The following is a 56,061-nucleotide window of genomic DNA, read 5'->3' on the forward strand; positions in this document are numbered from 1 at the left end:
GCCAAGGCAGAGATCGTGGCTTTCCTCGACGACGACGCCGAGGCCGCGCCGGATTGGATCGAGCGGCTCGTCGCCCTCTACGACGACCCCGACGTCCTGGCCGTGGGCGGCCGGGTGGAACCGCTCTGGGAAGCAGGGCGGCCGGGCCACTTCGCCAACGAGCTCGACTGGATTGTCGGGTGCACGTACCGGGGAATGCCTAAAGTCGCCGCCGAGGTCCGCAACGTCATTGGCGCGAACATGTCCTTCCGAGCCGATGTCCTGGGCCGAGTCGGAGGATTCAACACAGCTTTGGGACGCCAGGACGCCACCCCGCTGGGCTGCGAAGAAACCGAGCTATGCATCCGCGCCGTAATCGGCGCTCCCGGCTCCCGGGTGGTCTATGAACCCGCGGCCCTGGTGCACCACCACGTCCCTGCCCCGCGCGGCACCCTGCGCTACATGCTGGCACGCTCCTGGTCCGAAGGGATCTCCAAAGCGCAGGTCAGCAGGGTGGTCGGCCACAAGCGGGCACTAGGCCCCGAACGGCGCTACGTGCGGCAGGTCCTGCCCCGGGCGGTGTTTGCCGGAATCCGCGGCTGGCTGCGCGGCGAAGACCCGGCCGGACTCGGCAGAGCGGCCGTCATCATCGCCGTCCTCGCGGCCACCGCGAGCGGCTATGTACGCGGGCGCCGCCTGCCTGCCGCACCCGTCCCGCTGAAACCGGCCCCGGTGTCGGCGGAAGATGCCTGGAGGGAAGTCCAGTGACACGAGCAGATGACGCATCCGTCCCCTTACACCGCCCGGTGCATCATCTGCACCCTGAACCACCTGACCGCAGGACCCCGACCCCAGAAAGCTTGGATCATGAGCCAGTCTGAACGCGACGTGAAACAGCCGATTAGTGCGTCTGCAGGAGCCTCCTTCGACGTCCACGGGATCGTAGGCATAGATGTGGAGGCCGGGACTCCGGGTGAACCGCAACTGCGGGATATGTTCGCCCCGTTCCTGGGGGATTCCAGTGCGCCACGGCGGATAACCGTCGGCGGACAGATATCGCCGATTTCCAGCCAGTCGCACGCGGAGGATGCCTACCGTTTCACCGGAGACTCCCTCTACATCCCGGCAGACCACGTCCAGATCATCGAGACGAAAGACGGTTACCGGGTCGAAGGCGCCGGTGAACTCCTGACCTCTGTTATCCCCTTGCTGGACCGCCTGTGCGTTCAGGAGGAGACGGCGATGATCCATGCCGCGGTGGTGGACTTCCGCGGTTCCGGAGTTCTCCTGCCGGCCTGGGGCGGCGTCGGAAAGACCAGCACGGTGGCGAAGCTGGTCGCCATGCCCGATGTGCGGTTCATGGCCGACGACTGGGCCTTCATGGGCGCCGGCGGAATGCTCATGGGCTACGCCAAACCGATGTTCATCAAACCCCACCACCGTGCCATCTACCCGGACATGTTCCGGGGGACCCGCAAGCCCCTGGCCCCCGGATGGATGACAAAACCAGTGGCCCACCTGGCCACGGCAGTCCACCCGGTCATTGTCCGCTATCCGAAAACGGCCGCCTTCACGCGGCGATGGTCCCCCGAACACCGCATGGTGCAGCCGGAGCATGTCTTCGGAGCGCAACGGATCTCCTCCGCGGCGCCGACCCAGCTCGCCATCTTCCTTGAACGCTTTGACGGCGCGGACGCACGGCTGGAAGCACGAAGCGCCGAGTGGATGACGTCCCGGATCGTCGGCAACTTCCATTCGGAACTGCCCATGGTGTCGCGGCGGCTCGTCGAGGCCCTCGGTGCCACCAGCCTCGTCCCGTTGGAGGATCATTTCGGCCAAAAAGCGGCCGTGGTGCGACGGGCCCTGGAGGACGTTCCCTGCTGGCTGCTCCGGCTGCCCGCCGCCTGGTCCGCGGACCAGGCCTCTGACTACATCGCGAACCTGGTCCGCTCAAAACTGGATGAGTGAGGCGAGTCCAGGTGAGCGATCTGAAGGTGTCGGTCGTGGTTCCGGCGCGCAATGCCGCAGCCTGGCTGCGCGAGTGCCTCGAGTCAATCCGCAGCCAACATCCGCACGAGATGATCGTCGTCGACGGCTGTTCGACGGATGACACCGCCGCAATCGCCCGCGAGTGCGGGGCAACCGTCATCTCCGACGAAGGTCGCGGCCTGCCGGCCGCGCGCATGCTCGGAGCCCGAACCGCCACTGGTGAGGTAGTCGCCCTGATCGACGCCGACGTCGTCCTGCCGCCGGACAGCCTGCGCCGGCTGCTCGACGAATTCGAGTCCGGCGGCTACGACGGCCTGCAGTTCGGTCTGGCCAGCGAAGCCGACGGCCCCGGGTATTGGGGGGCGGCGCTGGCCTGGCACCACAACCACAGCCGGGTGCGCAGCTGGTTCGGCGTGAGCGCCACACTGATGCGCCGGGACGTGCTGCTTTCGGTCGGGTTCGACGACGAATTCCGTTCCGGGGAAGATGTGGAGCTCAGGATCCGCCTGGAGCAGGCAGGGTACCGGCTTGGCGTTTCCGATTCCGTCGTGGTCAGGCACCGGTTCGATGACACGTTTGACTACGCCCGCGACCAGTGGCTCCAGGACGGGGCCGGGATGGCCCGAACCGTCCGAAAGCATCCGGGCCGTGCCGGCTGGATGGCGATGCTGCCCCTGCTGGCCACAGTGCGCGGCGTGGGCCTGTCCCTCTTCAAGGCTCCCCGCTTCCTGCCGTACTGGATGGGGTTCCTCCTCTACAACTACCGAGCCATGTTTGGGGAGATCCTGCGCCCGGCCCATAAGCCCATCTCGGTTGGAGGGAACGCGGCCTGGCTTGCCGCCGCGCGGATTGCGCCGATGGTCACGGGTTTTTTGTTCTGGGCGCTGGCGGCCCTCGTCCTTCCCCCGGAGCAAATAGGTCTGGGATCCGCGGTGGTGTCCGCCGCCCTCCTCACCGTTCAGCTGGGGATGCTCGGCGTCGGCCCCGCCACGCTGACCCTGCTGCCGACGGAAGCTGACGGCGGCCGGCGCCTCGTCGCCACAAGCCTGCTCACCGTCGCTACGTCTTCCCTGTTTGGCGCGGGCCTGCTGGTCGTGGTCACGCGGTGGCTCGGCTCGGGCGTGGGCGAGGCCTGGAACGATCCCGTGGTCACGGTCCTGTTCCTGGCCACGGCGCTCCTGGCCGCCAGCGCGTACCAGCTGGATCATGTGGGCGTGGCCCAGCAACGCGCCGACCGAACCCTGGTCCGAAGCCTGGTGCAGAGCCTTGTGCAGCTGGCCTTCCTGGCGGCCGGGTTCGCCGTCGGAATCCGGGACCTGTCCGTCGTTGTCGGCGCCGTTGCGGCCGGTGCGCTGGCCAGCGTCCTCGTGGGGTTTCGCCAGCTTGCCCGTGCCAAGGTATCCCCGGACTGGAGGCATGGTCTCCGGGCCGGACCGGCCCTGAAACTCCTGAAACCGGGGCTTCCCAACCACGCCCTCATGCTCGCCGACCGGGCGCCCGGCTACGTGCTTCCGCTCATCGTCGCATCCACCCTTGGCCCCTCCTCCACTGCGGCCTGGTACATAGTGTGGATGATGGCCTCCGCCGTGTTCTTCGTCCCGCAGTCAGCCGGCTTCACCCTGCAGACGGCCCTCGCGGGAACGCGGGCGCGGCCGGGCCTCGTCGCCTCAGCGCTCCGGGCCAGCCTGGTCTTGACTCTCGTAGCCGGCTTGATCCTGGTTGTTGCCGGGCCCCTGCTCCTGAGCTTCCTCGGACCGCAGTATGCGTCCGCGTGGGTCCTTCTTCCCGTACTCGTTCCGGCACTTCTCCTGAGCTGCGTTACGCAGGTCTACTACGGGCTCTGCCGGGCCCAAGGGCGACTCTTCGAAGCCACAGTGGTCGCCACTCTGGCCGCCGTCCTGGTCGTGGCTCCCGCCGCGGCCGTGGCCGTCAACTACGGCCTCACCGGCGTCTCCGTGCTCTGGGCCGTCGCCCAGGCGACAGCGTCAGTGATCGCTGCTCGGCGTCTGGTCACCCTGACCCGAGTGAAGCCCGCCGCCACCGCAGGCGAGATTCCTTCAGCGGCGCGCCACCAGCCGACCTGAATCGAGAAATCATGACACACGAAATGGCAGCAAGCCCCCCTGTGCGCACCCCCCACCGGCATGATGCGCGACTCCGGGACGGCGGTGCCAAACCGCCCACCCACCGTAACCTCGGCCTGACTCCGACGTGGCATGTCGGCGCTCTGGCTGCGGTGGCCGCGGTCGCCCTCGTCCTCGGCGTCTGGAGCATGACGCAGGTCGACCCCCTGAGGATCGGCGGGGCCGGACTCATCGACGTCCTCCCGCCAGCCTATTTTGTCGCACTCGCACTCAGCCTGGTCGGATTCGTCGCCTCGCTGAGCCTCCGCCGCCTCGTTCCGGCGCTCTTGACCTGGCAACTTCTGGTCACGGCGGTAGTCCTGAATGGTGCCGATCCCGTCATCCACGGCTTGCCCCGGCTTGAGGCGAGCTTCCGCCATCTAGGCATTGCCGACAACATTGCCCAAACGGGTCAGCTGGATCCCAGCCTGGACGCGTACTTCAACTGGCCCGGATTCTTCAACCTTCTGGGAATGCTCTCCGGAGCGTCGGGAGCCAAGGACCTTATGGGTATCGCAACGTGGGCGCCGGTGGGGATCAACATCCTCATGCTGGCACCGTTGCTGGCCCTGGCCCGGCGGTTGACGGCAAATCCGCGCCAGGCGTGGGCGGCCGTCTGGATCTTCTACCTGGCCAGCTGGATTGGACAAGACTATCTGTCGCCACAGGCCTATTCGTTCTTCCTCCTGCTCACCCTGATTGCCTGCCTGCTGAGCGTCTTTGGCGGGTGGGCGTGGCCCACGGAACGCACCCGGCTCTCGCGATGGCTTTCCCGCAATGTCAGCAAGCTGGACGGCGCGGTCCCCCGGCAGGGCATCATGGAACCGCCCCGGACGGACACGGCAGTGCTCGTTGTGGTCTGCGGGCTGATCCTGCTCGCCATGACGGCTTCACATCAGCTCACCCCCTTTGCCGTGATCCCCATCCTGGCCGCAATGCTCCTGACCGGCCGTCTCCGGTTGCGCTTCCTGCCGGTTCTTGCCGTGGTCCTACCGGTCGGCTGGCTGCTCTTTGCGGCGTCAGCCTTCCTGCAGGGGCACTTCGGCCAACTGTTCGGCTCGCTCGGTGACATCGGTGCGAACAGCTTCGGTGCGCTGAGTACCAGGGTCTCAGGCAGTGATGCCCACGTGTTCGTCGTGTATACGCGCATGGCCGAGGTTGCGCTGGTCTGGATTCTCGCCGCTGTCGGGGCCTTTGTGGGCTACCGGCGGAAGGCGCCGTGGCTGACGGCAGCGGCCGGGGCCCTTGCGCCGCTGGTGTTGATTCCTCTCCAGCCGTATGGCGGCGAATTGCTCCTGCGCCTGTATCTGTTCAGCCTGCCGTTTGCCGTGTGCCTGGTGGTGCTGCCGCTGATGTCGGACAAGTCCGCCGGGCTGGGCATGCGGCGAGCCATCGGTCTGCTGCTCATGGGCGCAGTGCTGGCAACATCCACAGTCGTTTCCCGCTACGGAAATGACAGCATGGAGAGCTTCAATAACGATGAAATCGCTGTAGTGAACCGCCTCTATTCGATGGCGCCCACCGGCTCCATCCTCATCGAGGCAGTTCGCAACACCCCGTGGAGATTCCAGCACTACGCGGATTATGACTACCGGGCGCTCGTTGCTGCCGAGCCCGTCCCCAACGCGGCGCCGCTTACCTGCGACGCGGCAAGCCAAATCGCCCGCAAAGCGGGCGCGTACCTCATCGTGACCGAAAGCCAGCAGGAGGCCGCCGATCTTCGCGGCTCCACTCCCGCGGGCGATCTTCAACGTTTTGTCGCCACCTGCGCCACCACTCCGGGCTGGACGAAGGTTTACGAGAACGCCGGCGGCGTGATTTTTCACATCGAAGGAGTTAGCAATGCCAAGTGAACGCAGCTACGTGAGCTACGCGACGGCAGCCGTCGCCGTGGCCGCCATACCGCTCTCGTTCGTCGGCCCCGAGGGGCTGCGCCTGGCGGTGATTGGCCTGTTGATGCTGGCCGGTCCCGGGACAGCGCTGGTGCTGCTGCTCCGCTTCGACCCCCCGCGCTCAGCCCAGGCTACTGGCGCGCTTCCCCTCAGCATCGCCATCGCAATTGCCTTCAGCCTCACGATGTCCACCCTCGTGGCGACGGCGATGATCTATGCACGGCTCTGGTCACCTCCGGCAGGAGTCTGCATCCTGTCGATCCTGACCCTCGCCTTCCTGGGCATCGAGCTCAAGAGGCCAAAGCGCGTCCTGGTGCGTGCAAAATGATCATCGTCGCGATCGGACTGGCCACAGTGGCGGCACTCGTGAGCTGCGATGTACTGCGCGTATTGAAGCCGGACCAGGCGCTGCCGAGGGCCGTAAAGATCATCACTGCAGCCTTGCTGGCCGTAGTCGGCATCTCGGCCGTAGTGGAGCTGGTCCAGTTGGCACAGCTCGCGTGAACGAAGCCGGACCGCTCGGTGCAGAGGCACAAGCCCACCCAAACAAGTCGAACCAAGCACGGAAAGTATCGTCAATGAGAAAACTCAAAGCACTCAGCACGGTGGGGACGCTCGGATTGCTCGTAGCCGGTTCCCTTGTTTTCGGTTCCGCCCAGGCGGCTACCGCCGCAACCTGTAGTCCTGCCCCGACAAACTCGTACCCTGGCACCCTTGTACTCGCCACAAGTTTTGAGGCGGGCGGCTGGTGTGGCCTTGTCCCCCAAGTAGCCGGAACGGGCACGGCAACTATTTCCAGCACGACGAAACATACCGGGGCGAAATCAGCCAAGCTGCACGTGACCACGGACTCCGGTTCGCTGGCAAATCTCTCTGCCCCGGCCTTTCCCTCGGGAACGAAGACCTCCTACGCGGACGGCTGGTTCAACATCACCGTTATCGGCGTTTCCGGCAATGACGTTCCGTACTTCCGGTTCTTCTCCGGCTCCACGCGGGTTGCGGACATCTACCGGTACAACAGCAACGGGCAGCTGTGGCTGCGCGTGACCGCACCGGACGGCACCTTTGTCTACACGAAGCTGATTTCCTCGAGCATCACTTTGAGCGCCTGGCACCACGTCAGCATGCGGGTGACCGCCAATGGCAGCACGTCAACCATCCAGGTGTGGTTCGACGGCGTGCAGAGGTACAGCAGCACGAGCGTCAAGATGCTGGGCAGCAGCTTGAGCAAGGTTCAGCTGGGCGCCGAGCACTACCGGCAGAAGGGCGACGAGTACATCGACGACGTCATCATCAAACGCTCATAGGAACTGACCCTACGCGGACAGGTGAGGCGGCGGGAGCATCGCTTGATGCCAGCCCGCCAGGAGAGTGGCAGACAGGGAACCCTCCCCGGCTGCCACTCTCCCGCATGTGCGCTGTGGTGCGTGCCCCGTGTTGTGCATGCCTGTGTTGTGTGCCCGATGCTGCGTGTGCGGGGCGGGCCGGCCTTATTCCGCGGACTTGGCGGCCCGCACGAAGTCCTTGATCTTGGCCAGATCCTTGACGCCGCGGGCGGACTCGACGCCGGAGGAGACGTCGACGCCCCAGGCACCGGCCTCCGCCGCCGCCCGGGCCACGTTGGCGGGATCGAGGCCGCCAGCGAGGAGCCATGTCCGCCCGCCAAGAGCCTTCGCCCGGACGGAGCCGTAGTCCCAGGCTTCGCCGGAGCCGGGGACGGTGGCGTCGATCAGGAGCAGCTCCTCGCCCCAGTTGTCGAAGGCTTCCGGGGCGGCACCCATGGTGACGGCCCGGATCAGCTTCATCCCGGCGTCGTGCACCGTCCGGACGTCCGCCGGTGAGCGGTCGCCGTGGAGCTGGACCCAGGCCAGGCCCGCCTCACGGGCCGCGGCGACAGCGTCGGCCGCCGGTTCGTGCCGGAACACCCCCACCGCCGGCAGCCCGGGCGGGACGTGGGTGAGCAGGCCCCTGACCTGATCCGGGGTGACCTCCCGGGGGCTGCGGGTCAGGACGAAGCCGACCGCGTCCGCGCCCGCCTCGGCAGCGGTGCGGACCGACTCGGGGGTGCTGAGACCGCACACTTTGACAAACATTCGGGCTCCTTCTGCACGCTTCCTGCCTCTGACGGTAGCAAGACCGGACAGCGAGCGCCGACTTTGCGTCAGCGCCCGCAGCCGGGGTGGGTCGGGGCGGGCCGATAGGCTGAAGCCATGGAGATCATCCGCTATGCCGAGCTCAAAGCCCACCCCTGGCGCAACGGCGGCGGGGTGACCCGCGAACTGGCACGCCAGCCCCGGACCGCGTCCGCGCGAACCGCCCTGCAAAACACAGCGGATGACAGCGGGTGGGACTGGCGCCTCAGCATTGCCGAGGTCTCCAAAGCCGGGGCATTCTCGGCCTTCGCCGGGATGGACCGCGTGCTGACGGTCATTGACGGCGAATTGTTGCTCCTGACCGTGGACGGTGCCGAGCATCCGCTTGAGAAGTACCGTCCGTTCCGGTTCTCCGGCGACGCGGATTCTGCCGGGGCACTGCCCACCGGCGACATCCGGGACTTGAACGTCATCACCCGCAACGGCGCTTTCAAGGGCTACACGTCCATCATCGAGCTGTCCAAGAAGCGCGCCCATCCGGTGTTCGCCGGCCAGTTCGGCATCCTCCTGCAGGGCCAGGCCACCGTCAGCCCCGGGACCGCGGGCGGCCTCGTGCCCGATGCGAGCGCTCCCGGGACGGAGACGGTGCCCGTCGAGCTGAACCGTTATGACGCCGTCGTCGGCTCCGATACCGCGACGCCGGAAATCCTGGGCCGCGGCTTCCTGGCGGTCGTCTCCATCGACGCGACGGTCTAACGACGAAGGGACAAGCCTTAGTCCGCTTTCACGCGGGCCCCGCTGACGCCTACCGAGTCCCCCGAGAGCCGCTGAGCGAGCCAGATGGGAACGATCGAGACCACGATCAGCACGACGGCCACGACGTTGACCACGGGCGCCTGATTCGGACGGAAGAGGTTCTGCAGGATCCAGATCGGCAACGTGGTCTCGCCGGCCCCGATCGTGAACGTGGTGACGATGATCTCGTCGAAGCTCAGCGCGAAGGCCAGCAGACCGCCGGCCAGCAGGGCCGAACGCAATTGGGGGAATGTCACCAGGCCGAACGTGGTGAAGACGCCGGCGCCAAGGTCGGCGGAGGCTTCCTCCAGGCCGGCGCTCGTTCGCCGGAGCCGCGCAATGACGTTGTTGAACACGGTCACCATGCAGAACGTCGCGTGGGCGATCACCACCGTCCACAGGCTCAGCGGCACGCCCAGGATGGTGGTGAACATGTTGTTCAAGGCAATGCCCGTGACCACACCGGGCAGCGCAATCGGCAGGATCACCAGGAGGCTGATGATGTCGCGGCCGAAGAATTTGTAACGCTGCAATGACATCGCCAGCAGGGTCCCCAGCACCAGCGAGATGATGGTTGCCACCACCGCCACCCATACGGAGGACACGACGGCATCCCTGACGCCGGGCGAGTCAAAAGCCTTGCCCCACCACTCCAGGGTAAAGCCCTTCGGCGGCCAGCCGAACGTCCGGTCCGCGTTGAACGAGTTCACCACCACCAGCATCAGCGGGGTGTAGATGAACAACAGCACCAGCCCGGAAACGATGCCCAGGACCACCTTGGCGCTACGGGAAAGTCTCATGATGCTCCTCGCGCTACAGGTTGTTCAGGGCGCCGGTGCGGCGGACGATGAAGAGGTAGAACATGATGATGGCGATCGGAACCAGCGACACCGCGGCGGCAAACGGGAGGTTGTTCGCGGCGCCGACGTTCGCGTACACCACGGTGCCGAGCATCTGGGTGGTTCCTCCGACGATCTGCGCGGTGATGTAATCCCCCAGCGACAGGGAAAACGTGAAGATCGTGCCCGCGATGATGGAGGGCACCAGCAGCGGAAGCATCACAAGGCGCATGGTGGTCAGCGGCTTCGCGCCCAGGTCTCCGGAGGCTTCCAGCAGGGAGTCGGGCACCCGGTCAAAGCCCGCGTAGATCGGCAGGATCATGTACGGCAGCCAGATGTAGGACAAAGTCACGATGACGGCGGTCTCGCCGTAGCCCGGAGACGACAGGCCGATCGGAGCCCCCAGCCACTCCAGCAGCCCGCCCTCGGCCAGGACATTCCGCCAGGCGTAGGCCTTGACGAGGTAGCTGGCCCACAAGGGCATCAGCACGGCCACCACGAGCAGTTTCTCCCAGCGGGCGCTGGCCACCTTGGCGATGAAGAACGCGATGGGCAACGCAAGGATCATGTCGATCACGGTGACCGCCACGGCGATCCACAAGGTCCGCAGGGTGATCCGCTGATACACCGGATCGGTCAGGACCGTGACGATGTTCTCGGTGGTCCAGACGGTAGACACCTCTCCGGTAAAGGTGTCCACCGTCCAGAACGCGGTGATCAGCAGCGCCGCCAGGGCGGCGATGTAGACCAGCACCAGCCACCCTGCCGGGGCTGTGAGCAGCGCGGCCAGCCTCAGCCGGGGTGAGCGGTGAAGCAGCGCCGAGAACGCGTGGGCCTTCGCCCGCGGTACAGCCCCGGCGTCACGGGGTGCGCCGGGCGGACGCTGTTGCATCTGTTGTGCCATCTCGCCTTAGTTTCTGCCGGCCGTCGGGGCCGGCTGTTCTTTTCCGGATGCGGTGCGGTCCGTTGCCGGAGTCAGCCCTTGATTTCCGTCCAGGACTTGGTCCATTCCGAATAGTCGGTGCACTTGACGTCCTTGCGGCCATCGAGGCATTCGGCGACCGGAGTGGTCCAGTACCAGATCTTTTCGGCATAGGCTGCATCACCGGAGTGGTAGGTCTCGCAATGCTTGGGATCCTTGGTCTGTTCGCAGGCCTTCGCGTTGGCAGGGGATTCACCAAAGTACTCCGCCACCTGGGCGTTCACTTTGGGACTGGCGATGTAGTCCAGCCACTTGTAGGCGCAGTTGGGATTCTTGGTCTTGGACCCGATCATCCAGGTGTCCGACCAACCGGTGGCACCCTCAGACGGAAGGAGGGTCGCAACCTTGGCGCCGCCTGCGACCGCGATGTTCTCCCCCACCTGCCAGGTGGTGCCGACCACGGTGCTCCCTGATGTGAAGGCCTGGACCTCCTTGACCACATCGCTCCAGTACTCGCCGATGTGCGTGCGCTGCTGCTTGAGCAGATCGACGGCGGCGGCCAGCTGGTCCTTGTCGAGGGCGTAGGGGTTCTTGATGCCCAGCTCCGGCTTATGCGCCATGAGGTAGACGGCGGCATCGGCGATGTAGATGGGCGAATCGTAGGCCGTGACCTTGCCGGTGTTCTTGGCGGCGTCGTCAAACACCGCGCTCCAGGAGGTGGGCGCCGGGGTGACCTTGTCCGTGGAGTACATCAGCAGGTTGGCGCCCCAGCCGTGGGGCATTCCGTAGTTCACGCCGTTGACGGTGTTCCAGGCTTTGTCCTTCAGGAACGGATAGATGTCCGGGTAGTTTTTCAGCAGGCTCATGTTGACCGGCTGCACATCCTGGCCGGCGATCAGGCGCAGCGAGGCGTCGCCGGAGGCGGAGATGACGTCGTACTGCCCGGTGCGCATGAGCGTCACGGCCTCGTCCGAGGTTCCGAAGGGCTTGAAGCTGACCTTGCACTGGGTCTCTTGTTCGAACGGATGCACCCAGTCCACCGCCGGGTCGTTGCTGCCGTCCTCGACGTACCCGGGCCATCCGAGGATGGACAGCTGGCCTTCACCGGTGCCGATCTCGGTCTTGGTCGGCTGCGCCGACGGCGAGGAACCCGATCCGCCGCTGGTTCCGCAGCCGGCCAGCGCGAGCGCCGCCGCCGCTACCACCCCGACCACGAGGGAGGCCTTCGTTCTTGGTGCCATGATCCTTACCTTTCGATGGGGGTGAATCGATGTAGGGGTAAATCGCTGGGACTGAAAATCCGCGGGGTGGAAACGCCGCGCGGACGGCCGGGTGTCTGCCCTCCACGCCCCGGCGTCAGGAGCCGTGCGCCGGAAGCCAGACGACGGCGTCGTCGTCCCAGCTGACGGTAACGGGCCGGTTCACCAGCTCCGCGTCGCTGCCGGGAAGCTTTTCCGGGACGAGCGCGACGACGGCGGGGCCGCCGTCGAGCTGCACGCGCACCTGGGTGGCGTGCCCGACGTATACGAACGACGTCACCGATCCGGACCGGGACGTGACGCCGGCCCGGCGCTCCGGTTCCCCGGCCCAGGCGACGCGCAGCCGCTCGGGCCGGATGCACAGCGGCTCGGCCCGGCCGTAGACGGACTGGGCCTGGCCGGCGTCGAAAATATTGGAGGTGCCGACGAAATTAGCCACGAAAATGTCGCCGGGGCGCTCATAGATTTCGTGTGCCGTACCGATCTGCTCGATGCTGCCGTTGTTGAACACCCCGATCCTGTCGCTCATCGTCAGGGCCTCCTCCTGGTCGTGGGTGACGAAGATGAAGGTGATGCCCAGCGAGCGCTGCAATTCCTTGAGTTCGACCTGCATCTGCTGTCGCAGCTTCAGGTCCAGGGCACCGAGCGGCTCGTCCAGCAGGAGGACCTTCGGCTCGACGACAAGCGCCCGGGCCAGGGCAACGCGCTGTCGCTGGCCGCCGGAGAGCTGGGCGGGTTTGCGGCCGACGAACTTCCCCAGCTGGACGCGATCCAGGGCCTCCCGGGCCCGCTCCCGGCGCTGGTTCCCGGGCATGCCGCGCACCCGCAGCCCGTAGGCGACGTTGTCCACGAGGGACATGTGCGGGAACAGGGCATAGTCCTGAAAGACGGTGTTGACGTCCCGCTGGAAGGGCGCCTTCGCCGTGACATCCTTGCCCTCGAGTTCAATGGTGCCGGAGGTCGGCAGTTCGAAGCCGGCGATCAGCCGCAGCACCGTGGTCTTGCCGGAGCCGGACGGGCCGAGCATGGAGAAGAATTCCCCGTGGCGGATGTCCAGGTCCACGGCGTTGACCGCGACGGTATCCCCGAAAACCTTGGTGAGCTTGCGCAGCCGTATCGCCGGAACCTCGTCGGTTCCGGTGGATGTGCCAGCGGCCAGTGTTTCGGTCATGCGGTGCGCCTTACTTCGTTGCCGGATCGTCCACGGGAGAGCCACGCAGCGGCCTGTGATCCAGTCCACACTGGGCTGCTGGCCAAAATGCTATTACTTCATAGGTTTTATGTATAGACCCTTCGGCAAAGCCCGGATTAGGATGACATCAGCCCGGACGGCGCCCGGCGGCACCGCTCCCGGAAGACGGTCTCGGACGCTGCACTTAGACGCTGCATTCGGTTCCTGCACGGATGCTTCAGCCGGGGCGGCCGCGGGCCGCCGGAGGGAAGGGAGGCCCTGATGTTGTTGTCGCCGAAGGGCGCCTCCCGGAGCTTGGCGGCCGTGTTCACGCCGATCAAATCCCGCGGGCTCGTGGACGAAGTGTGCGCCCGGATCGAACAGGCGGTGGAGACAGGGCTGCTGACCAGCGGCCAACGGCTCCCGAACGAAACCGAACTTGCCGCGGCCCTGGGGGTGTCCGCCGTGACGGCACGGGAAGCGCTGTCCCAGCTGCGGGCCTCGGGAATCATCCGGACCGCGCGCGGCCGCAGCGGCGGGAGCTTCATCGCCGACAACGTGCTGCCCTCCCGGGAACGGGCCCTGGCCCAACTGCACGAGGTGAGCCGGCTGCAGATCAGAGACCTGGCACTGCACTACCAGGCGATCGCGGCGGCCTGCGCAGGTGTCGCGGCCCGGCGTTCCGACGCCGCCGACGTCGCCACGCTGCGCTCGTTCATCCCGGCGGCAGACGACGACTCCCTGAGCTGGCGCCTGGCGCTGTCCGAGTTCCTGTTGGAAGTCGCGGCGATTGCCCGCTCCGCGCGGCTGGCCCGCGAGCTGATCCGGCTGCAGGCCGATCTCGGCACCCTCACGCTGCTGCCCTGCGCGGACTCCGGCTACCGCGGGCGTACCACTTTGATCCTCGAGGACGTGGCGGCAGCCATCGAAGCCCACCAGCCGGCGGCCGCCGAAACCGGGGTCAAGGCCCTCATTGCCGCCACCACCGACTGGCTGCTGACCGAGCAGGCCAAACGCTATTGACTGCACCCCACTGAGCGCTTTCCCTAACCGCACCGGCACCCTCGAGCTAAGGCAGTAACCATGTCCGACACCACCTCCACCGCAGGTCCCTCCGCAGCAGGTCCCTCCGCCGCGCCAGCCGGGGCCGGCCCGGCCCAGGCGTCCGCCGACCGGGCCGTCGCCGAGCTCGATTCCACCATCGCCGGCATCGAGCACCGGCTTGCGGCGTGGGCCGCCGATGCCGGGGCAGCCCTGGCCGCCATGTCCGGCAAGGTTACGGGCACCGCCGTGGACAAACTCATCCGGCCGGTGGTCGAGGACCTGGTGCAACTGCCCGACGGCTACGCGGCGGGCGCGGGGTTCATTGCCAACGCCGGGCTGCTCGGCCCGGAGCGCAGTTACATCGCGTGGTGGCAGGGTCCGGACCTGGAACCCGTGGACGCCCTGGCCAACTTCAGCCCCAACTCCATCAGCCGCTACGTCAAGGCTGAATGGTTCCGGATCCCGGTGGAAACAGGCCAGGCGCATGTCACCGGGCCCTACGTGGATTTCCTGTGCAGCGACGAGTACGTCCTGACCTTCACGCACCCAGTGTTCACCCATCCGGACGGGCCGGTCGCAGGAATCGTGGGCATTGACGTCACGGTTCAGCGCCTTGAACGCGGGGCCATGCCGGCCCTGCGTCGCATCGGAGACCGGGCAACCCTGGTCCACGCCGACGGCCGGGCCGTGGCCTCAGCGGCGTCCGACATCGACGCCGGAGACCTCACCGCGCCGGACGAGCCGTGCAGGCACTACCCTGTGGGGCGCACGTTCACGGTCTGGAGCGACGCCACCGGACTGTGACAACGGACTGTGACGCCGGGCTCATCCGCCGGCTCCGCCGCCGGGCCGTGACGCCGAAGTTGCTAAACTTGGATTCCAAGGCCCCCTTTTCCGGGCCTCCGGACGACGGTTCAGTACCCGGCACGCGACAAGACTGGCCACAGGAGCTGTCATGTCGTGGCTAATACTCATCCTTTCCGGGGCCCTGGAGGCCGTCTGGGCCGCCGCCCTGCACCGCACCTCGCAGGCCAAGGGCCGCCGCCGACTGATCCCGGCCCTTATCTTCCTCGTCTCCGTCCTCGCCAGCACCGGCGGCCTCGCCGTCGCCCTGCAGTCCATCCCGACCGGCACCGGCTACGCCGTCTGGGTGGGGGTAGGCGTCGTTCTGACCTCCGCGTACGCCATCATCACCAGGGTTGAACGCCCGACGGCGGCCCGCCTCCTGCTGCTCGGCGGGATTGCCGCGAGCGTCGTCGGCCTGAAGCTGGTGGCGTGAGGATGGGCACGAATAGGGCACCGGGATCACCAGCCGCATGGCTGATCCTGCTCGCTTCCGCCGTGCTGGAGGCGGTCTGGGCCACGGCCCTGGGACTGTCCGACGGGCTCAGCCGGCCGTTGCCCACCCTCGTGTTCGCGCTGACGGCCACGCTCAGCATGGTGGGGCTCGGCACGGCCGTGAAGCGCATCCCGCTCGGCACCGCCTACGCGGTCTGGGTGGGGATCGGCGCGGCGCTGACGGTCGGCTGGGCGATGGCCACCGGCGTCGAACCGGCCAGTCCGCTCAAGCTGGTATTCATCGCCGGGATTGTCGGCTGCGCAGCGGGACTGAAACTGCTGCCGGCTGGGGACGCGGCAGCTCCGGAGGCTGAGCTGTCACCGTCCCCCGCGGAATCTCCCCACGTTTGAGGCAGGACGACGGCGCGCCCCGGGACGCGCAGTCGGACTGGCCCCGCAAGCGTCAAAGGTGGGGGAAGATCCTCCGGCGGGGCCCGGAATAGCCGCGCGCACTCAGGGGTTCTTGGCAAGGACGGAACCACTCACAGTGCGAATGGAGACCCAGATGACGGCAACACAAGTCCAGCTCGGCGACGGCCTCACGGTCAGCCCCCTGGGGTTCGGCGGCATGGCCCTGACCCCTGTCTACGGGGATGTGGACCTGGTCGAGGCCCTGAAGACCCTGCACCACGCCCTCGACGCCGGCGTCACGTTCCTGGACACGGCGGACATCTACGGCGGCGGCAGCAACGAGGAGCTGATCGGGCGGCTGCTCAAGGAGCGGCGGGACGACGTCCAGCTGGCCACCAAATTCGGCCTGGTCGGGACCCCGTCGGCCGGCTACACGGATATCCGCGGCGATGCGGCCTACGTGAAACAGGCGGTGGATCGCAGCCTGCAGCGGCTCGGTACCGACACCATCGACCTGTACTACATGCACCGCCGTGACCTCCGCGTTCCGATTGTGGAAACCGTGGAGGCCATGGCGGAGCTTGTGCAGGCCGGCAAGGTGCGGCACCTGGGCCTGTCCGAAGTGACGGCCGAGGAGCTGCGTGAAGCCAGCAGCGTCCACCCGATCGCCGCTGTCCAGAGCGAGTGGTCCATCTGGAGCCGCGATGTGGAACGCAACGTTGTTCCTGCCGCGGCCGGGCTCGGGGTGGGCTTCGTGCCATACTCGCCGCTGGGCCGGGGATTTCTCACCGGCACCCTGGACGCCTCGACGCTGGGCAGCAACGACTTCCGCCGCAACATCCCCCGCTTCGCCCAGGACGCTGCCGCGGCAAACCAGGACGTGGTGGACGCAGTACGGGCCGTCGCCGCTGAGCTCTCCGTGTCCGGGAAACCGGCAACGCCGGCCCAGGTGGCGCTGGCCTGGCTCCTGGCCCAAGGCCGAAAGCTCGGGCTTCCGGTGGTCCCCATCCCCGGCACGCGCAAGGCAGACCGGATCGATGAGAACCTCGGCGCCTTGTCGCTGGACCTGACGCCGGCGCAACTGGAGACGCTGGACGCCGCCGCGGACGCCGTCGTCGGTTCCCGTTCCGCAGACCCCAGCTGGGTGTCCCAGGGCCGGGAATAGCGCGTCCTAGACTGAAGCCCATGGACTCACTCATTCACTCGCTACGTGACATCACCATCCGCCGGATTTCGGTCAGCGAGATGGACAACAACGTGTATCTGCTCACGGCCAAGGCGTCCGGCGCGCAGCTCCTGATCGATGCGGCCGATGATCTGGCCGCCATCCAGGGGCTCCTCGCGGACGCCGCAGCGGATACATCCGCGACGCCGAAGCTGGAGCTGATTGCCACCACCCACCAGCACTGGGACCATGTCCGTGCCCTGCCGGAACTGGCGGAAGCAACCGGGGCGAAGACGGCGGCCGGGACGGAGGACGCCCCCGAACTGCCGGTGAAGGTCGATGTGCTGCTGGACCACGGCGACGTCGGCAACTTCGACGGGTTCGACGTGACCGCAGTCCATCTGCGGGGTCATACGCCGGGCTCGGTGGCCCTGGTCTACCAGGACCCGGACGGCCCTGCTCATATTTTCTCTGGAGACTCGCTGTTTCCCGGCGGCGTGGGCAACACCCAGAAGGATCCGGAGCGGTTTGCCCAGCTGATCACCGATGTGAGTGAGCGGCTGTTCGACGTGTATCCGGATGACACCGTGGTGCACCCGGGCCACGGGATGCCGACCACACTGGGTGCGGAACGCCCGCACCTGGAAGAGTGGCGCGCCCGCGGCTGGTAGCTGGCGCTAGGCTTCGTGACTTGCGCTGCGCATAATGCCGGTCGCTGCGGGAATACCCGTAGCGACCGGCATTTTGCGTATCGCCAGCTACTTTATGTAGCGAAAACCCGAACCCTAGCGGCTGCGGCGTTCGTTCGACGCCGGGGCCGACGCGCGGCGGGGGCCGCCGCTGCGTGCCGGACGGCCTTCGCTGGAGCGGCCGTTGCCGCCGCCTGCGTAGGATCCGCCGGAGGTTCCGCCGGTGTTGGAGGACCAGACCGCCGAGTTTGCGCCGGACTTGGCACCGGCAGCGGCACGCTGGCCCGTTGCCGGACGTCCGCTGCGCTGGCCGCCAGCCGAAGCCCCCGTGCGGGGAGCGCCGCCGGTCCGGGGAGCACCGCCGGTCCGGGGAGCACCGCTGCGGGGAGCCGAAGCGCCCCGGGCGTCGCTGCGTCCTTCTGCGGCGCGTCCGTCCGAACCGCGGCCTGCAGCGGCACGTCCGCCGGCGGCCGGGACATCGTTGTGGTGCCCGTAAGCGGTCACGCGGCCACGGCCGCGCGCATTCCGGCGCTCGGCGCGCTCGGCGTCGGCGCGGTCCTGGTTCTTCTCCGCGACGCGCTCTGCGGCGTTCCGGGCAGCGGCCTGGCCTTCATAGGCGACGGCGCGGCGCTCGGCACGCGGCAGATCGGTGCGGGGAGCCTCGGCTCCGACGCGTCCGCGTCCGCCACGGCCGCCCCGGCCACCCGCGGTGGGTGCGGCCTGGGTAGTGCGACGGGCGCGCTTGCGCTCGGCGTTGGCGCCGGTCGAGGTGCCGCCGCCGTGCTGGGCGGCCTTGGCGGCCAGCAGTGCGGCACGGGTGCGCGGATCGATCTTGTCGGCCATCTCACCCACGAGCTCGGCCACCAGCGGCGAGTTGGCGGTAACGCGCTCGAAGTTAACCTCGACGCCGGCAGCCTTCATGAGCTTCTTGACGTCGGACTGCTGCTCCGGCAGGGTCAGCGTGACCACGGTGCCGTCGGAGCCCGCGCGGGCCGTACGGCCTGAACGGTGCAGGTACGCCTTGTGCTCCGTGGGCGGATCCACATGGATGACGAGCTCGACGTCGTCGACGTGGACACCGCGGGCGGCGACGTCGGTGGCGACCAGGACGCGGACCTCGCCGGAGGCGAACTCGGCCAGGTTGCGGTCACGGGCGTTCTGCGAGAGGTTGCCGTGAAGGTCGACGGCGGGGATGCCGGCGTCGGTCAGGGTCTTGGCCAGCTTCCGGGCGTGGTGCTTGGTGCGCAGGAAGAGCACCCGGCGGCCGGCACCCGAGGCGAGCTCGACAATCAGCTGCTTCTTGACGGTCTGGTCGTTGACCACGAGCACGTGGTGTTCCATGGTGGTCACCGCGGCCTGTGATTCATCCACCGCGTGGGTCAGCGGGTTGGAGAGGTAACGCTGGACGATCTTGTCCACGCCGTTGTCCAGGGTGGCGGAGAACAGCAGGCGCTGGCCCTGGCTGGGGGTCATGTCCATGAGCTTCTTGACGACCGGCAGGAAGCCGAGGTCGGCCATGTGGTCGGCCTCGTCAAGGACGGTGATCTCGACGCCCTCGAGGGTCAGGATGCGCTGGCGGATCAAATCCTCCAGTCGGCCCGGGCAGGCGATGACGATGTCGACGCCGGCGCGGAGGGCCTTTTCCTGGCGGGCTTGGGAGATGCCGCCGTAGATCACGGTGGTGTTCAGGCCCATGGCCTTGGCCATCGGCTCGATGGTCGCGTTGATCTGGGTGGCCAGCTCGCGGGTCGGTGCGAGGACCAGGCCCATCGGGCGGCCTGGCTTGCGGAAGTGCTTGGCTTCGCGCTCTGCGAGTCGTGCCACGAGCGGGATGGCGAAGGCGATGGTCTTGCCGGAGCCGGTGCGGCCGCGGCCCAGGACGTCGCGTCCGGCCAGGGTGTCCGGGAGGGTCTTGACCTGGATGGGGAACGGTTCAACGATCCCCTGTGCGGTGAGGGTGTCAGCGAGGGCCTTGGGCGTGCCGAGGGCAGCAAAAGTAGTCATAAGTTCAGGGTCTTTCAGGCGGTATCCATGCGGATATCGGCCCCCGGCGCCGGTTGGCTCAGGGGTTCGCCGAAGAAAAGTCAGGTGGTCAACCGGGCTGCTGCCAAACTTCAGCTAGCGGCGGCCAGGACCAAATGGAACGCGTTCATCGACGCAGGATGTGCCTCTCACATGAAAAAGCCCACTCCCTGCGGGCGGGCCCCGAAGGAATCCGGCAGGAGATCCGGTTGATGGACCGAAGCCGGTCAACCGAATATGAGTGGGCATCACTGCACATCAAGTTTCACCAGTCTAGCATCCGGCCGGGCCGGATCCCGTTTCCGTGACCTTGGTGCAGCTCCTAGCCGGCCAGGCTGGGCGCTTGGAACAGCGGCATGTGGGACGGCTGGGCGGGCGGGCGGGCGGCTGCCCGGGACGCCGCCTTGGCTGTGCCCGGGTCCGCTGCCCGCAGGATAACGAGTGCCTCGGCGTCGATCAGGCGACGCGTCCCCGTCCGGGAGTCCAGGATCCAGAACAGGTCCACGGCCGTGACCGTCTGCGTTACGGTGCCCCGGTGGAAGAGTTTGCCGTTGTGCCAGGCCTCGATCTCGTCCCCCACGTTCAGCTCACTTGAGCTGCGGATGTGCCGTGCTTCTTCAACGTCCATGATCAGTGCCTTCCCCAGCGGTCCAACGTCCTGTGCCCAGCATTCACGATGGAGGTTTCGGAATGGTTTCCGGAGCGTGATTTCCATGTGTCCGCAGGTCCGTCCGCCCTTGACCCGCGTCGTTGTTGACCGCGCTTCGGTCCCGGAGGAGCATGGTGGGCGGATGGGGTGGCGAGAGGAGACGGGCAACGATGCCGGGAATAGTTGCCGCTGGAACCTTTAGGGTCATCCAACTGGCCCTGCTTCCCTTGGGGGTGGCGGCCTACGTCGCGACCGTCCCCCGAATGCTCGCGTACAGCCGGCGCACCGGCGTCTCGGCCACCGTGTTCGCCTCCCTCTACACCCGCTGTATGCAGCACCGGCTGCAGACGAGGCCGGATGGCCCTGCGGACCGGCTCATGGCGGTGATGCCGAATGTGTCCCAGGAAGGGTTCCGGCTGGAGACGGCACCCACCCTGGTGGGCCACCTGCTGACGGGCTACGTTCCCAGGATCTACCGCTATCCCTACCGGGGGCGCGCGCCCATGCACCACCAGTCGACAGCGCGGACCAGTTACTACGACGCCGCCATCCAGCGGCATCTTGCCGGCGTGGACCAGCTCGTGGTCCTCGGGGCGGGATTCGACACCCGGGTGTTCAGACTGTCACCGGAGAACCGCGTGCGCTACTTTGAAATCGATATGCCCCGAACCCAGGCCCACAAAATCGCAATGCTCGAGAAGGCGGGCCTACCCACAAACCTGGCCACCTATGTGTCCGCCGATTTCGAGACCGAGGACTGGATGGAGAAGCTGGTGGCCGCGGGGTTTGACCCCGGCAGGCCCGCGTTCTTCCTCTGGGAGGCGGTGACCATGTACTTGGACCGGGCCTCCGTCGAAGCGACACTGCGCAGGATCGCCGGGACCGCCCCCGGTAGCGTCGTGGCTTTTGACTACTTCTCTCAGGAAATCGTCGCCTCGCGGTCGCCTTACATGCGGTACGCGCGGGCTGCGACGAATTTTGTCGGCGAGCCCCTGACCTTCGGCATCGACAACACTCCCCCGGCCAGGAAGAGTGCCGCGGACTTTGTCGGGTCCTACGGGTTGGTCCTCGAGGAACACAGGAATTTCGGCCGGGAGACCCGACGGCGGTCCGCGCCGGCCGGGTTCGTCACCGCCGTCGTGCCTGCCGCCGTCGGGCACAGTCCGCAGGAAACCGTTGCGCCGGAGACCGGAGCGCCGGCAAACAGCCAATCGGAAAACGGCCTTCCTAACGCGGCCGCCCACCACGATGAGGGGAAACCATGACGGAACACAGCCACGAGCATCACGCCGATCCTGCGGAGCCGGTCAGCACCGCCCGGATGTGGGACGAAAAGTACAGCAGCCGCCCGCGGATGTGGAGCGGGCAACCGAATCCACAGCTGATCGCGGAGGTTGCGCATCTGAGTCCCGGCGAGGCCCTGGATTTGGGCTGCGGCGAGGGCGCGGACGCCATTTGGCTAGCGGCCCGCGGCTGGTCCGTGACCGCCCTGGACGTCTCGGCGGTCGCCCTTGAACGCGCGGCCGCCCACGCTCAGGAACGGGGCCAGTCGGCCAAGATCGAGTGGGTGCAGCAGGATCTGGCCACGTGGGTCCCGGACCGGTTGTTCGACCTCGTCACGGCCCAGTTCCTGCACTCCACCCAGATGCCGTGGCAGCAGGCGCTGCAGCTCGCCGCGGCCGCGGTACGTACCGGCGGCACCCTGCTGATCGTCGGCCACCACCCCGACGGCCTGCCGCCGTGGGGCGGGCACCACACGCCGGAGAAGTTCTTCACCGCCGAGGAGCTTGCACATGAGCTCCGGATCGAGGAGCCCCAATGGCGCCTGGAAGTCCTCGACAGCCGGCATCGCAGCGTCACCGGCCCCGAAGGCGAGGCGGCGTCCCTCACCGACGCCGTACTGCGCGCCACCCGGCTGGCCGCCCAATAGCGCGGCTTGCCCCCAAACCTCATGTGATGCAGTTCACCCTGATTCGACCGTGAGGAAGTCCGCTCCGGACCCGTCTTACTTATGACGGCGCCGCGGAGCGCCTTCCCCAACCGATCAGGAGTGATTGCATTGACGACCCAGACGCACACCCCGGCAGACGTCCACGGCCAGACCGGCCCGGCAGCCACCTCGAAGGCGCCCGGGCTGAACAACCCTGCCCGGAAGACCCCTGCACTGAAGAGCTCTGCGCTGGAGAGCTCTGCGCAGCCAGCCGGCCACGACGGGCGCGGCGCCACCACTGTGGCCGACGGCGTCGTGGCAAAGATCGCCGGCATCGCGATCCAGGAAATCGAGGGAGTGCACGCCCTGGGCGGCGGAGCGGCCCGCGCGCTCGGAACCCTGCGCGAAAAGGTCGGCCAGAAGGACCTCACCCAGGGCGTCAGCGTGGAAGTCGGCCAGACCCAGGTCGCGGTGGACATCACCCTTGTGGTCGAATATCCGCACCCGCTCCAGCAAGTCGCGGACAACGCCCGCGACGCCGTCTACACGGCCATCGAGGACCTCGTCGGCATGGAGGTGACGGAGGTCAACATCACCATCACCGACATCCACGTGCCCTCCGATGACGAGGATGCCGAGGACGCCCGGACTGAGCCGAGGGTGGCTTGAGCCCCACGGCGGCCGGCGTGGCCATCGGAGCCGTCCTGGCCGCAGCGGCGCTGGCCTTCGGGTTCTGGGGCTTCCTGCTCACCGCGCTGTTCATGGGGGCAGGGGCCGTGCTGGGCCGCGCCGCCGAAGGCCGGCTGGACCTCGGCGGCGTAATGTACGCCTTGCGCGGCAAGCGCTCCTCCTCCTCATGACGCGGGCGGGGCAGACACGCATCACCCCGGCAGCCCTGAAGCACACCGTCGAAACCATCGCCGCCAGCGCCTTCGGCGTTCCCAGATCCAACGTCGCGGCGGCGCTGGACGACGATTCGGGCCGGCTCGCCGCAACGGTCTCCGTGCAGCTGGCGCTCGCGCCGCTGCTGGACCCCCAGGGGATGAGCCGCCAGGGGAAGGACGGCGGCACACTGTTCGACCGGTCCCGGGCGGCCCGGACAACCATCATCGCCCGCGGACTGGACCTCACCGGCAGGACGCTGGGCAGGGTGGACATCCGACTCAGCGGGGCCAAACAGTCCTCCGACACGGCCAGGGTGGACGCGCCGGGCGGCAGGAACCACCAGAGGAGGGTCACATGAACCAGGACCGATCCCTCCGGCGCCTGGTCCGCCGGGAAATCCACTCCTCCCGGGCCACAGCATCAGTACTGACGGCGAGTGTTCTCGCTGTCGTCTTCCTCTGGCTTGCGCTCGAATCAGTGCTGGCGCTGCTCCGGGATAACCCGGTCCTCGCCAGCCCCGGCCAACTGGGGCACTGGCTCGCCGGCGTGCCGGACAAGACAATCCCTGCCGGGCTGGTTGCCACCGGAGCCGGTCTGGCGGTCCTTGGCCTGGTGCTGCTCGCCGCCGCAACGGCGGGCGGCCGCCGGTCTCGGCATGCCTTCCACAGCGACCGGAGCGCCGTGGTGGTCGATGACGAGGTCATCGCATCGGCAGTGTCCCGGCGGGCGCGCCTCAGCGCGGGGCTCGCACCAGGGCAGGTCACCACCACGGTTAGCAAACGGGCCGTCCGGGTCCAGGTGCGTCCGACGTCGGGCGTTGCCGTGGACCGCGACGCGATCGGCACTGCGGTCCACGACGAACTCGCCGCGTACTCCCTGGACCGCCGGATCACCCCCACAATCCACGTCTCAAAGGAAGGAGCCCTGGGGCAATGAGTCAAACCAACAGGGCACTGAACCGGATCCTACTGGCACTGGCCGGGCTCGTGCTGCTCGCAGCCGGGGCGGCAACGGCTGCCGCCGGGATGATGCCTGGCGTTGCGGCCAGCTGGGCGGCCACGGGATCGTCCCTCATGGACCATGCCGGAAGTCTCTTCGACTCGGCACCGCTTCCGGGCCCGGCCCGCTCCTGGTGGGCCGTGGCGGGAGTCGCCGCGCTCATCCTGGCGGCCGGGCTGAGCATCGCCTGGCTGGCATCGCAGGGCGGCGGCCGGACACCCAGGGTCGGCCGGGAGGCCGACGGCGACCGCGGCACCACCGTGGTCGAAACGGGGCTCATCGCGGCGGCCGTCAAGCAAGCACTCGAGGGCAACCGCCTGGTACTCGGGACATCGGTCTCAGCCTGGGAATCCAGGGGCAAAACGGGGCTCCGGCTGCGGCTGCAGGCCCGGCAGGGAGCATCCCCCCGATAGATGGCGGATACCGCAGAGGACCTGGTCCAGGGTATCGACGCGTTGCTGGGCCATCCGCTTCCGGTTCTGGTCCGAATCACCAGTGGCACCAGGACAAAGTTGGCTGGACCTGATCGCACCCGCTAACCCGGGCGGACCTACGGCTCTACCGCGTCACCTAGTAATGACAGAAATAAGGAACATCATGGGAACCGACGACAAGGCCAACAACACGGTCATCCACCACATCGGTGCGGCCAAAGAAGGTGCCGGCAGGCTGACGGGCAACGAGGACCTCAAGCGCGAAGGCCAGCAGGAGCAGGCCCGCGCCAAGCTGCAGGAGGCCAGCGAACGGTTTAAGGACGCCGCCGCCGACATCGGAGAAAACCTCAAGGACGCCGCGCGGAAGTTCAAGGAAGGCTTCAGCAAGGAGTAGGGCCGGACTCCCCGCACGGAAGGCCCGTTATGGAAGCAGAGGAAAGCGACAGACTCGTGACTGGTTCACCCTCGGCGCCACATCAATTGGACCTCGTACCGGACGCATTGCTGGCCGGACGGGCCGCCGACGGCGACACGGCAGCCTTTGAGGCGCTGGCCCGCCGGCACGGCCCCTCATGCGGGTCTGCGCCCGCCGCCTGACGGGCTCCCTCGCCGACGCCGACGACGTCGTGCAGGAATCGCTCATGCAGGCCTGGAAGCAGCTCGATACCCTGCGCGACGGCGACGCGGTGAAGAGCTGGCTGCTGCGCATTACCGGCAGCCGCGGCATCGACCACCTGCGGAAGCGGAGAAACCGTTCCAACCTCGGGGATTTGGACCATAGGGTAGAGGCTGGCGCGGGGATCGCTCACCAGGACCATCCGGAAAGCGCCGCCCTGAGCGGTTCCCGAATGGACGCCCTCAAGGCCGCCCTCGCCGCCCTGCCCGAGGAGCAGCGCCGCTGCTGGGTGCTGAAGCAGTTCAATGACCAGAGCTATGAGGAAATTGCGCAAACCCTGAACATCAGCACTGCCAGTGTCCGCGGCCGCCTTGCCCGGGCACGCATCACCCTGGCCCGCGAAATGGAGGACTGGCGATGAGCGCTCCCGGCGACATGCTCAGCTGCGGGCACAGCCTTGCAGACCTGAGCGAATACCTGGACACCGGACGGATCGGCGATCCGGGCCACCTTGCGGACTGTCCCGAATGCCAGTCCGGACTGGCATCCCTGCGAAGCCTCTCGGCCCTGGGCCATGAATTGCTCGACGCCGACACCGCCGCCGCCGGCAGCGGAAGCGATGACTGGATGAAGACGATCCTGGGCAACCTGCGCTTGGAACTGCGGCCGGGCCGGATCATTCCCCTGCGCTCCGACTCACCCGGGGACGTCCTCACCGAGACAGAGGGCTCAATTTCGGCGCTGATCCGCTCCGTGGCGGATTCGCTTCCCGGCACCGCCGCCGGAAAATGCCGCCTGTACGGGGACGTTACCCGGCCCGGGGCGCCCATCACCGTGGGCGTCGACCTCGCCGTCGTGTACGGGCATCCGCTGGAGGACCGCGCCGCCACCCTGCGCTGGAAGTTGGCCGCCGCCCTTGCCCGGCAGACCGAACTGAACATCACGGCGATCGACGTCACCATCACCGATGTCTTGGAGCCCCGAAAGCCGGAGCCCCTGAACCCCGAACCCCAGCATCCGGAGCAGCCCCCCGTGCCCGGCGCCCCGCCGACTCCACAGGAGGAGTCATGACCGAGCCCTTGCTTCCCGGGAACGGAACACCCGTGGCGCCACCCGCTGCAGCGCGCTCTTCCGGAGTGCTCGCTCCCGCAGCGTTCTCCGCGGCGTCGCTGCCGGCACAACTCCGTGAGATCATCCTGGCGGTCGACGGCGTGACGACGGTGTATCCGGCACGCCCGCTGTGGCAGACGATTGCCGGGGCGGCCCGGTCCGCCGTGGGCGGAGCAACACCGTCTCCGGTGGACGTCACCGAGGCCGGCACCGGCACAGCGGTAACGACGGTCAAGGCGCGCATCGGAGTGAGCGGGGCGTACCCGGCGCCGGACGTGGCCCGTGCGGTGGCCGCCGCAGTGCGGCAGCATTTCAGCCCGCAGCCTGTGTCCGTCGAGGTCGCCATCGTCCACATCGGCGGCGACCAAATCGGCACCAACTAGGCTGCAGGCGCCGGCGGAGCCGCCTTCGCAGCGCAAAAAATGTGACAAAAGACAGCGGACGACAACTGAGGCTAAGATGTTCGACAGTTGTCGAAGGCGCCTGCGGATGGATGAGTGGCGGAAGAGCGGCGCCGACGGCTGCGACGGACGGCCGCACCGGCGTCGCCTCTTCCCCCAAAGCCCCGGAAAGACGGGGGTTCCGGGCCCGTTCCGGCACCTCGCCGGACCTCCGTGCGGCGGGCATCAGCACGGCGTATCAACGACCGGCTGGTTCACCTACGCGGACTGCCGCGGCAACAGGGACCGCCAAATACCGGCCCTAATCTTGATCTACCCGCCAAAACTGTTACCTCCGTCACACTCTGACGGATCCGTGCGGACCGCATCGCGGAACCCCCGCCCGCTGCGACCGCCTGTGACAAGGAAGAAGCCTCATGTCTGAACGCATCACCACGGCCGCTCCGGCCACTGCAGAATCCGACATTGCACCATCTGAAATTGCTGGAACCGCCGTCTCCGCCCACGGCGCATCCGGCGCCGGGAGCCGCGAGCCGCACCTCGCCCGAGCCCTGGGCAACCGCCACATCCAGTTGCTCGCCATCGGCGGCGCCATTGGCACCGGCCTGTTCATGGGGTCCGGCAAGACCATCTCCCTCGCCGGCCCGTCCGTGATTTTCGTCTACATGATCATCGGCTTCATGCTGTTTTTCGTCATGCGGGCCATGGGCGAGATCCTGCTCTCCAACCTGAACTACAAATCCTTCAGTGACTTCGCCGGCGACCTCCTGGGCCCCTGGGCCGGCTTCTTCACCGGCTGGTCCTACTGGTTCTTCTGGGTTGTCACCGGAGTGGCGGACATCGTCGCCATCTCCGGCTACGTGGACAAGCTCGCGCCCGGCACCCCCTTGTGGATCCCGGCGCTGCTCACCCCCGTGGTGCTGGTCCTCCTGAACCTCCCCACCGTGAAGGCGTTCGGTGAAGCGGAGTTCTGGTTTGCCATCATCAAGGTAGTGGCCATCGTGGCCCTGATCGCCACCGGCGCGATCATGATTGCAACCCACTTCACGTCCCCCAACGGCGCGGTAGCCAACCTCGCCAACATGTGGAACGACGGCGGCATGTTCCCGCACGGCATGTTCGGCTTCATCCTCGGTTTCCAGATCGCGATCTTCGCCTTCGCCGGCATCGAACTGGTGGGCACTGCCGCCGCCGAGACCAAGGACCCGGAGAAGAACCTGCCGCGTGCCATCAACTCCATCCCGGTCCGCGTCCTGCTCTTCTACGTCGGCGCCCTGGTGGTCATCATGGCCGTCAACCCTTGGCGCACCATCGATCCCGCCAGCAGCCCGTTCATCGGCATGTTCACGCTCGCCGGGCTGGGGATCGCCGCCGTGGTCATCAACCTTGTGGTCCTGACCTCCGCGGCCTCCAGCGCCAACTCCGGTATCTACTCCACCTCCCGCATGATCTACGGCCTGGCCCAGGACGGGAACGCGCCGAAAGCCTTCGGAAAGCTGAGCAGCCGCAAGGTCCCGCAGAACGCGCTGCTGTTCTCCTGCATCTTCCTGCTGTCCGGACTCGTCCTGCTCTACGCCGGCGACTCCGTGATCGGCGCATTCACCATCGTCACCTCCGTGGCCTCCGTGCTGACCATGTTCGTGTGGTCCATGATCCTGATCAGCTACATCGTCTTCCGCCGTCGTCGGCCGGCCCTGCACGCGGCGTCGAAGTTCAAGATGCCCGGCTCCGCCTTCATGCCGTACGTGGTCCTCGCGTTCTTCGTCTTCATGCTCGTGGCGCTGGCCCAGGCCGATGACACCCGCCTGGCACTCTTCGTGGCCCCCATCTGGTTCCTCCTGCTGGGTGCCGCCTGGCACTTCAACCGGAAGACACCGCTGCAGCAGGCGCGGATTGTGGAATGGCAGGCCGTCCGCTCGGAGGAAGTCGTCCGCACCACCGTCTGACCCCTGAGCCTCCGCTAAGCCTCGACAGAGACATCCCGTCACGGACACGCCGTGACGGGATGTGCAGGAGCCCCGACCGGATTCTTCCGGCCGGGGCTCCTGCCCTTGATCGTGCGATCGCCTGCGGTGCCTTTACTCCCGTGTCCTGACGGCAGCCGGGACGACGGCGACGCGCGGCGAGACAGCCACGGCGGCGACGCCGATCACCGCCGTCAGCGCGAAGACTCCGGCGAACGACGCCGCCGCCGTCGTCGCCGTCGAGAACGCGGCAAACACGACTCCCGTGCCGGCGAGGGCCAGGGCGCCGCCGAGCGAATCCGAGATGGACATGGCCGAGCTGTTGAAGCCCTCTGTGTCCCTGGTGGAGAGGGCCAGGGTCATGACGCTCAGGCGCGGATACATCAGTCCCATGCCGCCCCCGGCGAGGATCCAGCCCGCGATCGCGACAGCGGCCGGCCAGGCCAGTACCGTCGTCACGAACGCCAGGACAACGGCACCGAGGACCAGGGCCGAGCCGATCCGCACCGCCCGCCGGTGCTCCAGCCGGGTTCCCAGCCTGCCCTGGATGGCCGAGGCCGCCGCCCAGGCGATGGCACCGCCGGTGAGCGTGAGGCCCGCAAAAGTGGGGGCAAAGGCATAGCGTTCCACGAGCAGGTACGGCAGATAGACCTCGGCGCCGAAGAATGCGGCGGACGCGAGCCCGCGCGTGAGGATGACGCTCGGCAGGCCGCGCCGGGCGGTCAGGGTCCCGCGCGGCATGAGGGGACGGACGGCCAGTAGTGCGACGGCGACCGCGGCCGCCGCCAGCACGCCGCCGGCCCCCGGGACCTCGGCGGACAGGTTCAGGCCCAGCACCGCGAGCGCTGCCAGGGCTGCCAACGCCAACTTGGCCGGACCGCCCGGCGGACGGGCACCCCCGGCAGTCTCCACGGCTGCCGCCTCACCGCCTGCCGACCCTGGGGCTGGCGGGGCGGCTGCTGCGGCGCCCGGGGTTCCGTGCAGGCCGCGCAAAGACGGGGCCGTCAGGAGCAGGGCCGGGACCACGAGTCCCACCACGCCGAGGAAAACCCACTGCCAGCCAGCCACTTGCGCCACGACGCCGGCAGCGAACGGGCCCACCAGGGACGGGATGACCCAGGCCGCGGAAAAGGCGGCGAAGATCTTCGGATGCAGCACCGGCGGGTAGACCCGGGCGATGACCACGTACAGGGCCACCGTCAGCGCACCCCCGCCCAGTCCCTGGACTAGCCGGCCGGACACGAGAACCGGCATGGTCCCGGCGGTACCGGCGATGAGCAGGCCCAGCACGAACATGCCCACCGCGGCCAGGAGCGGCGCCACGGGTCCTTTGCGGTCGGACCAGCTGCCGGCGGCCACCATACCGATCACCCCGGTGGCCAGCGGCCCGGCAAAGGCCAACGCATAGAGGCTTGCGCCGTCCAGCTCCCGGCTGACGAGCGGCATGATGGTGGTCACCGCAAGAGACTCGAAGGCCGCCAGGAACACCAGGGCGCAGGCGCCGAGCGTCACCAGCAGGTAGCTGCGGTGGAAGATGCCGGCTGATTCCGGGACGGATTCCTGGCTGGATTTCTGACTGGAGGTCCGACTAGGTTTCTGACTGGATTTCCGACTGAGTTTCTGACCGTCGTGTGGGTCGGTTCGGGGCACGTGCCACAGCCTACAAGAGCGGCACGCCGCGCACATCAGCTGCGTGCCCCGGCCCCGGCCGTCCGGCCACGTCAGCGGGCCGGGTCAGCCGGCCGCATCGAGTCCCTGGGCCGGGACCACGACGGCGCCGCTCGCCCGCGAGTCCGGATTCAGCATCCACCCCACACGTTTCACGGTGCTCAACATGACGACGCTTTCCACGAGCTCGATCCCGGGCACCTTCTGCTGCAACGCGAGCTCGATCGTCATGACGTCGGCCAGGGACTGCAGCCACATAATGATCACGAAGTTCGTCGGACCTGTGGTGGAGGCGCTGAGCCTCACATTCCGCATGGTCTTCAGCTCGGCCGCGGCTGCCTCATGCCGGCCGGCGGGGACGTTGACGAACCACTGGCAGGTCACGGGGAAAGCCGAGAACTTCTGAGCCACCTCGCACCGGAATGACAGGATGCCGCTGGCGAGCACCCGGTTGAGCTGCCGCTGGACGGTGGCAGGGTGCCGGCCCAGACCGCGGGCAATGTCGGCCGCCGTGGCGCGTCCGTCCCTGGCCAGGAACGGCAGGAGCGCCAGGTGGCTTTCCGGCAACGGTCCGAGGGCGGCGGTCTGGGCGGTTCCGGCGGTCTCGGCGCCGGCCAATGCCCGCACGGCGGCCTGCTGTGCCCGGCTCAGCACGTTGAGCCGCCACGAGCCGCCGCTGGCGTGCAGCCTGGTGCACAGTGCGGTCTGGTATTTGACGAGGCCGTCGATCTCCTTCAATCGCGCGATGACCTTCAGGCTGAAGTCGTCCAGGGAGGGCGTAATGACGGTCAGCATGAGGTCCCGGTTGCTGGCTGCCTCCTCTACCGTGACGATTTCCGGCATCTCGGCGAGCCGGGCGGTGACGTCCTCGCGCCGGTTCATTTCGCAATCCACGGCGACGAACGCCAGGCACATCTGGTGCGGGTCGCCGATCAGGTGGGCGGTGACCCAGGAGACGCCTGAGGCCCGCAGCCGCTCCCAGCGGGCGGCGAGGGTGGTGGCGTGGGCACCCAGCACCTCCGCGGCATCCGCCCAGCTCAGGCGCGGAGCGGTCTGCAGGACGTTGATCAGGGCGAGGTCGTCCTCGCTGAGTTCCATTATTCTTCCCCTCATTCGTGCACGAAAACTGCGATTCCAGCCGGTTTTTGCATTTTTTCAGGCCTTTAGCAGCATGTGAACCATGTCACTTGAGAATAGACGCAGGCAGTCCTCACCGGACCCGAACCAAGCCGCAGCGACAAAACCAATTCGTCAATTACGCGATTCCGACAAACGACAAGCAAGGAGAAAACGTGCCGATCACCGCAGACGCCCGGGAAATGCAGGCGGACCTGGCCCGGTTCCGCCATGAGCTGCACCGGGAGCCCGAGATCGGCCTGGAGCTCCCGCGGACCCAGGAAAAAGTGCTGAAGGCGCTCGACGGGCTCGGCTACGAGATCACGCTGGGCCAGGCCACGACGTCGGTCACCGCGGTGCTGCGCGGGCAGGCTCCCGGAACGGGCGCCTGCTCCCGCCCCGCCGTCCTCCTCCGCGCGGACATGGACGGTCTGCCGGTACAGGAGAAGACGGGCGTGGACTACACGTCCAGGATCGACGGCGCCATGCACGCCTGCGGCCATGACCTCCACACGTCCATGCTGGCAGGAGCCGCCACCCTCCTGGCCGAACGCCGGCACCGGCTGGCCGGCGACGTCGTCCTGATGTTCCAGCCCGGCGAGGAAGGCTTCGACGGCGCCAGCCACATGATCCGCGAAGGCGTGCTGGATGCCGCCGGCCGGCGCGTGGACGCCGCCTACGGCATGCACGTCTTTTCCGCCCTCGAACCGCACGGCACGTTCTGCACCAAACCCGGCGTCATGCTCAGCTCGTCTGACGGGCTGGTGGTCACGGTACTCGGCGCCGGCGGCCACGGCTCGGCCCCGCATTCGGCCAAGGACCCCGTGACGGCGGCCGCCGAGATGGTCACCGCCCTCCAGGTCATGGTCACCCGCCAGTTCAACATGTTCGATCCCGTCGTCCTCTCCGTCGGGGTTCTCCAGGCCGGCACCAAGCGCAACATCATCCCGGAAACCGCACGCATCGAGGCCACCATCAGGACCTTCTCCGAGGAATCCCGGCAGAAAATGATGGACGCCGTGCCCCGCCTGCTGAAGGGCATCGCAGCGGCACACGGCCTCGACGTCGACGTCGACTACCAGCAGGAGTACCCGCTCACCATCACGGACGAGGACGAAACGCACACCGCGGAGAACGTCATTGAGGGCTTGTTCGGCGATTCCCGGCTCGCCCGCTGGGCCACCCCACTGAGCGGCTCCGAAGACTTCTCCAGGGTGCTCGCCGAGGTCCCCGGGACGTTCATCGGCCTCAGCGCCGTCCCCCGGGACGCCGACCCCACCGCGTCCGCGTTCAATCACTCCCCATACGCCACGTTCGACGACGGCGTGCTGGCTGACGGCGCCGCACTCTACGCGGAGCTCGCCATATCGAGGCTGACCGCGCTTGCGGCAGCAGACGCCCCCGCCGCGACTGCCCCTGTCGCCGCTGCCTCCACCCTTTCCTAGCCCCACCCCCGAGGGAGAAGACCATGATTACAACCGCGTCCACGACGCCGGCAACCCGGACATCAACCCGCAAGACGATCATCGGCACCGGCATCGGCAACGCCGTTGAATGGTACGACTGGGCCATCTACGCCACGTTCACGCCGTTCATCGCCAGCCAGCTTTTCAGCAAGTCGGACCCTGCGTCCGCGGTGCTGTCCACGCTGGCGATTTTCGCCGTCGGCTTCGTTGCCCGCCCGTTCGGCGGCTTCCTGTTCGGCTGGATCGGCGACCGGATCGGCCGCAAGGCCTCCATGACCCTGGCCGTGGGGCTGGCGTCGGTGGGCAGCCTGATGATCGGCATCGCGCCGACCTTCGCCGCGGTGGGGGCCTGGGCCTCGTTGACGCTCCTGGTGGCGCGCCTGATCCAGGGACTGGCGCACGGAGGGGAGCTGCCGTCGTCGCAGACCTACCTGTCCGAGATGGCGCCGAAGGAACACCGCGGCTACTGGGCCACCCTGATCTACACCTCCGGCACGGTGGGAATCCTGTTCGGAACCCTGCTGGGTGCCGTGCTGAACATGACCCTAAGCACCGAAGTCATGAACGCGTGGGGCTGGCGCGTCCCGTTCCTGATCGGCGCGGCCATGGGCCTGTACGCGCTGATCATGCGGTCCCGGCTGCACGAAACGGACGTCTTTGAGGGCGAAGCCTCGGCGGAGAAGCGCGCCCCGATCTGGCCGCAGATTGTCCGCCACCGCAAGCAGGCCCTTCAGGTGATCGGCCTGACGGTCGGCCTGACCGTCATCTACTACATTTGGGGTGTTGTCGCCCCCAGCTACGCCACCACCGCGCTGAAGATCGACCGCGGCGAGGCCCTGTGGGCCGGCGTGATCGGCAATATCGTGTTCATCGCAGCGCTGCCCTTCTGGGGCAAACTGGCGGACCGCATCGGACGCAAGAAGGTTCTGTGGGCCGGTGCGATCGGCGCAGGCATCATGCACTTCCCGATGACCGCCCTGCTCAAGGACTCCGCCTGGCAGCTGGCCGTCAGCATGTCCGTCATGCTGATCTTCATCGCCGCCAGCGCTGCGATCGTGCCGGCTGTCTACGCCGAGCTGTTCCCCACGAGCATCCGCACCGTGGGCGTCGGGGTCCCGTACTCGATCTGCGTGGCGGTCTTCGGCGGCACCGCACCCTACCTCCAGCAGTGGCTCGGCACCACGGTGCAGATGCCGCAGCTGTTCAACGTGTACGCCGTGCTTCTGCTCGCCATCTCCGCGGTGTTCGTCTTCACCATCCCGGAGACGAAGGGCAAGGACCTCACCCTCTGAAGCAGGGTCGGCTCCCGATGCGCTGGCAGTTATGGCTCTTCTGGCGGGCTCAGAACAGCCATAACTGCCAGCGCATCGTGTTGAAGGGGTCAGCCGCCGACGAAGCGGGCCCTCCCGGCCCGGTACCCGAACACGGCGGCCAGCGAGCCCACCAGCAGGAACAGCACGCCCGCCGCGGCAAAGGATCCGGTGGCCTGGTGGAGCTGGCCGACCAGGAGGGTGCCGCTGGAGCCAAGCCCGTAGCCGACGCCCTGCATCATGCCGGAGAGGTGGGAGGCCGTGTGCCCGTCGCGGGTGCGGACCATGATCAGGGTCAGTGCAGCGGCGGTCAGGCTGCCCTGGCCCAGGCCGAGCAGGCCGGTCCACAGCCAGAGGAATTCGGTGGGACCGAAGATGCTCAGCGCGAACCCTCCCCCGGTCATGAGGGCCACCACCGTGTTGATGGCGCGCTGGTCCCGGAACCGGGTGGCCAGCGCCGGCGCGAACAGCGAGCCCAGCATCTGCAGCACAATCGAGGCCGAGACGATCAGTCCGGCCGTGCCGCCGTCCACGCCGCGTTCGCGCAGGATCGGGGCCAGCCACGCAAAGACGCTAAAGGACATCATGGCCTGCAGGACCATGAACAACGTCACCTGCCAGGCCATGGCGGAGCGCCACACGTTGACCCCGGCGCCCGTGCGGGGCTGCCCGCCCGGACGGGCCCGGAGCGCCGGGCGAAGGAACAAGAGAAGCACGACGCCGGCCGGCACCGCCCAGAACCAGAGCGCCGCTGTCCACTGCCCGGTCGCCCGGAAGACCGGGAACGTGAAGCCTGCACCGAGGGCGGCCGAGGCACAGATCGCCGTGGTGTAGAGCCCGCCCATGAGGCCTAGACGGTGCGGGAAGTCACGTTTGACGACGCCGGGCAGCAGCACGTTGCAGAGCGAAATCGCGGCACCGCACGCGGCGGTTCCGGCCAGCATGGCCGGCAGGTGCCCCACTCCGGGCAGCTCCACGGGCCGCAGCAGCAGCCCTGCCGTGAGCACGGCCATGGCACCGAGCAGCACACGCTCGGCACCGAACCGGCGTGCCAGTCCGGGGGCGAGCGGGGCGAACACGCCGAGCAGCGTCACCGGCACGGTGGTGAGCACCATAACCGCCCAGGCCGGAAGCCCGGCGTCGGCCGTCACCTCGGGTAGGACCGCGGCGAAGCTCGAGAACACCGTGCGGAGGTTAAGCCCGATCAGGACCAGGCAGACGCCTAAGTACGCGAGCATGCGGCGGCTGGCCGCGTGCGGCGGCCCGGCCGAATCGTCCCTGGGAACGGCCCGTGGCGAAAGATCCTGCTGGTCAGTTTTCCCGGCTGAGGTCACCCGCCCCATTCTTGCAGTCCGGGGCCCCGGCGGCCTCGTTGCCAGGCGCCTGGCGGATTCCCGGGGCGGGCCGGGCCCGCAAACTCAACTATTCTGGAAAGGATGAGCGAATCCCCAGAAACCCCCGGCACGCCGGAAATGCCGCTGTCCGGCGCCCCGGATGAGACACAGTTGCCCCGCCCCGTGACCCCGGGCAGCCAGGCCTCGTTCGGCACATACGGGGGCCGTCCGGTCAGCTTCGTCCGCCGCGGCACACGCCTGCAGGGACGCCGCCAGGCCGCCTGGGAGGAGCACGCGGACCGCTGGGCGGTGGAGGTCCCGCGCCACGTCGCCAACACCTCCGTGCACCCGGACTACGTCTTCGACGCCGAAGCCGAATTCGGCCGCAAGGCTCCGCTGATTGTGGAGATCGGTTCCGGGCTGGGCGACGCCGTCTGCCACGCCGCCGAGGAAAACCCGGACAAGGACTTCCTGGCCGTGGAGGTCTACACCCCCGGCCTGGCCAACACCCTGATCAAAATCAACAGCCGCAAGCTGAGCAACGTCCGGGTGGTGGAAGCGAACGCCCCCGAGGTGCTCGCCACCATGCTGCCGGCCGGCTCGGTCACGGAACTGTGGGTGTTCTTCCCTGACCCGTGGCACAAGTCCCGGCACCACAAGCGCCGCCTCATCCAGCCGGCCTTCGCCGACCTCGCGGCCCGCGCCATCAGGCCCGGCGGCATCTTCCGGATCGCGACCGACTGGTCCAACTACGCCGTCCACGTCCGCGAAGTCATGGCGGCCTCCGCAGAGTTCGAGAACCTGCACGAGGGTGAGCGCGCCGGCGCGGACAGCCCCCTGACCCATGTATGGGAATCCGGCGTCGAATCCCGGGTGGGCGGAGCGCCCGTCAAGGAGGGCCGGGCGCCGGTCAGCACCGAACACACCGGGCCCAACGAAGGCGTCGACGGGACCGGCGGCTGGGCGCCTCGGTTTGAGGGGCGGATCCTCACCAGCTTCGAGAACAAGGCCCACGAAGCCGGGCGCCTGATCTTCGATCTCAGCTACCGCCGCCGTTAGCTAAGACCGGCCCGCGGGAATCTGTTGCTGAACGCCTGCGCGTGGCACGATTACGGAAGAAGTTCGGTTATCGGGGCTGCCGGGGCTCCGGGACGGGGCTTGCCAGTTAGTACTAAGGAACCATCATCAAAGAAGAAATGAAGGACGCCGCGGACGTCGCCGAGGAAGTCACCAATTCCAAGCCGCTTGAAGTAGTGGCTCGGGCGGGGTTCGCCGTGTCGGGACTGCTGCACTTCCTCATCGGGCTGGTCGCAATCCGGCTCGCCATGGGCGGCCAGGGCCAGGCCGACGTGAGCGGCGCCGTGGAAGAACTCGCCGGGCAGCCGGCCGGGCCGCTGTTGCTCTGGACCTCGTTTGCCGCCTGCGTGGCGCTGGCCATCTGGCAGGCCAGCGACGCCATCTTCGACTTCGAGCACCTGCCCACCAAGAAGAAGGTCGGCAAGAAGCTCAAAGCCGGCCTGCAGGCCGTGGTGTACACCGGGTTTGCCCTCACCCTGGCCTCGGTCGCCACCGGCGCACACGCCGACCACCGCCAGTCAACCAGCGATCTGACCATCAACCTGATGAAGGCGCCCGGTGGCGTCGCGCTCCTGATTGTCATCGGCGCCGCGGTGGCCGTCACGGGGATCGTCTACGCGATCCGCGGCTTTCGGAAGTCCTTCATCAAGTACCTGCGCATGCCGTCCCAGAAGCAGGCACGCACCGCGGTGACGGTGGTCGGCGTCGTGGGCTACGCCGCCAAGGGCTTCGCTCTGCTGCTGGTGGGCCTGCTCATCATCATCGCCACCGTGAAGGCCCACCCGGAAGAGTCAACCGGGCTCGACGGCAGCCTCAAGGCCCTGCGCGAACAGCCGTTCGGTGTGTATCTGCTGGCCGCCGTCGGGGTCGGCCTGATCTGCTACGGCATCTTCATGGCGCTGCGCGCCAAGCTCGCGAAGATGTAGGTCCGCGAAGTTAAGGGGCCCGGGCGTGACCTGCCGGGGTTCATGCCGGAACGGTGTCCGCTAACCCTGCGGCACGGCGATGACGGCCACGGTCTGCTGCTGCTCATTGCGCATCTCGACGCTGGTGATCTTGGCCAATTGCACCGGCGTCGCCCCGGTGATCCGGACCTTTCCGGTGGGCGTGGCCGTCCATGCGCAGGCGCGGTCTTCGCCGCCGTCGCGGTCCTTCACCCACAGCGAGAGGGTCCCGTCGACGGGCAGGCTGCGGGCGTCCAGTGCCAGTTCGGTGCCCCAGGTTTTCCTGACGAGTCCCACCGTGACCTCCAGCCCGCTGCTTGCCGTCACAGAGTAGCTTGCGTCAGGTTTGGCCGGCTGGTTCAGCAGCGGACCGGCCAGGATCCCCAGCGCCAGGCATGCGGCGGCGGCGCCGCCCACGGCCGACACCCACCGGCGCCGCACAGTCCGGCGCCGGCGGGCGAGCTCGTCGAGCAGCCTGCGCGGGACCGGCATGGGTTCCGGCCGAACAAGAGCCCGGTCCCGGGCGGCCGTAGCCGCCGCGGTGAGTCTGACGGCGTCGGGCACCGGGACCGCGTCGAGCAGCGCGGGGAGGCTGGCGAGTTCGTCCAGTTCCTGCCGGCAGTCCGCACAGACGGCCAGGTGCTGTTCGAAGGCGGCGGCCTCGGCCGGCTCCAGCCCGCCGAGCAGATACGCGCCGAGGAGCTCGTGCAGTCCGCCGCCGTTCACCGCTGCACCCCCATTTCGTCGAGAATTGTCCGCAGGGCCCGCACGGCGTAGAACGCCCGGGACTTCACTGTGCCGCTGGGGATCTTCAATTGGGCGGCTGCCTCCTGGACCGTGCAGCGGCGGTAATGAAGCGCCACCAGGACGTCGCGGTGCTCCGCGCTGAGCCGCAGGAGCGCCTCCTCCATCAGGACCTTGTTGAGTAGATCGTCGATGCGTCCGGCGGCGCCTGCGCCGTCGGTGGTGGCCGGAACTTCGCGGTCGCCGGCTTCCTGCGGGCGCCGCTGGGCCTTGCGATAGTTGTCGATCATGATGTTCCGGGCCGTCCGGAACAGGTAGCTGCGCAGGCTGCCGGTGATCTGCGGCGCCTGTTGCCAGACCCGCAGCACGGTCTCCTGGACGACGTCGTCGGCGAGCTGCGGGTCCCGGGAAGCGCTAAGGACGAACCGCTTCAAGGCTGCACCGTGGTCGCGGTAGATTGCGGCCACGACGTCCTCGTCCAGCGGCATGTCCCACCTCCCGCGAGTTGTGCTCTGCCCCCTGTAAGACGTACGGGCGCGCCCAATAGTTCAGTGTGCCCCGGGACTGCGCTGACGTGAACAGGGCTGCCCCTACGTGAACCATTTGGCGCCCCACATACGTCTTAGGGGGTAGCGCCGGCCTGGCGAGTCAGGCTGGCTCGAGTCAAGGAGCAGCAATGAAGAAGCATCTCAGCCTAGGCTTGACCGCGTTCGCCCTTGCCGCGCTATTGTCCGGCTGTGGCGGCGCGAGCACAACGACGTCAACGTCGGCAGCGCCGGCCCCCTCCTCCAGCAGCGCTGCGGCCAGTTCGGCGCCGGCGTCCACGTCCGCTGCGGACCTCACGGTGGCCCAGTCCACGGCCGGTGCGATCGTGGTGGGCAGCAAGGGACTGAGCGTCTACTCCTTCACTAAGGACACGAAGGACTCCGGGACCAGCACCTGCACCGCCGGGTGCGCGACGACGTGGCCCCCGGTCACATCGACGTCGGCGACCCCCACCGTTGACGGCGTGACCGGCAAGGTCGGAACCATTCCCACGGCTGACGGAAAGCTGCAGGTGACCATTAACGGGATGCCGATCTACTACTACTCCAAGGACCAGGCCGCGGGAGACATCACGGGCCAGGGCGTCGGCGGGGCCTGGTACCTCGTGGCACCGTCCGGGGAGATGATCAAGAGCGCGGCGGGCGGCTACTAAAAGGCACCCGGGCAATGCGCCGTGCGGCAGCGGCGGTCTCGGCAGCAACGCGCAATGGCGCCGCCGCCGAGACCGCAGGGAAAGCCGCTTAGGCGCCAGCCTCTTCGAACTCCACTGTCTCTTCGAACTCCACGGCGGCGAGAATCTCGTTGGTCCGCGGGTTCAGCATGAAGGCCTCGTCGTCGTCTTCGAGCATGAGGAATTCGCCCTGTTCGGTGGTGAAGTGCCAGGCCAGGGTGGTCTCCCCGTTGTGCTCGTAGTTGGGATCGCCCATGGTGATCCGTTCCAGGCTGTGCCCGGCAATGTCGCACAGCTCCCGGATAATCTGTTCGAACTCCGGCGCGTCCAGGAGGGCTTCGGCCGCTGCGGCGGCCTGGCGCTCTGCGAGGTCGGGGATGCGGGCCACCCTGCCGGCGATGTGGGCATCGAGGTCATCGTCGTCAAGGACCAGCAGGTCCGGCTGGCCGCGCAGCCACGCGGCATTCAGTGCCACGATGTCCTCCGCTGCGAGGACCGTTTCGAATTCCCCGTCCAGTTCTTCGATGCGCCGCACGGCGTCGGAGACGTCACCCTCCGGGTCGTCGGCCTCCGTGTCGCCTCCGGCGACCCAGCTGCTGCCGCCGTCGAGGTAGGTGTCGACGTCGGTGTCGGTCAGGGCACCGAAAGCCGCCACCGTTCGGTTGAAGAGGTCCAGATGCGCGGCCGCGCCCATGCCCGCCAGCCCTTCCCGGACATAGGGATCGATTTCCTCGCGTTCCGGCACGGTGAACACGTACTGCGCGAAGCCGCCGGCCTGCGCCTGCGTCAGGTAGAAGTCCACGTAGTAGCTGCGCAGCGCGGTCGGGGAGATCTCGTCCGCATCCAGCAACTCCTCGAACATGGCGTTGACCACGTTGACGTTTGCGTCGACGACGTCCTCGTTGCCACCCCTGAGGCTTTCCGTTGTCAGCACGGTCGGGTAGCTGTGGGCGGACTGGCTGGTGGGCTCACCGTTGGTCATGCGAAATCCTTACTGCTGGAACTGCTGATACTCCGGACCCCTCCACGGTAGGTCCGTCGTCCCTGCCGGGAGCCGTGCCCCAGTTGAACGTCAGGCGAAGTTTGGGGGATGTTCCCCGGCGGCCGGCGAAGTTCCGGGGACCTTAAAGGCTCGCTAAGATGGATCAGATGACCTCCTGCCGAAAGTAGCGCGCACATGCCATCCCATCCGGACGAGAGTGCGGCACTGGCAATTCAGACTCCCGCGATCAACGACCGCTCCCTTGCGGCCGGACTTGCTTACGCCATGGGGAGCCGCGTTTCCGGAATGTCTTTCGATGCCGCCACCGGGCTGCTCCTGGGCAAGGTGCGGGGCGGCGCCGACGTTCCCTACTCCACGACGGCCAAGCTCGTGCGGAAAACCGGCGGCTGGAGCTGCACGGTGGGCGTCTGCAGCTGCCCGGTACGCAAGGATTGCAAGCACGTGGCGGCCCTGCTGTTCTCGGCCGAAGACAACCCGGCCATCCGGATTCAGCTGCTGGCCCCGGCGGAGTCCACGAGGCTGTCCCGCCAGAGCGCGCCGCCGGAGCTGGCCGACTGGGAGCAGGCGCTCAGTCCGCTGATCGCCAGCCCGGGCATCACCCCGTCCGCCAACGGCACGCCCCTGGCGCTCCAGTTCGACGTCGAGGAACCCGCCCCGCATTTTTCCTACACCGGCCGCCGCGATCCGCTCCGCAGCGTCCGCCAGCTCAAGGCACGGCCCGTGATCATGGGGGCCAAGGGCAAGTGGATCCGCGGCGACGTCTCCTGGAGCACGCTGAGCTACCTGAACTACCGGCGTGAATGCAACGAGGCGCATGTGGAGTGGATGCAGGAGTTCCTCGCCTCGCACACCGCCGTGGCGAACCGCCAGCATGCCGGCACCGGGCTGTGGCTGGGGCTCAACACCTACGCCGGCAAGAACCTGTGGAGCCTGCTGTCCCAGGCCCAGAAGATCGGCCTCGCCCTGGTGCACAGCCGCGGGACGGAGCCGGTACGGTTCGTTCAGGAGCCGGCCGCCGTCGGGCTCAACCTGGCGCGGTTCGGCACTGGCGGGGACGACGGCGGGCTGGAACTCGCGCCGACCATCACGGTGGAAGGCGAAGTGGTGGATCCGGCGTCGGTGGGGACCATCGGCCGCCCGGCGCATGGAATCTTCCTGACGTCCGACGGCGGCGCCCTGCCCGGCGTCGCCCCGACCGACCCCATCATCACGCTCGCCCCGCTGGAAAGCGGGCTCAGCGAGGAACTGCTGACCTTCGTCACGGGCGGGACCACCCTGCACATCCCTGCCCGGGACGAAAGCCGCTTCCTGACCGGTTTCTATCCCAAACTCAAGCAGACCGCCCGGGTAACGGCCTCGGACGAGTCCGTGGAACTGCCCGCGCTTGCCGTCCCCACCCTGTCCCTGCTGGCCAACTACGGTGCCGACCACCGGGTCCGGCTGCACTGGGAATGGCATTACAAGTCCGGGAACCTCGTCACGGCGCAGCCGTTGTGGCGGCATCCGGGCGACCACGGCTACCGGGACGACCCCGCCGAGGCCCGCATCCTGGAAGCCGTCGGGCAACCCTGGGACGTGGTCCCGGCCCTGGGCGAATCCGCGACCGGAGGCTGGGGCACGCCGCGCCTGGCGGCCACGGCGGAACTGTCCGGGCTGGACACGCTCGCCTTCACCGAGGACGTGCTCCCCCGGCTCCGCGACCTCCCCGGTGTCGCGGTGGACACCTCCGGCGAAATCGCGGACTACCGCGAAGCCGAGGAAGCGCCCGTGGTCGCGATCTCCACGAAGGCTACGGACAGCCGCGACTGGTTCGATCTGGGCATTGTCATCACCCTGGAAGGCCAGCCGGTGTCCTTCGCGGCGCTGTTTTCCGCCCTCGCGGCCGGGCAGACCCGCATGCTGCTGCCCAGCGGGGCGTACTTCTCCCTGGACCTGCCGGAGCTGCACCAGCTGCGGGCATTGATCGATGAGGCCCGCTCGCTGCAGGACAACCCGGGCGACAAAGACGCGCCCCTGCAGATCAGCCGCTTCCAGGCCGGACTGTGGGACGAGCTCGCGCACCTCGGCATCGTCGACGAACAGGCGGCTGCCTGGCGCGAATCCGTTGGCGGCCTGCTGGAAGGCGACATCAAGGGGCTGCCGCTACCCGCGACGCTGAACGCCGAGCTCCGCCCATATCAGCTGGAAGGCTTCAACTGGCTGAGCTTCCTGTACCGCCACGGGCTGGGCGGCGTGCTGGCTGACGACATGGGCCTGGGCAAGACCGTCCAGGCTCTGGCATTGATCTGCGCCGCGAAGGATGCGGCCACAGGAGATGAAGCCCAGTCCGACGCCGGGACCGCACCCTTCCTCGTCGTCGCCCCCACCAGCGTGGTGGGCAACTGGGAGGCTGAGACGGCGCGGTTCGCGCCGGGACTGACGGTGCGTGCCATTGGCGAAACTTTCGCCAAGAACGGTGCGGACCCGGCCGAGGCGATGGCCGGCGCAGACATCATCATCACCTCGTATGCCCTGTTCCGGATCGACTACGAGGCCTATGCGTCCCGGACCTGGGCGGGCCTGGTCCTGGATGAGGCCCAGTTCGTCAAGAACCACCAGTCCAAGGCCTACCAGTGCGCCCGCAAGTTGCCGGCCGCCTTCAAACTCGCCATCACCGGCACCCCGCTGGAGAACAACCTGATGGAGTTCTGGGCGCTGACCTCGATCGTGGCGCCCGGGCTCTTTTCCAGCCCAAAACGGTTCGCCGAGTATTACCAGAAACCGGTGGAAAAGAACGGCGATAAGGCACAGCTGGACAAGCTCCGGCGCAGGGTCCGGCCGCTCATGATGCGGCGGACCAAGGAACAGGTCATCCGGGACCTGCCGCCCAAGCAGGAGCAGATCCTGGAAGTCGTGCTGAATCCGCGGCACCAGAAGGTCTACCAGACGCACCTGCAGCGGGAACGCCAAAAGATCCTGGGCCTGATTGACGACGTCAACAAGAACCGCTTCACCATCTTCCAGTCGCTGACCCTGCTCCGGCAGCTCAGCCTGGACCCGTCGCTGATCGACCCCTCGCTCTCCGGGGTACGGGCCAGCAAGCTTGATGTCCTGTTCGAGCAGCTCGCGGACCTCGTGGCCGAGGGCCACCGGGCCCTGATCTTCAGCCAGTTCACCGGCTTCCTGGGCAAGGTCCGGGAGCGCCTGGTCGAGGAGAACATCGAGTTCTGCTACCTCGACGGCAGCACGCGCAACCGCTCCGACGTCGTGAACGAGTTCAAGAACGGCGCCGCACCGGTGTTTCTCATCAGCCTCAAGGCCGGCGGCTTCGGCCTGAACCTGACCGAGGCCGACTACGTGTTCCTGCTGGACCCGTGGTGGAACCCTGCGTCGGAGGCCCAGGCCGTGGACCGGACCCACCGGATCGGCCAGGCGCGGAACGTCATGGTCTACCGGCTGGTCGCCAAGGACACCATCGAGGAGAAGGTCATGGCCCTCAAGGCGAAAAAATCCCAGCTCTTCGCCGACGTCATGGAAGGCGACGCGCTCAGCGGCGGCGCCCTGACCGCCGAGGACCTGGCGGGGCTCTTCAACGACTGACACGGTTGACCCGCAACGCGGCCGGGTCCCCGGCCCGGACTTCAGCCGCGGGGCCGGGTCCGGAGCCGGGCCAGGAGCGTCGCGGCGAGCAGCGCCGTCGTCATTTCCAGCACGATGACTGCCAGCAGCGCACCGGCACCGGACGGCGCCGCACCGGAGGCAGCGGCCGCGGCACCATGATGGCTGTGGCCCTCGGCGCCGGACCCGACGCCGAGGAGCAGAACCGCGTGGACCCCGGTCATCACCAGTGCCGAGGCCATGACCTGGCGCAGGGAGCTGACCCGTCCGTGGCGCCAGATGTGCACGGCGCACGGCAGGCACACCGCCACCATGGCGAGCATGAGCACGTTTAGCCAGGTCCCGTGCTGGTTCCCGGCGACAAGCCACAGGTGCGCGAGGCACGACCCCGCCGTCACGGCGGCGCAGATCCGGGGATGGAGCACGATGCCGGACCGGCGGCCCCATCTGAGGGCGACACTCACGGCGTCGGACTAGCTGTGGCAGTGGCCGCCGGCGTCGCCATGGCAACCGGAGGACTGCTGGGCGTTGGCGGGCACATCCAGGACGGGGCTGCGGTCAAAGAAGCCCTCGGGGCGCAGCTTGAAGCCGGCCGTGTCCACGGGCATGATCGGCCAGTCCTCGGGCCGCGGGAAGTGGGTGAGGCCGAAGGTGTGCCAGAGGACGATGTCCTGGCCGTCCAGGTCCCGGTCCTGGGCGATGTAGGCCGGCAGACCGGCTCCGCCGGCGTGCTGGTTCACGAAGTCGCCCGTGGGGTACATCTCGTCTTCGGCGAACCGGGTCACCCAGAGGTCTTTCGTGGCAAAGCCGGCACGCCGGGCGATGGAAGACTCCGGGTCCGCCAGCAGGGTGGGCTGCCCTTCGGCATGGAGCTTGTAGGCCACGGGTTCGCCGAGGCGGTTGCGTGATTCCGGGTTGGAGATGACCCAGGTCCGGCCGCTGCGGGCGTCGGCCTCGCGGGCGCCATCGGATTCACGGGCGATCACGGTGCGCTTCCGGGAGAAGGCGTTGCCGCGTTCGTTGCCTTCGCCCATCGCCTGCCGGACCACGTCTTCTTCCTCAACCCGGTTGGTGAGGCCGTCGATCGCCATATCCAGGCGGGCGCTGAACAGGTGCTGGTGGTAGGGCGCGCCCAGGCCCGGGGCGAGCTGGGAGATGTTGGCCGATCCGCCCTCCGGGTAGGCGGAGGTGAAGACGACGCCGGTGGCCTTGGCCTCGAACTCAATGGTGCCGTCGAGGTAGAGGTACCAGTAGAAGCCGTAGTCGTAGTTGCCGATGGTGGTGAAGAAGGAGATCACCAGGCGGCGGTTGCGGCGGGTGTAGTTGATGCCCGTCCAGAGGTCACTGTGCTTGGCCAGGATCCCCCAGTCTTCCTCGTGCATGCAGATGCCGTTGCGGATCTCGCGGGCGTTGCCGAAGGCGTCACTGATGACGGGGCTGAGGTACGTGATCTCGCCGAGGCAGTCGCAGCCAAGCTCCAGGGAGTTCGCGTACTGGCCCACGAGGTATTCGCCGGTATCGAAGTAGTTCTGCCAGGACCGGATCGGCGACGGGTCCCCGTACGGGACCACCATTTCGGCGATCGACGCCCGGTTGATGACGGGACGCAGCCGGTCGCCGTCCCGGAACGCAAGGTTGTGGAGCACCACGCCTTCGCGGACGTCGAAGCCGACGTCGACGCTCCACTTTTCCCACTCGATGTGATTCCCGCCGGTGACGGTAAAGCTGGGCCCCTCTGGCTGGGTGATGTTGATGGGCTTCTGCGTGGTCCGCAGCGGCCCGGTCAGCTCAGGATCCGTGTAGTTGCCGTGTTCGGCGGGAATCGGGACGACGCCGGTGTCCAGCACCTGTGTGACTTCCTTGTTGACGACGTCGACGTACGCCACGAGACCGTCCACGGGGTGCGCCCAGGCGCTGTCTTCCGGGAAATCCTGAACGAAGGCCAGGCCACGCAGGATTCGGCGTCCTTTTTCCTCCGGGTATTCGAACACACCGGCAGACAGCGGGGCGACGCGGACCTTGCTGACGTCCAGGCCGCGGCTGGCCAGCGCCTTGAGCCACCGCTCGTCCGTGGCCAGGAGCTGCTCGACGACCTCGAACTCCTCTTCCAGGACAGGAAGCTCGCCGGTCACCGCTGTGTCCAGCTCGACGACGGAGACCACCGCACCGCTGGACACCGAGACGGTCACGTCGGCCGGGCGCCCTCCCGAGACGTCGTGGATGAAGGCCCGGAACCGGCGGTCCTCGCTTGCCTCCGGCGCGTTCCTGGCGGGGTCCACCAGGCCCAGGTACGCGATGCGCTTGCTCTCGCCCAGCAGGCCCGCCGCTCGCAGGATGCCTTGGACTGCGGTGATTTCGACGTCCGCGGCCAGACTGTACGGGCCATACGGAGTGCGGGTGTCAGTTTGTGCGGTCATCATGACGGCCTTCGATCGGGGACCCGGGCGGGTCAGAACTTTATTTTCTATACTTGTAGAGAATACGGAAATGTAAGCTGTGCCACAAGAGTCCGACGCAAAATAATTGGGGAGCTGTCCGGTGCCAAAGATTGTCGACCACGACCAGCGGCGGCTCGAACTCGTCGACGCCACATGGCGGATTATCGCCCGGCTCGGGATCGAAAGTGCCACCATGCGGGAAATTGCCCTCGAGGCCGGCTTTGCGAACGGCGCCCTCAAGCCGTACTTTCCCACCAAGGATGACCTGCTGACCTTCGCGTTCGGGCACGTCTTCAACCGCACCAACGAGCGCATCGCGGAAGTCACCGCCGGGCAGGTCGGGCTCGCGGCCCTGCGGGCATTTTGCGTCGAGGTGCTGCCGCTGGATGAGGAGCGGATCAATGAGGCCCGGATTGTCATCCCGTTCTGGCAGAAGGCCATCAACGACCCCGACAAGGCCCGGATCCACCGGGATTCGATGGAGCAGTGGCTTGCGGCCATGCGGCGGTACCTGGCCGAGGCCCGGTACGCCGGGGCCGTCACCACCGCCGTCAACGACGCCGCCCTGGCCGGCCAGCTGCTCAACCTCCTCCTCGGCGCGCAGATCGCGGCGGCGCTCGCCCCGGAAGGCCAGGTGGAACTCGGGCTGAACGAGCAGCTGGAGGGATTCCTGACCCTGCTCGGCTGCTAGGCGCCTGCAACAGTCTTTTTTCGCCAGCTGTCGAAAAAAATGACATCGGCGGGCTGCGGGGCTACCCTAAAAGGAGTGTGTCCCATGACACAGTCCCCAAAATACGACGGCGTCAGGATCTTCGATGACCGCAGTTGCAGCCCGACCATCGTCCAGTCCCGCCGGGCAGGACGTCCAGATCAGCACGGCAGCCTCCTTCGAGCACTGGCGGCACCTCATCGCGGAGTCCTTCGTTCCCCTGGGCGCCTCGAGCCGCGATGCGGACAACTTCCGCGGCCGCATGCGGTCCCGCAGACTGGACCGCGTGGCGATCGTCGAAGTCTCCTCCACGAGCCATGAGGTCCACCGCACGCCGGCACTGATTGCCCAGTCCAACCAGCGCTACTTCAAGCTCAATCTCCAACTGCAGGGCACCGGACTCCTCATCCAGGACAACCGCGAGGCCCTCCTGTGCCCTGGCGACCTCTCCATCTACGACACCAGCCGCCCGTACACGCTTGCCTTCGAGGGGGACGCCCGGCTCATGGTGGTGATGTTCCCTTGGGATGCGCTGTCCCTGCCGCCGGACTGCATCGCGCAGCTTTCGGCCGTGCGGATGGCGGCGGACAGCGGCCTCGCCGGGATCGTCGGGCCGTTCATCTCCCACCTCGCGGAGAACCTGGATGCGCTGAGCGGCCCGAGCGGCTCGCGCCTTGCGACGAACGCCCTCGATCTCGTCTCCACGATGCTGCACTCGGAACTGGACATGTCCCCGGACCGGATGCGGCCGCAGGCCCTACTCGCGGCCTCCGTCCGCGAGTACATCGACGCCAACCTGGCCGATCCCATGCTCTCGCCGGCGTCCATCGCGGCGGCCCACTTCATCTCCACCCGGCATCTGCATAACGTCTTCCATGAATCCGGGACCACCGTGGCGAGCTGGATCCGGACCCAGCGGCTGGAAGGGGCGCGCCGCGAACTGCGGGATCCGCTCCTGGCCGGCATGCCGGTAGGGGCCGTGGCCGCGCGCTGGGGCTTCCTGGATGCCGCCCACTTCAGCCGTACCTTCCGTGATGCCTTCGGCGAATCCCCCAGCGACTGGCGGCGCGGCGCCTGAGCCTGGCCTTCCACCCGGATTCGGACGCGGAAGGGGCGGTGCCGGATGTGTCCGGCACCGCCCCTTCCGTGTCCAAGGCTGGTGTCCAGCGCCGACGGCTAGGCGGAGACCTCGGCTCGCGCGGCCCTGCGTTCCACGGCAACTTCCACCAGCACGCCGGCGGCAAACACAATGGGCACAGTCAGCAGCAGGCCCACGGCCGTTTCGGCACTGCCGCCGATCAGTGCGGTGAAGTTGCTGATCACGAGGGACAGGACCCAGCCAAGCAGCACGGTGGCGAGCACCGGTGCCACCACGGTCTGCCAGAGCTGGCCGGGCACCCTTTCGCGCCGGAAGTACGCGACGACGGCCAGGGAGCAGAGCATGTACAGGACCAGGAGCGCCGCCACGGCCAACCCGCTGAACCAGGAGAAGAGGGTCAGGACAGGGTCCAGGGACAGCACGGCGAACGGCGCCACGAGCAGGAAAGCGACCACGGTCTGGATCCGGGCGGCGACGGCGGGAGCCTTGTGCCGGTTGGTCCGGGCCACTCCGCGGGGCATCGACCCGCGCAGGGCCAGCGAATGGAGGTAGCGGTTGATGCCGTTGTGGAAGGCGATGATGCCGGCCAGCAGGGAAGTCACGAGCAGCATGCCGGTGACGGTTCCGGCCCACGGCCCGAACAGCTCCACCATGGGTGTCAGCACGAAGGACGTGGAGTCGCCGGATTCCAGGGCCGCGCCCGCGGCGTCGATGACGTGCGAGGGGCCGTAGTAGCTGACCAGCATCCACGAAATGAAGGAGAAGAAGACCGCGATGACCCCCACCGAAAGATAGGTGGCACGGGCCACCGTGCGGTGGGCGTCCTTGGCCTCGGCCGAGTAGATGGCCGTGGATTCAAAGCCGAACATCGAGGCGACAGCGAACATGATGGCTACGCCCGGGGCGCCTGCGCCGATCGCCGCGGGAGAGAAGGAGGCAGCCAGGCTGAGCCCTTCCGGTCCGCCGCCCCGCAGCAGCACGGTGAAGCCAAACATGAGCAGGATCGCGACCTCGAGGCCTACGAGCACCGCAAGGACCCGGGCCCCGAGTTCGATGTTGAGGGATCCCAGCACCTGCACGCCCGCCATGGTGATCATGGCCAGCAGCCACCAGGGAACCACGATCCCGGCGGTTCCGAGGACGCCCGAAAACGCGGCGCCGTATAGCCCGTACATCGCAGCCTGGACCGTGCTGTACGCGAGGAGCGCGAGCCACGCCGCTCCGGCCCCGATCTTCCGCCCAAAGGCGGCGGTGACATAGGCGTAGAAGGCGCCGTTGGCCTGGATCTTGCGGCTCATCGCGACGAACCCGACGGCGAAGATCACGATCACGATGCCCACCACCAGATACGCGCCGGGCGCGCCGGGACCGTTGCCGAGGGCCGCGGCCAGCGGTGACGCCCCGACGATTCCGGTCAACGGCGCCTGGGCGGACAACACAAAGAAGAGAATGCCCATGACGCCGACGCTTCCGGCGCGCAGCGCGGTGGAGTGCTCCGTGCGAGGACTGGCTTCTGCGGTCGGGGACTCGGATTTTGAAATACTCATCGGATCCTTCTTAACGGTCATGAGTCTGGGAAATTTCGGTCTGGGAATATGGGGGGTGCGTTGCACCGTGAAATCCAGCATGGCAGGTGGCGCGCGTCACGCTCTTGTCGCTCAGCGATCGGTTGTTGTTCCCCAGCGCAATGGAATCCCGGGCCCTCGCGATCATTCGCAGCGGGTCAACTGCAGTTCGCGCAAAGACAAGACTGCAGGTCCGGCACCGGAGGAAACTCGGACATGACAGTACGGGCGCTCTGGAACCATCTTGCGCCGCGTGCAGCGTCTCAACAACACAGCGCTTCAATGACCCAGCCCTCAACTACCTCTGCCTTAACTACCAGCGCCTCAACTACTCGATGTGGAGTACACCCATGGAAACCTACGACGCCCTTCTCGCCTCGATCTCCCCGACGTCCGGGGAAACCCGGACCATCCTGGACCCCGCCACCGGCCAGCCGGTCGGACAGGCCCCGGTCCACACCGTTGAGGACCTGGAGCAGGCCATCGCGGCCGCAACGGCTGCCCAGCCGGCCTGGGCCGCCCTGGGCCACGACGCCCGCTCCGCCGCGCTCCTCAGGGCAGCCGACGCCGTCGAACGCTCCGCCGAGGAACTCGCCCGCCTGCTCTCCCGTGAACAGGGCAAGCCCCTTAACGGCCCCAACGCCCGCTTCGAAGTCGGCGCCTGCGCCGCCTGGCTGCGCGTCGCCGCCACCACAGCTTTGGAGCCGGAAACCGTGGTGGACGACGGCGAAACCCGCGCCGAACTCCACTACCGGCCCATCGGCGTCGTCGGCGCTATCGGCCCCTGGAACTGGCCCATGATGATCACGGTCTGGCAGCTCGCCCCCGCCCTGCGGATGGGCAACGCCGTGGTGGTCAAACCCTCCGAATACACCCCGCTCTCCGTCCTGGCCCTCGCCGCCGTTATCAACGAGGAACTCCCCGAGGGCCTGTTGTCCGTGGTCTCCGGCGGCCGGGAGGTCGGCGAGGCCCTGGCCGGACATCCCGGCATCGGCAAGATCATGTTCACCGGCTCCACCGCCACCGGCAAGGCCATCATCAAGTCCTCCGCCGACACCGTCAAACGCCTCACCCTGGAACTCGGCGGCAACGACGCCGGCATCGTCCTGCCCGACGCGGACCCCAAAGCCATCGCCGAAGGCCTGTTCTGGGGCGCGTTCATCAACACCGGCCAGACCTGCGCGGCCCTCAAACGCCTCTACGTCCACACCGACATCTACGACGCCGTCTGCGAGGAACTCACCAACGTCGCCGCCACGATGCCCATGGGCATCGGCCTGGACGAGGCCAACGTGCTCGGTCCGCTGCAGAACCGCCAGCAGTACGACATCGTCGCCCGGCTCGTGGATGCCGCCAAGGCCTCCGGTGCCCGGGTCCTGCTCGGCGGCAACCCCGACCCGGACCGGACCGGCCACTTCTACCCCACCACCCTGATCGCGGACATCGACAACGACAACCCGCTCGTCACCGAGGAGCAGTTCGGGCCCGCCCTGCCGATCATCCGCTACAGCACCGTCGACGAAGCCGTCGCCAACGCCAACGCCCTCGACGTCGGACTCGGCGCCTCCGTGTGGTCCGCCGACCCCGCCGCAGCCCGCACCGTCGCGGCCCGGCTCGAAGCCGGCACCGTCTGGATCAACAAACACGGCGCCGTAGACCCCCGCATCCCCTTCGGCGGAGCCAAGCAATCCGGCTACGGCCTCGAATTCGGCGTCGAAGGCCTCAAAGCCCTCGGCGTCCCCCAGGTCATCAACGGCTGACGCCGCTCTTATTGGGGGCCGGCGCAGCTACCTGCGGCACGGGTTCGTGCCGCAGGTAGCTGCGCCGGAACCGGCCGCTGCCGGCGGTCAAGGCCCGCAGCTCCACCGCGTACTTCAGCAGCTCCTGGTCCGGAACCTCGGCGCTGATCTCGGTGCTGTCGTCCGCGGCGGACGTCGTTCCCGTCAGCCGCGCCCGGCGGGAGGACAAGTCGCTCATCACGGCGCCCACGTGGTCCTCCGAAACGCTGATGGTCACAGCCGAGACCGGTTCCAGGAACTGAATCCGGGTGGCCGCTGCGGCTTCGCGAAGGGCCAGGGCACCGGCCGCCTGGAAGGCCGCGTCGGAGGAGTCCACGCTGTGGGTCTTGCCGCCAACCAGCGTCACCCGGATATCCACCACGGGGAATCCGGCGGAGACGCCCTTCTGCATCTGCGCCCGCACGCCTTTTTCCACCGAGGCGATGAAGGGCCCGGGAATCACCCCGCCCACCGTCTTGTCGACAAATTCGAATCCGGCGCCGCGCTCGAGGGGCTCCACCTCGATGTCGCAGACGGCGTACTGGCCGTGGCCGCCGGATTGTTTGACATACCGCCCGTGGCCGGCCGCCGGCGCGGCGAACGTTTCGCGCAGCGGGGTGACCACCGGTACGGTCTGCAGGTTCACTCCCTGGTCCCGCAGCCTGCCCAGGACGACGTCGGCATGGGCCTCGCCCATGCACCACAGGATCAGCTGGTGGGTTTCAGAGTTCCGTTCCACCCGCAGCGTCGGGTCCCCGGCGATGACCTTGCCCAGGTTCCTGGCCAGGACGTCCTCATCGCCGTGTGTGGCCGCTTCGATGGCCACCGGCATGAGCGGATCCGGCATGTCCCAGGCGGCGACCAGCAAAGGCGACTCCTTGGCCGAAATCGTGTCGCCGGTCTCCGCGGTGCCCAGTTTGGTCAGCGCGCAGATATCCCCGGCCACGCAGAACGCTACCGGCCGCAGACCGGATCCGAGCGGCGAGTACAGGTGCGTGATGCGCTCGTCGCTATCGTGGTCCTCGTGGCCGCGGTCCGCCATGCCGCGGCCGCCCACGTGGATGGCGGTGTCCTCCCGCACGACGCCGGAGAAGACGCGCACCAGGCAGACCCGGCCGAGGAATGGGTCGATCGTCGTACGCACCACTTCGCCGAGCAGCGGCCCTTCAGGGTCACAGGCCAGCGGGCCGGCGGCCACGCCGTCGAGGTCCGTGGCTGTCGGGACCCCGCGCTCAGCCGGCGTAGGAAAAGCGCGCACCAGGACGTCCAGCAGTTCCGCCAGGCCAAGTCCTGATTCCGCGGACACCGGCAGCAAGGGGTGAAAGGACCCGCGGGCGACGGCGGTCTCCAGATCGGCGATCAGGGCTTCGGAAGCGATTTCTTCACCCCCGAGGTACCGGTCCATGAGCGTCTCGTCCTCGCTCTCGGCGATGATCCCTTCGATCAGCGCGCCCCGCGCGGGCTCCGACCCGGCGAGCTCGACGTCGGTCGCGGCGCGGGCTGCGGGTGCCGCTTCGTCCGAACCGTACTGGGAAACCGTGCCTGTCAGCAGCCCCAGCAGGCCGGTGACGGCACCGTCGGTGCTGACCGGTAAGTAAAGCGGCACGATGGAGTCGCCAAACGCCAGCCGGCAGCGGGCAAGGGCGGCGTCGAAATCCGCGCGCGGATGGTCCAGACGGCTAATGACCACGGCCCGGGGCATTCCGAGCCGCTGGCACTCGTTCCAAAGCGCGGTGGTCGCGGCGTCGACGTCGTCGGTGGCCGATACGACAAACAGCACCGCGTCCGCCGCCCTCAGCCCGGCGCGCAGTTCTCCGATGAAATCCGTATAACCGGGAGTGTCCAGCAGGTTCACCTTGATGTCGCCGACCGTCACGGGCACCACGGCCAGTGCCACGGAGCGTTGCTGGGCGATGGCGGCGGGATCCGAGTCGCTCACCGTGGTGCCGTCGGCGATCGAGCCCTTGCGCGTGATGGCCCCGGTGGCGGCAAGCAGAGCTTCAGTGAGCATCGTCTTTCCAGCACCTGAATGGCCTACAAGTGCCACATTGCGGATCTTGTCCGGCTGCTCCGGCGGCGCGGAGCCGTTGGCGTCGGCCCGCCGGAGATCAGACGTGCCCCGGGCCGGACCCCTCGACGGAGTCTTGGCGGCTTTCGATGGCATGAAATCCTCCTGGCGTGGCGTCCACTCGTGCCCCGCAGGGCCTTCCGTTAAGGATTGGACACCCTGGGACGCCCGGACAGCAAGGGCTTTTTCACGCCGCGGCCGGAGCAACCAGGGATCCGGAGGCCGCCCGGTCCTTGAGCCAGCGGCCCAGGGCCTTTCCTTTGCCCTTCCACCAGTTGTCTTCGTCGGTGTCGTGGTGCCACCGGAAGATCACGGCGACCAGGATGAAGACGCCTGCGGCGACGTTTGTCCAGGAGCCGGACGCGGCATCGAGGAGCACGCTGAACGCCATGACAAGGATGGACGGCAGGGCCAGGGTGCGGAAGACGGTGTTGGCCACATAGCGGCGGTGGGACCGCGGGACGGAGACTGCGCGGACGAAGTCGAAGCACAGGCATACCACCACGAGCGCCTGCCCCAGGGACATGAGAATGTGCCCTGGCAGCGAGCCGGCAAACAGGACGGCTGCCTGGAGCCCCGGGCTCATCGCGTGCCCGCGAACGTGGACGGTCCAAACTCAGCTGACTCATGCATGCGATGCCCCCCGGCCTCTACGCTGCTGTGCTGGCTCCGCCCGGGCTTCCCGAAGGAGCTGCGAGCGTGTCACACCAGACTTTCTGACACCCCAATTCAACGCGCGGCCCTAGCCTGAAGTCACGCGCTTCAGGTACCCGACTATCGGAAGGCACGTTACCCGTTTCCGCTCCGCAGTACTCAGTTCGTTGCCGCGGCTACTTGCCCGGGCGCCACGGCATGCCGGCACCGCGTCTGCTGAATCCGCCCGGAGCTGCGGATAAAAGCAGACTACTTGCTCCACTAATCCAGGCCGGACACGGCGGCTCGAGGCCGTCCGCACGCGCGTAATGTCGCACCGTTTCGTCCTGCCGCGCGCGTAGTTTCCGTGAGGAAACCAGAAGCTCTCAGCGCCGAAACGCGAGTACCTTACTCGAGAGTAGGTAATTCCGGGGCGAAAAGACGAGTACAACTACGCGTTGTCCCGTCCGCTCTTCACCGCAACGATTGGGCCATCGATTCAGCGCGGCAACCGCAGGATTGGGGGGAATGCGGCTCAGGCCTGTTGACTCCTGTCCGGGTGCCACCCACACAAGGAGTCTCACAAAATGCGCAAGCTCACCAAGAAGAGCAAGGTCATCGCCGTTGCAGCCTCAGTCGCCCTCGTGGCCGTCGGCGGCGGCACTGCCTACGCCTACTGGACCACCACCGGCGCCGGCACCGGCACCGCTGCCAACTCCACCGGCGGCGGCACCGTGACCCTGCATGCAAGCTTCGCGGCCGGCCTGGCACCGGGCAACTCGGTGCCCGTGACCTACACGGCCGACAACAGCACCAACACCGGCACCGTCGTCGGCGCCCTCACCGCAAAGGTGACCACGAGCGTGGATACCTGTCTGCCGGCATGGTTCGCGGTCAGCGCCGATACGTCGAACTCCCCGGTCGCGGCGAACAGCACAGGCACCCAGGTGGGGACGGGAACACTGGAGTTCCTCAATAGCGCCGCCAACCAGGATGCCTGCAAGTCGGCCATCGTCACGGTCACAGTCAGCAGCGTATAGCTGGCGTCCCCGGCGGGCCGGACACCCGGCCCGCCGGGGCGGCCTTCGGGCCACCGCACAACAACGCATCAGCCACCGCCGACACCCACGATCCGTGCCATGCCGCCGGGTCGAAGGAGGATAGGGAATGCAGCATCTACTGCGGTTCTTCCGGCTCGCCAGGGATCACGCGGGTCTCGCCGGCCGCGTCCTTATCATTGGCCTGCTGGCCATCTTCCTGCCGGCGGGCACGCTCTACGCGGCCGGGCAGCAGTCCGCCCCGCCAAAGCCCGGAATCCTGGTCCAGGTCACGCCGTCCACCAGGAACGTGGACCAGGGACAGGCGACGAGCTACTCCGCAAGCGTCAGCTCTACGGGCGGGTTTACCGGCACCGTAACGCTGGCAGTCGCCGGCATCCCGGCCGGGGCAGCGGCCAGCTTCTCGCCGTCGTCCGTCAAGCTGACGGCCGGGGGTACGGCCCAGCTCAGCATGAATGTATCCACGGCATCCTCTACTGCCGCCGGAGACTACGCTTTGACCGTGACGGGCCAGAGCGGCGCGATCCAGTCGGCTTCCGTACAAACCCAGTTGCGGGTCAAGGCTCCCCTTCGGGTGTT

55 protein-coding genes and 1 riboswitch (2 of these 56 running past the window's edge) are annotated in these 56,061 nt (G+C 67.7%); of the genes, 37 read left to right on the top strand and 18 right to left on the bottom strand.

Going from position 1 to position 56,061, the window contains the following annotated elements:
- The 7 genes from ABD243_RS12095 to ABD243_RS12125 all read left to right on the top strand — a co-directional run.
- Positions 1-747 carry the 3' portion of a glycosyltransferase family 2 protein gene (locus tag ABD243_RS12095; RefSeq protein ID WP_344365909.1) on the top strand. Its footprint begins 252 nt before the window's first position, so only the last 747 of its 999 coding nucleotides appear in the window; its start codon lies off the left edge, out of view; its stop codon occupies positions 745-747.
- A gap of 99 nt (positions 748-846) precedes the next feature.
- Entirely contained in the window at positions 847-1,947 is a 1,101-nt protein-coding gene (locus ABD243_RS12100; RefSeq protein WP_344365912.1) for a hypothetical protein, read from the top strand.
- Positions 1,948-1,958: 11 nt separating this feature from the next.
- Positions 1,959-4,052 carry a glycosyltransferase gene (locus ABD243_RS12105; RefSeq protein WP_344365914.1) on the top strand — a complete coding sequence of 698 codons (2,094 nt, stop codon included), beginning with the start codon at positions 1,959-1,961 and terminating at the stop codon, positions 4,050-4,052.
- A 23-nt stretch (positions 4,053-4,075) separates the two neighbouring features.
- Positions 4,076-5,944, top strand: a complete 1,869-nt coding sequence (locus tag ABD243_RS12110; protein ID WP_344365916.1) for a hypothetical protein — start codon at positions 4,076-4,078, stop codon at positions 5,942-5,944.
- Positions 5,934-6,311 (top strand): hypothetical protein, encoded by a 378-nt coding sequence (locus ABD243_RS12115; protein WP_344365918.1) that lies wholly within the window; start codon positions 5,934-5,936, stop codon positions 6,309-6,311. Before ABD243_RS12110 ends, ABD243_RS12115 begins: the two co-directional genes overlap by 11 nt.
- Positions 6,308-6,487, top strand: a complete 180-nt coding sequence (locus ABD243_RS12120) for a hypothetical protein (protein WP_344365920.1) — start codon at positions 6,308-6,310, stop codon at positions 6,485-6,487. Before ABD243_RS12115 ends, ABD243_RS12120 begins: the two co-directional genes overlap by 4 nt.
- Positions 6,488-6,822: 335 nt before the next feature.
- The gene (locus tag ABD243_RS12125; RefSeq protein WP_344365922.1) at positions 6,823-7,290 is read left to right on the top strand and encodes a hypothetical protein; all 468 of its coding nucleotides are present in this window, start codon (positions 6,823-6,825) and stop codon (positions 7,288-7,290) included.
- A gap of 183 nt (positions 7,291-7,473) precedes the next feature.
- Here the strand turns inward: ABD243_RS12125 and ABD243_RS12130 are convergent, their stop codons facing one another.
- The gene (locus ABD243_RS12130) at positions 7,474-8,076 is read right to left on the bottom strand and encodes a phosphoribosylanthranilate isomerase (RefSeq protein ID WP_344365925.1); all 603 of its coding nucleotides are present in this window, start codon (positions 8,074-8,076) and stop codon (positions 7,474-7,476) included.
- 117 nt (positions 8,077-8,193) lie between these two features.
- On the opposite strand from ABD243_RS12130, the gene ABD243_RS12135 reads away from it, so the two are divergent.
- A complete protein-coding gene (locus tag ABD243_RS12135) occupies positions 8,194-8,832 on the top strand; it encodes a HutD/Ves family protein (protein WP_344365928.1) in 639 nt (212 codons plus the stop codon).
- 17 nt (positions 8,833-8,849) lie between these two features.
- Here ABD243_RS12135 and ABD243_RS12140 read toward each other — a convergent pair whose 3' ends face one another.
- From ABD243_RS12140 to ABD243_RS12155, 4 genes are all read right to left on the bottom strand, one after another.
- Positions 8,850-9,671, bottom strand: coding sequence for an ABC transporter permease (locus ABD243_RS12140; RefSeq protein ID WP_344365930.1), 822 nt, complete (start codon positions 9,669-9,671; stop codon positions 8,850-8,852).
- 13 nt (positions 9,672-9,684) lie between these two features.
- A complete protein-coding gene (locus ABD243_RS12145) occupies positions 9,685-10,614 on the bottom strand; it encodes an ABC transporter permease (protein WP_344365934.1) in 930 nt (309 codons plus the stop codon).
- Between the two features lie 71 nt (positions 10,615-10,685).
- Positions 10,686-11,873 (bottom strand): ABC transporter substrate-binding protein, encoded by a 1,188-nt coding sequence (locus tag ABD243_RS12150; protein ID WP_344365938.1) that lies wholly within the window; start codon positions 11,871-11,873, stop codon positions 10,686-10,688.
- A 115-nt stretch (positions 11,874-11,988) separates the two neighbouring features.
- A complete protein-coding gene (locus ABD243_RS12155; protein ID WP_116767231.1) occupies positions 11,989-13,062 on the bottom strand; it encodes an ABC transporter ATP-binding protein in 1,074 nt (357 codons plus the stop codon).
- A gap of 282 nt (positions 13,063-13,344) precedes the next feature.
- On the opposite strand from ABD243_RS12155, the gene ABD243_RS12160 reads away from it, so the two are divergent.
- From ABD243_RS12160 to ABD243_RS12185, 6 genes are all read left to right on the top strand, one after another.
- A complete protein-coding gene (locus tag ABD243_RS12160; protein WP_116767232.1) occupies positions 13,345-14,085 on the top strand; it encodes a FadR/GntR family transcriptional regulator in 741 nt (246 codons plus the stop codon).
- 60 nt (positions 14,086-14,145) lie between these two features.
- Entirely contained in the window at positions 14,146-14,910 is a 765-nt protein-coding gene (locus tag ABD243_RS12165; RefSeq protein WP_344365952.1) for a cache domain-containing protein, read from the top strand.
- Positions 14,911-14,984: 74 nt separating this feature from the next.
- Positions 14,985-15,052: riboswitch (guanidine-III (ykkC-III) riboswitch) on the top strand.
- Between the two features lie 9 nt (positions 15,053-15,061).
- Complete coding sequence (locus ABD243_RS12170; RefSeq protein WP_344365954.1) at positions 15,062-15,385, top strand: DMT family transporter; 324 nt, start codon at positions 15,062-15,064, stop codon at positions 15,383-15,385.
- Positions 15,386-15,387: 2 nt separating this feature from the next.
- On the top strand, positions 15,388-15,795 hold the full coding sequence (locus ABD243_RS12175) for a DMT family transporter (RefSeq protein ID WP_344365957.1): 408 nt from the start codon (positions 15,388-15,390) through the stop codon (positions 15,793-15,795).
- Between the two features lie 142 nt (positions 15,796-15,937).
- Positions 15,938-16,960: an aldo/keto reductase gene (locus ABD243_RS12180; protein ID WP_344365959.1), complete on the top strand. Its 1,023-nt coding sequence runs from the start codon at positions 15,938-15,940 to the stop codon at positions 16,958-16,960.
- Between the two features lie 20 nt (positions 16,961-16,980).
- Positions 16,981-17,631, top strand: a complete 651-nt coding sequence (locus ABD243_RS12185) for an MBL fold metallo-hydrolase (RefSeq protein WP_344365963.1) — start codon at positions 16,981-16,983, stop codon at positions 17,629-17,631.
- A gap of 114 nt (positions 17,632-17,745) precedes the next feature.
- On the opposite strand, the gene ABD243_RS12190 is transcribed toward ABD243_RS12185, so the two are convergent.
- Positions 17,746-19,653, bottom strand: coding sequence for a DEAD/DEAH box helicase (locus ABD243_RS12190; RefSeq protein ID WP_116767238.1), 1,908 nt, complete (start codon positions 19,651-19,653; stop codon positions 17,746-17,748).
- A gap of 340 nt (positions 19,654-19,993) precedes the next feature.
- Positions 19,994-20,299, bottom strand: a complete 306-nt coding sequence (locus ABD243_RS12195) for a hypothetical protein (RefSeq protein WP_344365966.1) — start codon at positions 20,297-20,299, stop codon at positions 19,994-19,996.
- A gap of 191 nt (positions 20,300-20,490) precedes the next feature.
- Here ABD243_RS12195 and ABD243_RS12200 point away from each other — a divergent pair, with 191 nt between their 5' ends.
- From ABD243_RS12200 to cycA, 12 genes are all read left to right on the top strand, one after another.
- On the top strand, positions 20,491-21,585 hold the full coding sequence (locus ABD243_RS12200) for a class I SAM-dependent methyltransferase (protein WP_344365968.1): 1,095 nt from the start codon (positions 20,491-20,493) through the stop codon (positions 21,583-21,585).
- Positions 21,582-22,250, top strand: coding sequence for an SAM-dependent methyltransferase (locus ABD243_RS12205; RefSeq protein ID WP_344365970.1), 669 nt, complete (start codon positions 21,582-21,584; stop codon positions 22,248-22,250). Before ABD243_RS12200 ends, ABD243_RS12205 begins: the two co-directional genes overlap by 4 nt.
- A 234-nt stretch (positions 22,251-22,484) precedes the next feature.
- Positions 22,485-22,919, top strand: a complete 435-nt coding sequence (locus tag ABD243_RS12210; protein WP_425547191.1) for an Asp23/Gls24 family envelope stress response protein — start codon at positions 22,485-22,487, stop codon at positions 22,917-22,919.
- Entirely contained in the window at positions 22,916-23,110 is a 195-nt protein-coding gene (locus tag ABD243_RS12215) for a DUF2273 domain-containing protein (RefSeq protein ID WP_344365972.1), read from the top strand. The genes ABD243_RS12210 and ABD243_RS12215 overlap by 4 nt, the downstream gene beginning before the upstream one ends.
- Positions 23,107-23,493, top strand: a complete 387-nt coding sequence (locus tag ABD243_RS12220; protein WP_344365975.1) for a hypothetical protein — start codon at positions 23,107-23,109, stop codon at positions 23,491-23,493. Before ABD243_RS12215 ends, ABD243_RS12220 begins: the two co-directional genes overlap by 4 nt.
- A complete protein-coding gene (locus tag ABD243_RS12225; protein ID WP_344365977.1) occupies positions 23,490-24,071 on the top strand; it encodes a hypothetical protein in 582 nt (193 codons plus the stop codon). Before ABD243_RS12220 ends, ABD243_RS12225 begins: the two co-directional genes overlap by 4 nt.
- Entirely contained in the window at positions 24,068-24,547 is a 480-nt protein-coding gene (locus tag ABD243_RS12230) for a hypothetical protein (RefSeq protein WP_344365980.1), read from the top strand. The genes ABD243_RS12225 and ABD243_RS12230 overlap by 4 nt, the downstream gene beginning before the upstream one ends.
- Positions 24,548-24,731: 184 nt before the next feature.
- A complete protein-coding gene (locus tag ABD243_RS12235; RefSeq protein ID WP_344365983.1) occupies positions 24,732-24,962 on the top strand; it encodes a CsbD family protein in 231 nt (76 codons plus the stop codon).
- Between the two features lie 178 nt (positions 24,963-25,140).
- Entirely contained in the window at positions 25,141-25,605 is a 465-nt protein-coding gene (locus ABD243_RS12240) for an RNA polymerase sigma factor (protein WP_425547186.1), read from the top strand.
- Positions 25,602-26,255, top strand: a complete 654-nt coding sequence (locus ABD243_RS12245) for an Asp23/Gls24 family envelope stress response protein (RefSeq protein WP_344365985.1) — start codon at positions 25,602-25,604, stop codon at positions 26,253-26,255. Before ABD243_RS12240 ends, ABD243_RS12245 begins: the two co-directional genes overlap by 4 nt.
- The gene (locus tag ABD243_RS12250) at positions 26,252-26,677 is read left to right on the top strand and encodes a hypothetical protein (protein WP_344365988.1); all 426 of its coding nucleotides are present in this window, start codon (positions 26,252-26,254) and stop codon (positions 26,675-26,677) included. Before ABD243_RS12245 ends, ABD243_RS12250 begins: the two co-directional genes overlap by 4 nt.
- 434 nt (positions 26,678-27,111) lie before the next feature.
- Positions 27,112-28,641, top strand: a complete 1,530-nt coding sequence (gene cycA, locus ABD243_RS12255; protein ID WP_344365992.1) for a D-serine/D-alanine/glycine transporter — start codon at positions 27,112-27,114, stop codon at positions 28,639-28,641.
- 132 nt (positions 28,642-28,773) lie between these two features.
- On the opposite strand, the gene ABD243_RS12260 is transcribed toward cycA, so the two are convergent.
- Together ABD243_RS12260 and ABD243_RS12265 are read right to left on the bottom strand one after the other, a co-directional pair.
- Positions 28,774-30,195: an MFS transporter gene (locus ABD243_RS12260; protein WP_344366081.1), complete on the bottom strand. Its 1,422-nt coding sequence runs from the start codon at positions 30,193-30,195 to the stop codon at positions 28,774-28,776.
- 198 nt (positions 30,196-30,393) lie between these two features.
- Entirely contained in the window at positions 30,394-31,425 is a 1,032-nt protein-coding gene (locus ABD243_RS12265) for an Lrp/AsnC family transcriptional regulator (protein ID WP_344365997.1), read from the bottom strand.
- 194 nt (positions 31,426-31,619) lie between these two features.
- Here ABD243_RS12265 and ABD243_RS12270 point away from each other — a divergent pair, with 194 nt between their 5' ends.
- Together ABD243_RS12270 and ABD243_RS12275 are read left to right on the top strand one after the other, a co-directional pair.
- Positions 31,620-32,888, top strand: coding sequence for a M20 metallopeptidase family protein (locus ABD243_RS12270; protein ID WP_344365999.1), 1,269 nt, complete (start codon positions 31,620-31,622; stop codon positions 32,886-32,888).
- Between the two features lie 23 nt (positions 32,889-32,911).
- The gene (locus ABD243_RS12275) at positions 32,912-34,201 is read left to right on the top strand and encodes an MFS transporter (RefSeq protein WP_116767248.1); all 1,290 of its coding nucleotides are present in this window, start codon (positions 32,912-32,914) and stop codon (positions 34,199-34,201) included.
- Between the two features lie 89 nt (positions 34,202-34,290).
- Here the strand turns inward: ABD243_RS12275 and ABD243_RS12280 are convergent, their stop codons facing one another.
- On the bottom strand, positions 34,291-35,562 hold the full coding sequence (locus ABD243_RS12280; protein WP_425547187.1) for an MFS transporter: 1,272 nt from the start codon (positions 35,560-35,562) through the stop codon (positions 34,291-34,293).
- Between the two features lie 93 nt (positions 35,563-35,655).
- Between ABD243_RS12280 and trmB the strand changes: the two genes are divergently transcribed.
- Positions 35,656-36,612 carry a tRNA (guanosine(46)-N7)-methyltransferase TrmB gene (gene trmB / locus ABD243_RS12285; protein WP_425547188.1) on the top strand — a complete coding sequence of 319 codons (957 nt, stop codon included), beginning with the start codon at positions 35,656-35,658 and terminating at the stop codon, positions 36,610-36,612.
- A gap of 137 nt (positions 36,613-36,749) precedes the next feature.
- Entirely contained in the window at positions 36,750-37,556 is an 807-nt protein-coding gene (locus ABD243_RS12290) for a DUF1206 domain-containing protein (protein ID WP_116767250.1), read from the top strand.
- A 60-nt stretch (positions 37,557-37,616) separates the two neighbouring features.
- Here ABD243_RS12290 and ABD243_RS12295 read toward each other — a convergent pair whose 3' ends face one another.
- Both ABD243_RS12295 and ABD243_RS12300 read right to left on the bottom strand, forming a co-directional pair.
- Positions 37,617-38,300, bottom strand: coding sequence for an anti-sigma factor family protein (locus tag ABD243_RS12295; protein ID WP_344366007.1), 684 nt, complete (start codon positions 38,298-38,300; stop codon positions 37,617-37,619).
- Entirely contained in the window at positions 38,297-38,806 is a 510-nt protein-coding gene (locus ABD243_RS12300) for a sigma-70 family RNA polymerase sigma factor (RefSeq protein WP_344366009.1), read from the bottom strand. The genes ABD243_RS12295 and ABD243_RS12300 overlap by 4 nt, the downstream gene beginning before the upstream one ends.
- Positions 38,807-38,994: 188 nt before the next feature.
- On the opposite strand from ABD243_RS12300, the gene ABD243_RS12305 reads away from it, so the two are divergent.
- Positions 38,995-39,516, top strand: coding sequence for a COG4315 family predicted lipoprotein (locus tag ABD243_RS12305; protein WP_344366011.1), 522 nt, complete (start codon positions 38,995-38,997; stop codon positions 39,514-39,516).
- 88 nt (positions 39,517-39,604) lie between these two features.
- Here ABD243_RS12305 and ABD243_RS12310 read toward each other — a convergent pair whose 3' ends face one another.
- Complete coding sequence (locus tag ABD243_RS12310; protein WP_344366014.1) at positions 39,605-40,516, bottom strand: DMP19 family protein; 912 nt, start codon at positions 40,514-40,516, stop codon at positions 39,605-39,607.
- A gap of 195 nt (positions 40,517-40,711) precedes the next feature.
- Here ABD243_RS12310 and ABD243_RS12315 point away from each other — a divergent pair, with 195 nt between their 5' ends.
- Positions 40,712-44,116 carry a DEAD/DEAH box helicase gene (locus ABD243_RS12315; protein WP_116767255.1) on the top strand — a complete coding sequence of 1,135 codons (3,405 nt, stop codon included), beginning with the start codon at positions 40,712-40,714 and terminating at the stop codon, positions 44,114-44,116.
- Between the two features lie 41 nt (positions 44,117-44,157).
- Here ABD243_RS12315 and ABD243_RS12320 read toward each other — a convergent pair whose 3' ends face one another.
- Together ABD243_RS12320 and ABD243_RS12325 are read right to left on the bottom strand one after the other, a co-directional pair.
- Positions 44,158-44,598 (bottom strand): hypothetical protein, encoded by a 441-nt coding sequence (locus ABD243_RS12320; RefSeq protein ID WP_116767256.1) that lies wholly within the window; start codon positions 44,596-44,598, stop codon positions 44,158-44,160.
- A 9-nt stretch (positions 44,599-44,607) separates the two neighbouring features.
- The gene (locus ABD243_RS12325) at positions 44,608-46,554 is read right to left on the bottom strand and encodes a primary-amine oxidase (protein ID WP_425547189.1); all 1,947 of its coding nucleotides are present in this window, start codon (positions 46,552-46,554) and stop codon (positions 44,608-44,610) included.
- 118 nt (positions 46,555-46,672) lie between these two features.
- Here ABD243_RS12325 and ABD243_RS12330 point away from each other — a divergent pair, with 118 nt between their 5' ends.
- Positions 46,673-47,263 (top strand): TetR/AcrR family transcriptional regulator, encoded by a 591-nt coding sequence (locus tag ABD243_RS12330; RefSeq protein ID WP_344366023.1) that lies wholly within the window; start codon positions 46,673-46,675, stop codon positions 47,261-47,263.
- Positions 47,264-47,387: 124 nt separating this feature from the next.
- Positions 47,388-48,359, top strand: a complete 972-nt coding sequence (locus tag ABD243_RS12335; protein WP_344366028.1) for an AraC-like ligand-binding domain-containing protein — start codon at positions 47,388-47,390, stop codon at positions 48,357-48,359.
- Between the two features lie 98 nt (positions 48,360-48,457).
- Here ABD243_RS12335 and ABD243_RS12340 read toward each other — a convergent pair whose 3' ends face one another.
- Positions 48,458-49,927: an APC family permease gene (locus ABD243_RS12340; RefSeq protein WP_344366030.1), complete on the bottom strand. Its 1,470-nt coding sequence runs from the start codon at positions 49,925-49,927 to the stop codon at positions 48,458-48,460.
- Between the two features lie 368 nt (positions 49,928-50,295).
- Between ABD243_RS12340 and ABD243_RS12345 the strand changes: the two genes are divergently transcribed.
- Positions 50,296-51,705, top strand: a complete 1,410-nt coding sequence (locus tag ABD243_RS12345) for an aldehyde dehydrogenase family protein (RefSeq protein WP_344366033.1) — start codon at positions 50,296-50,298, stop codon at positions 51,703-51,705.
- On the opposite strand, the gene ABD243_RS12350 is transcribed toward ABD243_RS12345, so the two are convergent.
- Positions 51,695-53,887: an elongation factor G-like protein EF-G2 gene (locus tag ABD243_RS12350; protein WP_344366035.1), complete on the bottom strand. Its 2,193-nt coding sequence runs from the start codon at positions 53,885-53,887 to the stop codon at positions 51,695-51,697. The two genes, ABD243_RS12345 and ABD243_RS12350, sit on opposite strands and share 11 nt — an antisense overlap.
- Positions 53,888-53,978: 91 nt before the next feature.
- Entirely contained in the window at positions 53,979-54,377 is a 399-nt protein-coding gene (locus tag ABD243_RS12355; RefSeq protein WP_116767261.1) for a hypothetical protein, read from the bottom strand.
- A gap of 634 nt (positions 54,378-55,011) precedes the next feature.
- Here ABD243_RS12355 and ABD243_RS12360 point away from each other — a divergent pair.
- A complete protein-coding gene (locus ABD243_RS12360; protein ID WP_344366038.1) occupies positions 55,012-55,464 on the top strand; it encodes a hypothetical protein in 453 nt (150 codons plus the stop codon).
- Positions 55,465-55,591: 127 nt separating this feature from the next.
- Positions 55,592-56,061: the 5' portion of a COG1470 family protein gene (locus ABD243_RS12365; protein WP_344366041.1), read on the top strand. Its footprint extends 364 nt past the window's final position; only the first 470 of its 834 coding nucleotides appear in the window; it begins with the start codon at positions 55,592-55,594; its stop codon lies off the right edge, out of view.

This window comes from Arthrobacter humicola (assembly GCF_039531445.1).
Taxonomy (GTDB): Bacteria; Actinomycetota; Actinomycetes; order Actinomycetales; family Micrococcaceae; genus Arthrobacter; species Arthrobacter humicola.

Bases quoted from the DNA above. Each gene is read 5' to 3' on its own strand.
- ABD243_RS12130 (WP_344365925.1), bottom strand. From the start codon at position 8,076: ATGTTTGTCAAAGTGTGCGGTCTCAGCACCCCCGAGTCGGTCCGCACC.
- ABD243_RS12145 (WP_344365934.1), bottom strand. From the start codon at position 10,614: ATGGCACAACAGATGCAACAGCGTCCGCCCGGCGCACCCCGTGACGCC.
- ABD243_RS12140 (WP_344365930.1), bottom strand. From the start codon at position 9,671: ATGAGACTTTCCCGTAGCGCCAAGGTGGTCCTGGGCATCGTTTCCGGG.
- ABD243_RS12160 (WP_116767232.1), top strand. From the start codon at position 13,345: ATGTTGTTGTCGCCGAAGGGCGCCTCCCGGAGCTTGGCGGCCGTGTTC.
- ABD243_RS12290 (WP_116767250.1), top strand. From the start codon at position 36,750: ATGAAGGACGCCGCGGACGTCGCCGAGGAAGTCACCAATTCCAAGCCG.
- ABD243_RS12100 (WP_344365912.1), top strand. From the start codon at position 847: ATGAGCCAGTCTGAACGCGACGTGAAACAGCCGATTAGTGCGTCTGCA.
- ABD243_RS12180 (WP_344365959.1), top strand. From the start codon at position 15,938: ATGGAGACCCAGATGACGGCAACACAAGTCCAGCTCGGCGACGGCCTC.
- ABD243_RS12155 (WP_116767231.1), bottom strand. From the start codon at position 13,062: ATGACCGAAACACTGGCCGCTGGCACATCCACCGGAACCGACGAGGTT.
- ABD243_RS12300 (WP_344366009.1), bottom strand. From the start codon at position 38,806: ATGCCGCTGGACGAGGACGTCGTGGCCGCAATCTACCGCGACCACGGT.
- ABD243_RS12240 (WP_425547186.1), top strand. From the start codon at position 25,141: ATGCGGGTCTGCGCCCGCCGCCTGACGGGCTCCCTCGCCGACGCCGAC.
- ABD243_RS12185 (WP_344365963.1), top strand. From the start codon at position 16,981: ATGGACTCACTCATTCACTCGCTACGTGACATCACCATCCGCCGGATT.
- cycA (WP_344365992.1), top strand. From the start codon at position 27,112: ATGTCTGAACGCATCACCACGGCCGCTCCGGCCACTGCAGAATCCGAC.
- ABD243_RS12265 (WP_344365997.1), bottom strand. From the start codon at position 31,425: ATGGAACTCAGCGAGGACGACCTCGCCCTGATCAACGTCCTGCAGACC.
- ABD243_RS12250 (WP_344365988.1), top strand. From the start codon at position 26,252: ATGACCGAGCCCTTGCTTCCCGGGAACGGAACACCCGTGGCGCCACCC.
- ABD243_RS12120 (WP_344365920.1), top strand. From the start codon at position 6,308: ATGATCATCGTCGCGATCGGACTGGCCACAGTGGCGGCACTCGTGAGC.
- ABD243_RS12225 (WP_344365977.1), top strand. From the start codon at position 23,490: ATGAACCAGGACCGATCCCTCCGGCGCCTGGTCCGCCGGGAAATCCAC.
- ABD243_RS12310 (WP_344366014.1), bottom strand. From the start codon at position 40,516: ATGACCAACGGTGAGCCCACCAGCCAGTCCGCCCACAGCTACCCGACC.
- ABD243_RS12165 (WP_344365952.1), top strand. From the start codon at position 14,146: ATGTCCGACACCACCTCCACCGCAGGTCCCTCCGCAGCAGGTCCCTCC.
- ABD243_RS12335 (WP_344366028.1), top strand. From the start codon at position 47,388: ATGACCGCAGTTGCAGCCCGACCATCGTCCAGTCCCGCCGGGCAGGAC.
- ABD243_RS12305 (WP_344366011.1), top strand. From the start codon at position 38,995: ATGAAGAAGCATCTCAGCCTAGGCTTGACCGCGTTCGCCCTTGCCGCG.
- ABD243_RS12315 (WP_116767255.1), top strand. From the start codon at position 40,712: ATGCCATCCCATCCGGACGAGAGTGCGGCACTGGCAATTCAGACTCCC.
- ABD243_RS12325 (WP_425547189.1), bottom strand. From the start codon at position 46,554: ATGATGACCGCACAAACTGACACCCGCACTCCGTATGGCCCGTACAGT.
- ABD243_RS12170 (WP_344365954.1), top strand. From the start codon at position 15,062: ATGTCGTGGCTAATACTCATCCTTTCCGGGGCCCTGGAGGCCGTCTGG.
- ABD243_RS12195 (WP_344365966.1), bottom strand. From the start codon at position 20,299: ATGGACGTTGAAGAAGCACGGCACATCCGCAGCTCAAGTGAGCTGAAC.
- ABD243_RS12115 (WP_344365918.1), top strand. From the start codon at position 5,934: ATGCCAAGTGAACGCAGCTACGTGAGCTACGCGACGGCAGCCGTCGCC.
- ABD243_RS12355 (WP_116767261.1), bottom strand. From the start codon at position 54,377: ATGAGCCCGGGGCTCCAGGCAGCCGTCCTGTTTGCCGGCTCGCTGCCA.
- ABD243_RS12175 (WP_344365957.1), top strand. From the start codon at position 15,388: ATGGGCACGAATAGGGCACCGGGATCACCAGCCGCATGGCTGATCCTG.
- ABD243_RS12245 (WP_344365985.1), top strand. From the start codon at position 25,602: ATGAGCGCTCCCGGCGACATGCTCAGCTGCGGGCACAGCCTTGCAGAC.
- trmB (WP_425547188.1), top strand. From the start codon at position 35,656: ATGAGCGAATCCCCAGAAACCCCCGGCACGCCGGAAATGCCGCTGTCC.
- ABD243_RS12360 (WP_344366038.1), top strand. From the start codon at position 55,012: ATGCGCAAGCTCACCAAGAAGAGCAAGGTCATCGCCGTTGCAGCCTCA.
- ABD243_RS12190 (WP_116767238.1), bottom strand. From the start codon at position 19,653: ATGACTACTTTTGCTGCCCTCGGCACGCCCAAGGCCCTCGCTGACACC.
- ABD243_RS12230 (WP_344365980.1), top strand. From the start codon at position 24,068: ATGAGTCAAACCAACAGGGCACTGAACCGGATCCTACTGGCACTGGCC.
- ABD243_RS12205 (WP_344365970.1), top strand. From the start codon at position 21,582: ATGACGGAACACAGCCACGAGCATCACGCCGATCCTGCGGAGCCGGTC.
- ABD243_RS12345 (WP_344366033.1), top strand. From the start codon at position 50,296: ATGGAAACCTACGACGCCCTTCTCGCCTCGATCTCCCCGACGTCCGGG.
- ABD243_RS12275 (WP_116767248.1), top strand. From the start codon at position 32,912: ATGATTACAACCGCGTCCACGACGCCGGCAACCCGGACATCAACCCGC.
- ABD243_RS12135 (WP_344365928.1), top strand. From the start codon at position 8,194: ATGGAGATCATCCGCTATGCCGAGCTCAAAGCCCACCCCTGGCGCAAC.
- ABD243_RS12340 (WP_344366030.1), bottom strand. From the start codon at position 49,927: ATGAGTATTTCAAAATCCGAGTCCCCGACCGCAGAAGCCAGTCCTCGC.
- ABD243_RS12350 (WP_344366035.1), bottom strand. From the start codon at position 53,887: ATGCCATCGAAAGCCGCCAAGACTCCGTCGAGGGGTCCGGCCCGGGGC.
- ABD243_RS12150 (WP_344365938.1), bottom strand. From the start codon at position 11,873: ATGGCACCAAGAACGAAGGCCTCCCTCGTGGTCGGGGTGGTAGCGGCG.
- ABD243_RS12220 (WP_344365975.1), top strand. From the start codon at position 23,107: ATGACGCGGGCGGGGCAGACACGCATCACCCCGGCAGCCCTGAAGCAC.
- ABD243_RS12280 (WP_425547187.1), bottom strand. From the start codon at position 35,562: ATGGGGCGGGTGACCTCAGCCGGGAAAACTGACCAGCAGGATCTTTCG.
- ABD243_RS12235 (WP_344365983.1), top strand. From the start codon at position 24,732: ATGGGAACCGACGACAAGGCCAACAACACGGTCATCCACCACATCGGT.
- ABD243_RS12200 (WP_344365968.1), top strand. From the start codon at position 20,491: ATGCCGGGAATAGTTGCCGCTGGAACCTTTAGGGTCATCCAACTGGCC.
- ABD243_RS12110 (WP_344365916.1), top strand. From the start codon at position 4,076: ATGGCAGCAAGCCCCCCTGTGCGCACCCCCCACCGGCATGATGCGCGA.